General features: G+C 69.3%; 50 protein-coding genes and 1 pseudogene (2 of these 51 running past the window's edge). 24 read left to right on the forward strand and 27 right to left on the reverse strand.

Annotation, left to right across the window (positions count from 1 at the left end; all coding sequences use genetic code 11):
- Together AB8619_RS07550 and AB8619_RS07555 are read right to left on the reverse strand one after the other, a co-directional pair.
- Positions 1-1,150: the 5' portion of an ABC transporter permease gene (locus AB8619_RS07550; RefSeq protein ID WP_436795849.1), read on the reverse strand. It extends 815 nt beyond the left edge of the window; only the first 1,150 of its 1,965 coding nucleotides appear in the window; the start codon lies at positions 1,148-1,150; its stop codon lies beyond the left edge, outside the window.
- A 43-nt stretch (positions 1,151-1,193) separates the two neighbouring features.
- A complete protein-coding gene (locus AB8619_RS07555; protein ID WP_436795850.1) occupies positions 1,194-2,330 on the reverse strand; it encodes a hypothetical protein in 1,137 nt (378 codons plus the stop codon).
- Between the two features lie 56 nt (positions 2,331-2,386).
- Between AB8619_RS07555 and soxR the strand changes: the two genes are divergently transcribed.
- Positions 2,387-2,857 (forward strand): redox-sensitive transcriptional activator SoxR, encoded by a 471-nt coding sequence (gene soxR / locus AB8619_RS07560; RefSeq protein ID WP_436795851.1) that lies wholly within the window; start codon positions 2,387-2,389, stop codon positions 2,855-2,857.
- 77 nt (positions 2,858-2,934) lie between these two features.
- Entirely contained in the window at positions 2,935-3,717 is a 783-nt protein-coding gene (locus tag AB8619_RS07565; protein WP_436795852.1) for an SDR family NAD(P)-dependent oxidoreductase, read from the forward strand.
- Here the strand turns inward: AB8619_RS07565 and AB8619_RS07570 are convergent.
- Both AB8619_RS07570 and AB8619_RS07575 read right to left on the reverse strand, forming a co-directional pair.
- Entirely contained in the window at positions 3,695-4,105 is a 411-nt protein-coding gene (locus AB8619_RS07570) for a cobalamin B12-binding domain-containing protein (RefSeq protein WP_436795853.1), read from the reverse strand. The two genes, AB8619_RS07565 and AB8619_RS07570, sit on opposite strands and share 23 nt — an antisense overlap.
- Positions 4,105-5,742, reverse strand: coding sequence for an acyl-CoA mutase large subunit family protein (locus AB8619_RS07575; RefSeq protein WP_436795854.1), 1,638 nt, complete (start codon positions 5,740-5,742; stop codon positions 4,105-4,107). Before AB8619_RS07575 ends, AB8619_RS07570 begins: the two co-directional genes overlap by 1 nt.
- Before the next feature lie 57 nt (positions 5,743-5,799).
- Between AB8619_RS07575 and AB8619_RS07580 the strand changes: the two genes are divergently transcribed.
- The 4 genes from AB8619_RS07580 (at position 5,800) to AB8619_RS07595 (ending at position 9,091) form a co-directional block, all read left to right on the forward strand.
- A complete protein-coding gene (locus tag AB8619_RS07580) occupies positions 5,800-6,291 on the forward strand; it encodes a MarR family transcriptional regulator (RefSeq protein ID WP_436795855.1) in 492 nt (163 codons plus the stop codon).
- A 31-nt stretch (positions 6,292-6,322) separates the two neighbouring features.
- A complete protein-coding gene (locus AB8619_RS07585; RefSeq protein ID WP_436795856.1) occupies positions 6,323-7,081 on the forward strand; it encodes an SDR family oxidoreductase in 759 nt (252 codons plus the stop codon).
- Entirely contained in the window at positions 7,075-8,184 is a 1,110-nt protein-coding gene (locus AB8619_RS07590; protein ID WP_436795857.1) for a serine hydrolase domain-containing protein, read from the forward strand. The genes AB8619_RS07585 and AB8619_RS07590 overlap by 7 nt, the downstream gene beginning before the upstream one ends.
- Before the next feature lie 61 nt (positions 8,185-8,245).
- Complete coding sequence (locus tag AB8619_RS07595; RefSeq protein ID WP_436795858.1) at positions 8,246-9,091, forward strand: mechanosensitive ion channel family protein; 846 nt, start codon at positions 8,246-8,248, stop codon at positions 9,089-9,091.
- 6 nt (positions 9,092-9,097) lie between these two features.
- On the opposite strand, the gene AB8619_RS07600 is transcribed toward AB8619_RS07595, so the two are convergent.
- The gene (locus AB8619_RS07600) at positions 9,098-11,011 is read right to left on the reverse strand and encodes an alkyl/aryl-sulfatase (RefSeq protein WP_436795859.1); all 1,914 of its coding nucleotides are present in this window, start codon (positions 11,009-11,011) and stop codon (positions 9,098-9,100) included.
- A 53-nt stretch (positions 11,012-11,064) separates the two neighbouring features.
- Here AB8619_RS07600 and AB8619_RS07605 point away from each other — a divergent pair, with 53 nt between their 5' ends.
- Positions 11,065-12,828, forward strand: a complete 1,764-nt coding sequence (locus tag AB8619_RS07605) for an SLC13 family permease (protein WP_436795860.1) — start codon at positions 11,065-11,067, stop codon at positions 12,826-12,828.
- A gap of 44 nt (positions 12,829-12,872) precedes the next feature.
- Positions 12,873-14,003, forward strand: a complete 1,131-nt coding sequence (locus tag AB8619_RS07610; protein ID WP_436795861.1) for a nitronate monooxygenase — start codon at positions 12,873-12,875, stop codon at positions 14,001-14,003.
- 14 nt (positions 14,004-14,017) lie between these two features.
- Here the strand turns inward: AB8619_RS07610 and AB8619_RS07615 are convergent, their stop codons facing one another.
- Complete coding sequence (locus tag AB8619_RS07615; protein ID WP_436795862.1) at positions 14,018-14,494, reverse strand: hypothetical protein; 477 nt, start codon at positions 14,492-14,494, stop codon at positions 14,018-14,020.
- A gap of 109 nt (positions 14,495-14,603) precedes the next feature.
- On the opposite strand from AB8619_RS07615, the gene AB8619_RS07620 reads away from it, so the two are divergent.
- A complete protein-coding gene (locus tag AB8619_RS07620) occupies positions 14,604-15,389 on the forward strand; it encodes a transglycosylase family protein (protein ID WP_436795863.1) in 786 nt (261 codons plus the stop codon).
- A gap of 69 nt (positions 15,390-15,458) precedes the next feature.
- On the opposite strand, the gene AB8619_RS07625 is transcribed toward AB8619_RS07620, so the two are convergent.
- A complete protein-coding gene (locus AB8619_RS07625) occupies positions 15,459-15,845 on the reverse strand; it encodes a hypothetical protein (protein WP_436795864.1) in 387 nt (128 codons plus the stop codon).
- Positions 15,846-15,873: 28 nt separating this feature from the next.
- Between AB8619_RS07625 and AB8619_RS07630 the strand changes: the two genes are divergently transcribed.
- A complete protein-coding gene (locus AB8619_RS07630; protein ID WP_436795865.1) occupies positions 15,874-17,058 on the forward strand; it encodes a cytochrome P450 in 1,185 nt (394 codons plus the stop codon).
- A 215-nt stretch (positions 17,059-17,273) separates the two neighbouring features.
- Here AB8619_RS07630 and AB8619_RS07635 read toward each other — a convergent pair whose 3' ends face one another.
- Complete coding sequence (locus AB8619_RS07635; RefSeq protein WP_436795866.1) at positions 17,274-17,852, reverse strand: adenylate kinase; 579 nt, start codon at positions 17,850-17,852, stop codon at positions 17,274-17,276.
- 117 nt (positions 17,853-17,969) lie between these two features.
- Between AB8619_RS07635 and AB8619_RS07640 the strand changes: the two genes are divergently transcribed.
- Entirely contained in the window at positions 17,970-19,403 is a 1,434-nt protein-coding gene (locus AB8619_RS07640) for a PLP-dependent aminotransferase family protein (RefSeq protein ID WP_436795867.1), read from the forward strand.
- On the opposite strand, the gene AB8619_RS07645 is transcribed toward AB8619_RS07640, so the two are convergent.
- Entirely contained in the window at positions 19,392-20,564 is a 1,173-nt protein-coding gene (locus AB8619_RS07645; RefSeq protein ID WP_436795868.1) for a PLP-dependent aminotransferase family protein, read from the reverse strand. The two genes, AB8619_RS07640 and AB8619_RS07645, sit on opposite strands and share 12 nt — an antisense overlap.
- Before the next feature lie 42 nt (positions 20,565-20,606).
- The gene (locus AB8619_RS07650; protein WP_436795869.1) at positions 20,607-22,058 is read right to left on the reverse strand and encodes an AMP-binding protein; all 1,452 of its coding nucleotides are present in this window, start codon (positions 22,056-22,058) and stop codon (positions 20,607-20,609) included.
- Between the two features lie 41 nt (positions 22,059-22,099).
- Here AB8619_RS07650 and AB8619_RS07655 point away from each other — a divergent pair, with 41 nt between their 5' ends.
- A complete protein-coding gene (locus AB8619_RS07655) occupies positions 22,100-22,990 on the forward strand; it encodes a TIGR03620 family F420-dependent LLM class oxidoreductase (protein WP_436795870.1) in 891 nt (296 codons plus the stop codon).
- 107 nt (positions 22,991-23,097) lie between these two features.
- Here the strand turns inward: AB8619_RS07655 and AB8619_RS07660 are convergent, their stop codons facing one another.
- On the reverse strand, positions 23,098-24,027 hold the full coding sequence (locus AB8619_RS07660; RefSeq protein ID WP_436795871.1) for an LLM class flavin-dependent oxidoreductase: 930 nt from the start codon (positions 24,025-24,027) through the stop codon (positions 23,098-23,100).
- Between the two features lie 59 nt (positions 24,028-24,086).
- Between AB8619_RS07660 and AB8619_RS07665 the strand changes: the two genes are divergently transcribed.
- A complete protein-coding gene (locus AB8619_RS07665; protein WP_436795872.1) occupies positions 24,087-24,530 on the forward strand; it encodes a hypothetical protein in 444 nt (147 codons plus the stop codon).
- A gap of 191 nt (positions 24,531-24,721) precedes the next feature.
- On the opposite strand, the gene AB8619_RS07670 is transcribed toward AB8619_RS07665, so the two are convergent.
- Positions 24,722-26,056, reverse strand: coding sequence for an acyl-CoA dehydrogenase family protein (locus tag AB8619_RS07670; protein ID WP_436795873.1), 1,335 nt, complete (start codon positions 26,054-26,056; stop codon positions 24,722-24,724).
- Positions 26,057-26,187: 131 nt separating this feature from the next.
- On the opposite strand from AB8619_RS07670, the gene AB8619_RS07675 reads away from it, so the two are divergent.
- Entirely contained in the window at positions 26,188-26,934 is a 747-nt protein-coding gene (locus AB8619_RS07675; protein ID WP_436796360.1) for an endonuclease/exonuclease/phosphatase family protein, read from the forward strand.
- Here the strand turns inward: AB8619_RS07675 and AB8619_RS07680 are convergent.
- From AB8619_RS07680 to AB8619_RS07695, 4 genes are read right to left on the reverse strand one after another with little or no spacing between them, the layout of a single operon-like run.
- Positions 26,912-28,621 carry an N-acyl-D-amino-acid deacylase family protein gene (locus AB8619_RS07680; RefSeq protein WP_436795874.1) on the reverse strand — a complete coding sequence of 570 codons (1,710 nt, stop codon included), beginning with the start codon at positions 28,619-28,621 and terminating at the stop codon, positions 26,912-26,914. The two genes, AB8619_RS07675 and AB8619_RS07680, sit on opposite strands and share 23 nt — an antisense overlap.
- A gap of 48 nt (positions 28,622-28,669) precedes the next feature.
- Complete coding sequence (locus AB8619_RS07685; protein WP_436795875.1) at positions 28,670-29,581, reverse strand: 1,4-dihydroxy-2-naphthoyl-CoA synthase; 912 nt, start codon at positions 29,579-29,581, stop codon at positions 28,670-28,672.
- 25 nt (positions 29,582-29,606) lie between these two features.
- Positions 29,607-30,065 carry a flavodoxin family protein gene (locus AB8619_RS07690; RefSeq protein ID WP_436795876.1) on the reverse strand — a complete coding sequence of 153 codons (459 nt, stop codon included), beginning with the start codon at positions 30,063-30,065 and terminating at the stop codon, positions 29,607-29,609.
- A gap of 8 nt (positions 30,066-30,073) precedes the next feature.
- Positions 30,074-31,033, reverse strand: a complete 960-nt coding sequence (locus AB8619_RS07695) for an alpha/beta fold hydrolase (RefSeq protein WP_436795877.1) — start codon at positions 31,031-31,033, stop codon at positions 30,074-30,076.
- 58 nt (positions 31,034-31,091) lie between these two features.
- On the opposite strand from AB8619_RS07695, the gene AB8619_RS07700 reads away from it, so the two are divergent.
- Together AB8619_RS07700 and AB8619_RS07705 are read left to right on the forward strand one after the other, a co-directional pair.
- On the forward strand, positions 31,092-31,301 hold the full coding sequence (locus AB8619_RS07700; RefSeq protein ID WP_436795878.1) for a hypothetical protein: 210 nt from the start codon (positions 31,092-31,094) through the stop codon (positions 31,299-31,301).
- A gap of 6 nt (positions 31,302-31,307) precedes the next feature.
- Entirely contained in the window at positions 31,308-32,744 is a 1,437-nt protein-coding gene (locus AB8619_RS07705; protein WP_436795879.1) for an RNB domain-containing ribonuclease, read from the forward strand.
- 3 nt (positions 32,745-32,747) lie between these two features.
- Here the strand turns inward: AB8619_RS07705 and AB8619_RS07710 are convergent, their stop codons facing one another.
- Positions 32,748-33,887, reverse strand: a complete 1,140-nt coding sequence (locus AB8619_RS07710) for an LCP family protein (RefSeq protein ID WP_436795880.1) — start codon at positions 33,885-33,887, stop codon at positions 32,748-32,750.
- A gap of 285 nt (positions 33,888-34,172) precedes the next feature.
- On the opposite strand from AB8619_RS07710, the gene AB8619_RS07715 reads away from it, so the two are divergent.
- The gene (locus AB8619_RS07715) at positions 34,173-34,697 is read left to right on the forward strand and encodes a response regulator transcription factor (RefSeq protein ID WP_436795881.1); all 525 of its coding nucleotides are present in this window, start codon (positions 34,173-34,175) and stop codon (positions 34,695-34,697) included.
- Positions 34,698-34,761: 64 nt separating this feature from the next.
- The gene (locus AB8619_RS07720) at positions 34,762-35,043 is read left to right on the forward strand and encodes a hypothetical protein (RefSeq protein WP_436795882.1); all 282 of its coding nucleotides are present in this window, start codon (positions 34,762-34,764) and stop codon (positions 35,041-35,043) included.
- A 3-nt stretch (positions 35,044-35,046) separates the two neighbouring features.
- Here the strand turns inward: AB8619_RS07720 and AB8619_RS07725 are convergent, their stop codons facing one another.
- The 5 genes from AB8619_RS07725 to AB8619_RS07745 all read right to left on the reverse strand — a co-directional run bounded on the left by AB8619_RS07725 (position 35,047) and on the right by AB8619_RS07745 (position 41,688).
- Positions 35,047-37,104: an ATP-dependent helicase gene (locus AB8619_RS07725; protein ID WP_436795883.1), complete on the reverse strand. Its 2,058-nt coding sequence runs from the start codon at positions 37,102-37,104 to the stop codon at positions 35,047-35,049.
- Positions 37,105-37,137: 33 nt separating this feature from the next.
- Positions 37,138-37,578, reverse strand: a complete 441-nt coding sequence (msrB, locus tag AB8619_RS07730; RefSeq protein ID WP_436795884.1) for a peptide-methionine (R)-S-oxide reductase MsrB — start codon at positions 37,576-37,578, stop codon at positions 37,138-37,140.
- A 93-nt stretch (positions 37,579-37,671) separates the two neighbouring features.
- The gene (locus AB8619_RS07735; RefSeq protein ID WP_436795885.1) at positions 37,672-38,676 is read right to left on the reverse strand and encodes a TIGR03617 family F420-dependent LLM class oxidoreductase; all 1,005 of its coding nucleotides are present in this window, start codon (positions 38,674-38,676) and stop codon (positions 37,672-37,674) included.
- A 123-nt stretch (positions 38,677-38,799) separates the two neighbouring features.
- Positions 38,800-40,920, reverse strand: a complete 2,121-nt coding sequence (locus AB8619_RS07740) for a sodium-translocating pyrophosphatase (protein ID WP_436795886.1) — start codon at positions 40,918-40,920, stop codon at positions 38,800-38,802.
- A gap of 42 nt (positions 40,921-40,962) precedes the next feature.
- Complete coding sequence (locus tag AB8619_RS07745; protein WP_436795887.1) at positions 40,963-41,688, reverse strand: metal-dependent transcriptional regulator; 726 nt, start codon at positions 41,686-41,688, stop codon at positions 40,963-40,965.
- Positions 41,689-41,813: 125 nt separating this feature from the next.
- Here AB8619_RS07745 and trkA point away from each other — a divergent pair, with 125 nt between their 5' ends.
- Genes trkA through AB8619_RS07760 form a run of 3 tightly spaced genes read left to right on the forward strand, consistent with a single transcriptional unit; the run spans position 41,814 to position 46,329 of the window.
- Positions 41,814-43,157: a Trk system potassium transporter TrkA gene (gene trkA / locus AB8619_RS07750; RefSeq protein WP_436795888.1), complete on the forward strand. Its 1,344-nt coding sequence runs from the start codon at positions 41,814-41,816 to the stop codon at positions 43,155-43,157.
- 20 nt (positions 43,158-43,177) lie between these two features.
- Entirely contained in the window at positions 43,178-44,761 is a 1,584-nt protein-coding gene (locus AB8619_RS07755) for a TrkH family potassium uptake protein (RefSeq protein WP_436795889.1), read from the forward strand.
- Positions 44,758-46,329: a TrkH family potassium uptake protein gene (locus tag AB8619_RS07760; protein ID WP_436795890.1), complete on the forward strand. Its 1,572-nt coding sequence runs from the start codon at positions 44,758-44,760 to the stop codon at positions 46,327-46,329. Before AB8619_RS07755 ends, AB8619_RS07760 begins: the two co-directional genes overlap by 4 nt.
- Here the strand turns inward: AB8619_RS07760 and AB8619_RS07765 are convergent.
- Positions 46,265-46,906 carry a J domain-containing protein gene (locus AB8619_RS07765; RefSeq protein ID WP_436795891.1) on the reverse strand — a complete coding sequence of 214 codons (642 nt, stop codon included), beginning with the start codon at positions 46,904-46,906 and terminating at the stop codon, positions 46,265-46,267. The genes AB8619_RS07760 and AB8619_RS07765 overlap by 65 nt on opposite strands.
- 5 nt (positions 46,907-46,911) lie before the next feature.
- A pseudogene (locus AB8619_RS07770) lies at positions 46,912-48,197 on the reverse strand (M18 family aminopeptidase).
- A gap of 90 nt (positions 48,198-48,287) precedes the next feature.
- Between AB8619_RS07770 and AB8619_RS07775 the strand changes: the two are divergent.
- Entirely contained in the window at positions 48,288-49,241 is a 954-nt protein-coding gene (locus AB8619_RS07775) for a glycosyltransferase family 2 protein (protein ID WP_436795892.1), read from the forward strand.
- Here the strand turns inward: AB8619_RS07775 and AB8619_RS07780 are convergent.
- From AB8619_RS07780 to AB8619_RS07790, 3 genes are read right to left on the reverse strand one after another with little or no spacing between them, the layout of a single operon-like run.
- Positions 49,184-50,911, reverse strand: coding sequence for an ABC transporter substrate-binding protein (locus tag AB8619_RS07780; protein ID WP_436795893.1), 1,728 nt, complete (start codon positions 50,909-50,911; stop codon positions 49,184-49,186). The two genes, AB8619_RS07775 and AB8619_RS07780, sit on opposite strands and share 58 nt — an antisense overlap.
- Positions 50,912-50,971: 60 nt before the next feature.
- Positions 50,972-53,953: an MFS transporter gene (locus AB8619_RS07785; protein ID WP_436795894.1), complete on the reverse strand. Its 2,982-nt coding sequence runs from the start codon at positions 53,951-53,953 to the stop codon at positions 50,972-50,974.
- Entirely contained in the window at positions 53,950-56,115 is a 2,166-nt protein-coding gene (locus AB8619_RS07790; RefSeq protein WP_436795895.1) for an ABC transporter permease, read from the reverse strand. The genes AB8619_RS07785 and AB8619_RS07790 overlap by 4 nt, the downstream gene beginning before the upstream one ends.
- 174 nt (positions 56,116-56,289) lie before the next feature.
- Here AB8619_RS07790 and AB8619_RS07795 point away from each other — a divergent pair, with 174 nt between their 5' ends.
- Both AB8619_RS07795 and lon read left to right on the forward strand, forming a co-directional pair.
- Positions 56,290-57,069: an SDR family NAD(P)-dependent oxidoreductase gene (locus tag AB8619_RS07795; protein ID WP_436795896.1), complete on the forward strand. Its 780-nt coding sequence runs from the start codon at positions 56,290-56,292 to the stop codon at positions 57,067-57,069.
- Between the two features lie 100 nt (positions 57,070-57,169).
- On the forward strand, positions 57,170-57,671 hold the 5' end (the start) of the coding sequence (gene lon / locus AB8619_RS07800; protein WP_436795897.1) for an endopeptidase La. 1,868 nt of this gene lie beyond the right edge of the window; 502 of the gene's 2,370 nt are visible here — the first part of the coding sequence; the start codon lies at positions 57,170-57,172; its stop codon lies off the right edge, out of view.

Genomic DNA, 57,671 nt, shown 5'->3' on the forward strand with positions numbered 1-57,671 from the left:
CCATCACGAGTGCACCGATGCCCACGAAGGTGAACTGACAGAGCGCGATCTGTCCGCCGTAGCCCGACAGGAGCACGAGGCTCAGCATGACCATGCCGAACACGAGGCCGGTGGTGGCGTCGAAGAGCCGGACATCGTCGAGCAGGCCCGAGATGACGACGGCGACGGCGAGGAACGCGCCCGCTCGTCGGAGCGCGGTCGGTCCGTCCGGGACCCGCGGCGTCACCGCGCCGATGACCCGACCGACCCGGAGTCGTGTCTGGGGCAGGAACACCAGCACGACCAGGAGGAAGAGCACCGGGATCACCGGGTTGATCTCGAAGAAGATCGAGTTGCCGCCGAGGAGCCCGGCGCCGATGTCCACCCGGCTGCCGTACCCCACCACGTACGACTGGAGACAGCCGAGGATGAGCGCGCCGCTGAAGGTCAGCGGGAGGCTGCGGAGCTGGCCGAGGATCGCCGCGGCGTAGCCGTTGATCACCAGGAGGGTCAGCCCGGTGTGGCTGAGGGTCAGGTCTGGGGCGAGGAGGATTCCCGCGATGCCGGCGAGGACCGTCCCGATGATCCAGGCGAGCATCGAGACACGCTCGGGGATGATGCCGTTCTGTGCTGCGAGTCCCGGATCGTCGACCACGGCACGCATCGCGACCCCGACGCGCGTGCGGAAGAGCAGGAGGCGGAGTCCGATCGCGACGGCGGCAGCGACGACCAGGATCGTGAGCTCGTGGTAGCGGACGACGATGCCGAGGACTTCGAACGACGACCCCGGGAAGAAGTCCGGAAGCGCACGCGCCTCGTTGCCCGACCAGATGGTCTGGCCGATGCCGAGGAGCATCACGAGCAGACCGACGGTCACCACGAGTGAGACCCCGACGTTGGCGCCGGCGAGTCGTCGGAACAGGAGGCGCTCCATCGCGATGCCCATCAGCGGAGCGATGACCACGAGGCAGAGCAGGAGCGACAGCCAGACCGGCAGTCCGACGTCGACGCTGAGTTGCCAGTAGACGAAGGCGACGATCATGCCCACGGCACCGTGCGCGAAGTTGAACACGCCCGATGTCGTGTACGTCACGACGAGCCCACTGGCCGCGATCGCATAGACCGAGCCCGTGACCACGCCGACCAGCGTGAACCGAAGCAGTTCCCCCATCTCGGGACGATGCTACGACGTGCATCCGGACGGCGCTCGCCAATCAGTCGTCGTGGGCTCGCCACCAGTCGGCGAGGTGGACCGCGGCCGCCAGATGTTGTGACGACCCTGCGGGGTCGGCGCGTGCGGCGTCCATGCAGGAGACGAGGTACTTCGTGAGGTGCGCATCCTCGTGGACGGCGGCGAAGTCGATCGCGGCCTGCAGTGCCGTGGCGTCAGGACGTCGCACGCCAGGGACGAGCGCGTCGGCGCCGATCGGTCCCGCCGGACCCTCGATCTCGTCGAGAGGTCGCGAGGCGAGGGCGGCGCGGAAGCCGACGACGTGGGTCGCTGCGATGGCGAGGATCTCCGCTGGACGCGAGGTCGTCGGCAGCGTCGAGAGGACACCCTGCGGAATGGTGAGACAGTGCGACCAGCCGTAGGGGGCGTGGTCCGGGTCGTCGAGGAGCATCGACGCGGTCGCGGTTCGCAGGATCACCTGCATCGCGAGGTCCGGGTCGGTGTCGTCGTCGATCGCACCCCCGACGACCTCCTCTGCGAGTCCGGACTCCTCTGCCTGGACCATCAACGGGTGGATGGAGTTCGATCCGGGCGGTCCGAGCACGGGAGTCGAGCGGAGCGCACCAGCCAGGTCGCCTCCACCACGACAACCGCCCTCCTGCCAGCGCAGCGACCAGTCCGGGTGTCGGGCGACCTCTCTCGCCAGTGTCCCGAACATGGCCCCGGCGAGGGGCGAGCGGGGACTGGAGCGGGGGAGGTGATGGAGGAAGATCGGTCCGTGTGCTGCGGCCGCCAGGCTCGGTGCGAGGAGGTCGCCCACGGCCTGCGACAGGTGGTGCGCGTCGAGCGTGGCACCGAGGAAGCGGCCGGCTCGGGCCGCCGCGTCGAGATCTCCGTCTCGCGTCGCGGACACGAGGGCATCGAGCGCGCCGCCCGTATCCGAGAACGGCCGGTCGTCGATCTCGATGGCCGAGCCGGAGCCCTCGAATCGGTCGGCGATCGAGACGATCTGCGCCTGCGCTCGGGAACGGGAGTCCGGCGAGGTGTGGGGGAGCAGTGCGGCGCGAGCGAGCAACTCGAGCGGCGCATGGAGGACGAACGAGTCGGGCGGCTCGACCCGTGGCGCGGCGAGCACCGTGGCAGTGGCGTCGACGAGGGCTGCGTCCGAGAGCGGGGGCATGCGGGCACCCTAAGATCTCAAGTCCACTCGAGGTCAAGGACGCGAAAGGCGAGCGGATGTCCAAGATGGAGCTGTCCATCGGCGAGGTGGCGGAACGCTCTGGCCTCGCGGTGTCGGCCGTGCGCTACTACGAGTCCGAGGGACTCATCGATGCCGTCCGGACGTCGGGAAACCAGCGTCGGTTCCCGCGCGACACGCTTCGCAGGATCGGGTTCGTGCGAGCGGCCCAGCGCGTCGGCCTGACCCTGGACGAGGCCCGAGAGGCCCTCGAGCGACTGCCGACGGCTCGCACGCCGACACAGGGCGACTGGGCTCGCCTGGCGACTGCGTGGCGACCGCGCCTCGACGAGCAGATCGCCCGCCTCGAGAAGCTCCGCGACGACCTCGACTCGTGCATCGGATGCGGCTGCCTCTCGCTCGACACCTGCGCGCTCTACAACCCGGACGACGTGGCCTCGGCCCTCGGCGCCGGTGCTCGCTATCTGCAGGGCGACCGCCCGTCGGACGTCGGGGTCGATCCCGACTGACACGGGGCAGCGGCCAGAGCGGCATCCGGGTACGGTCCCGCGCTCGAACGGATGGACAGCGAGACGGGGAGACGACGATGGGGCGATTCGACGGACGGACGATGCTGGTCACCGGCGCGGCGTCGGGCATCGGTGAGGCGACCGTGGACCGGCTGTTGGACGACGGCGCTCACGTCGTCGGTGTCGACCTCGCCGTTCCGGACCGGGACCACGAACGCTTCACCGGAGTCGCTGCCGACGTGAGCGACGACGACGCCGTGCGAGGTGCGTTCGAAGCTGCTGCTGCGGTCACCGGGCGTGTCGACGGCGTGATGCATGCCGCCGGCGTCGGTGGCGGTGGGCCGGTCCACCTGCTCGAACCCGAGGAGTGGGACCGCATCATGCGGATCAACTCCACGGGGACGTTCCTCGTCGCCCGGCACGCCACGAGGCAGATGCTGCAGCAGGACCTCGTCGACGGGGAGCGGGGTTCGATCGTCAACGTCGCGAGCATCGAGGGGATCGAGGGAACCGCCGGCGGCAGCGCCTACAACGCGTCGAAGGGGGCCGTCGCCCTCCTCACCAAGAACATGGCCATCGACTACGGCCGCCAGGGCATCCGCGTCAATGCCCTGTGCCCCGGGTTCATCGACACACCGCTGTTCGAGGTCATCGCCGGGATGCCCGGGATGGAGCACTACAAGGCGGAGCTGGTGGAGGAACACGCCCTCCGGCGAAGCGGTCGCCCGTCGGAGATGGCGTCGGTGGCGGCATTCCTGTTGTCGAACGACGCCAGCTTCGTCACCGGCCACACCCTGATCGCCGACGGCGGCTACACCGCCGGCCGCGACCACGGCATCACCCAGCTGATGGGTCTCTGAGCACGACAGAACGGACCGACTCGGCCACCTCGGTGGCGGAGGCTCCGGGCCCGAGGATCGCGGCGATGCCGGCATCGAGCAGCGGCTGCACGTCGTCGTCGGGGATGATCCCGCCCACGATCACGGGGATGTCGAGCCCGGCGTCCCGGAGCGAGTCGACCATGCGAGGCGCGAGCGTGAGATGGCTGGCGTTGTGCAACGACAGGCCCACGGCATCGGCATCCTCCTGCATGGCTGCAGCCACGACCATCTCGGCGGTCTGGCGCAGTCCGAGGTAGATGACCTCGAAGCCGGCATCTCGCAACATGCGGGTGACGACCCGGAGACCGCGGTCGTGGCCGTCGAGACCGAGCTTGGCCAGCACGATCCGGATGTTCTGCTCTTCCATCAGATGACCGTCTTCTCCACGTAGGTGCCGAACACACTCTCGAGCGCCCGAACGACCTCGCCCTCGGTGGCGTAGGCCTTCGCGGCATCGATGAGCACGGGCATCATGTTGACCGTCGGGTCGGCGGCGTCGGCCTTCACTCGCTCGAGCACGGCGGCGACTGCGGCGTCGTCGCGGTCCTGCTTCACGCCGGCCAAACGCTTGTGTTGGAGTTCCTCGGTCGCCGGGTCGACCCGGAGCAGGTTCTGTTCGCCCTCGTCGTGGCCCTCGGTGAACGCGTTGACCCCGACGATGATGCGTTCGCCGGCGTTGACCTCGCGTTCGAACCGGTACGAGGCGTCGGCGATCTCGCCCACGAAGTAGCCGTTCTCGATGCCTTCGTACACGCCCTCGAGAATGGACCCGTTGCCCAACTCGTCGAGATGAGCGAACACCGCCTCGGCCTGCCGCTCCATCTCGTCGGTCATCCACTCGACGTACGGCGCGCCCCCGAGGGGATCGACCACATTGGCCACGCCGGTCTCGTGGGCGACGATCTGCTGGGTACGCAGCGCGATGCGTGCCGCCTCCTCGGTGGGGAGCGCGAGCGCCTCGTCGTAGGAGTCGGTGTGGAGTGACTGGGTGCCGCCGAGCGCGCCCGACAAGGCCTGGATGGCGACACGGGCGATGTTGTTCTTGGGCTGCTGCGCGGTGAGGGACACGCCGGCGGTCTGGGTGTGGAAGCGCAGCATCTGCGACTTCGGATCGGTGGCGCCGTAACGCTCCTTCATCCAGCGCGCCCAGATCCGGCGGGCGGCTCGGAACTTGCCGATCTCCTCGAAGAAGTCGGAGTGGGCATTGAAGAAGAAGCTCAGGCGCGGAGCGAACGTGTCGACGTCGAGCCCCGCTGCGATCGCGGCCTCGACGTACGCGAAGCCGTTGGCGACGGTGAACGCGAGCTCGTGTGCAGCGGTCGAGCCGGCCTCGCGGATGTGATAGCCGGAGATCGAGACGGGGTGCCATCGGGGCATCTCTGCGGCGGTGAAGGCCATCATGTCGGTGACCAGCCGGACCGATGGCCGCGGCGGGAAGATGTACTCCTTCTGCGCCTGGTACTCCTTGAAGATGTCGTTCTGGATCGTGCCCGAGAGCGCTCCGTGGTCGACGCCGGTCTTCTCGGCCAGCGCGATGTACATCGCCATGACGATGGCGGCCGGCCCGTTGATCGTCATCGACGTCGACACGCCCCCGAGGTCGATGTCGGCGAAGAGGTCCTCCATGTCGGCGAGGGTGTCGACGGCGACGCCGGCTCGACCGACCTCACCGACCGCCCATTCGCTGTCGGAGTCGTGTCCCATCAACGTCGGCATGTCGAACGCCGTCGACAAGCCGGTGCCACCGTTGCGGAGGATGTCCTTGAACCGGGCATTCGTGTCGGTCGCCGTGCCGAAGCCGGCGAACATGCGCATGGTCCACAGGCGCGAGCGGTAACCCGCTGCGTGGATGCCTCTGGTGTAGGGGTACTGGCCGGGGAAGGGCCCGTCGCCGTGGACGGCGTCCTGCTCCACGCCGGACCGGGTCGAGAAGAGCGTGTCCCGCTTCGCCGCCGCGTCGAACGCCGCTTCCCACTGGTTCCGGTCTGTCGTCGGTTCGGTCATGAGCCGCTCATCTCGAAATGGTTTGATGTCCAAGGAGTTTCCCGTACTGTACCCAGTGTGCCGCTCGACTTCGATCCCGTGGCCGAAGCCCGGCGGAACTGGGAGCACCACGGCTGGACGTCGGTGGAGGCGATGGCGGCTGCAACGTCGATCTCCCGTGCCAACCAGATCCTCGTCGGCCGCATCGACGCCACCTTGGCGCCGCTGGGACTCACGTTCTCCCGCTTCGAGGCGCTCGCCCTACTGCACTTCACTTCCGACGGGTGCCTGCCGATGGGCAAGGTCGGGGAGCGCCTCCAGGTCCACGCCGCGAGCGTGACCAACACCGTCGACCGGCTCGAGCGCGATGGGTACGTCGAGCGCCGTCGGCACCGCGACGACGGCCGGACGGTCCTCGCCTGCATCACCGCGAACGGCCGGAGCGTGGTGGAACGGGCTGCGGCCTCGCTGGGTGACGTGGACTTCGGCCTCGACGGACCGGACAGCGTCGACCACGACGCGGTCACCGCGGTCCTGACGCCGGTACGTCGCAACGCCGGGGATTTCTGACACCGCGTCAGATCCCTGCGAGACTGCCCGGATGCGCACCTACGTGGTCTCTGGGTCGGCATCGGGCATCGGTGCCGCCACTGTCGAGCGTCTCGAGGCTTCGGGCCATCGGGTGATCGGCGTCGATCTCACCGGAGCGACGGTCGAGGCCGACCTGTCGACGGATGCCGGTCGAGCGGCCATGGTCGAGGGCGTCCGTGCTGCCTCGTCCGGACAGGTCGACGCGATCGTCGCCTGCGCCGGGATCTCGGCCGAGTCGCCGCAGACGATCTCGGTCAACTACTTCGGCGCGGTGGCGACGCTGGAGGGACTCCGACCCTTCCTGGCCGGATCGGATGCCCCACGGGCGGTGGTGATCTCGTCGGTGGCATCGATCATGGGGGCCGACGAGGGCGTGGTCGATGCCTGCCTCGCGGACGACGAGGCGACCGCCAGGGAGCGGATGGCCGAGAACCCCTCGATGGCGTACCTGACGTCGAAGACGGCGATCGCTCGCTGGATCCGACGCAACGCGCCGACCGCCGCGTGGGCCGGCGCGGGGATCCCGCTCAACGCCATCGCCCCCGGCACCGTCCACACGCCGATGACCGCCGAGTTGCTCGCCGCCGACGGTGGGCTCGAGATGGTCGACAGCGCGGTGCCCATGCCGCTGAACGGGCACGCCGGGCCGGAGCAGATCGCACCGCTGCTCGAGTTCTTGGCCAGCGCGGACAACACGCACGTGACCGGCCAGGTGGTCTTCGTCGACGGCGGAGCGGATGCCGTGCTCCGGGGCGACGCCACATGGTGAGCTCCGACACGAGTGCGCTCGACGCCGAGGAGGTCGAGGGGCTCCGGAGCCGGATCGACCACGACGTGGAGAGGGGGCTCGTGCACGGTGCGCAGCTCGCCATCGCCGTCGACGGCGACGTCCGGCTCTTCGACCACATCGGAGCATCGAGCCCCGGCCAGGTCACCCCTCTCTATTCGGCATCGAAGGTGCTGCCCGTCCTCGCGACCTGGCGGCTGATCGGCGATGGAGAGCTGACGTACGACCGGAAGGTCGTCGACGTCCTTCCCTGGTTCACCGGCGGGGGCAAGGACGACGTCACGGTCGACCACCTCCTCCTCCACACCGCGGGGCTGCCTCGAGCACCGCTCGGTCCGGGTGACTGGGGGGATCCCGGTCGCCGACGGGAGAAGATGGCGAGTTGGTACGTCACGTCGGTACCGGGCGCCGAGTTCGCCTATCACGCGACCTCGGCCTCCTGGGTCCAGGCGGAGGTGCTCGCGGCCGTGTGTGGTACCGATCACGTGTCGGCGATCCACGCACTGGTCACCGACCCGCTCGGTCTCCCGTCGTTCTTCGGCATCGACGACACGGTGCACGATGTCGCCGACCTCGTGGTCGTCGCCGACGGCGACGTGACGGTCGATCTCGGCGAGGCCACGTTCGATGCGCTGCTCCGGTTCAACGACCACGAGGTCCGGCGGGTGGGCGTACCCGGTGCCGGTGCCTACGCGTCCGCCGCCGATGTCGCGATGCTCTACCAGGGCGTCCTGATCAATCCCGGCGGCCTCTGGGACGAGGGCGTCGTCGCCGACGGGACCGGCGCGGTCCGTGTGACCGCCGACGACCCGCTCCGGGCTGCGTCGGCCAACCGCACGCGCGGCTTCATGGTCGCCGGGACCGACGGGATGGCGCCTCGCCGTGGACTGCCGGTCGATGCCGGTCCGCGGACCTTCGGCCACGACGGGGCCGGCGGCCAGGTGGCATGGGCCGACCCCGACACGGGCATGTCCGTGGCGTTCCTCCCTGCCGGGATCGATCCGGACATCGTGCGCCTGACCCGGCGCAGCGTCTCGGTGTCGACCCGTGCAATGCGCTGCCTCGCACGGTCCTCCGACATCTGAGCGAGACCGGGGGAGTCTGAGGACGGCCGCACGGGGGTACGGGTCCCTCATGCTCGTGGGCGTGGACTTGGCCGAGAACGATCTGTTGCGCATCGGCGTGGGTCTGGGGGTCGTGATCGTCGCCTACATCGTCAGCCGCGTCACGCGGCGGGTCCTCGAGCCGAGACTGACGGCCCGCCAGACGCCGAGCTTCGGGCGTGTGGTCTCCCGTCTCGTCGGTTGGGGGATCGTGTCGGTCGCGGTCATCTTCGCCGTGACGCTGGCCTCGCCGAGCGTCAAACCGGTCGACTTCATCGCCGGCCTGGGTGTCTTCTCGATCGCTCTGGGCTTCGCGTTCCAGGACATCTTGTCGAACCTCCTCGCCGGCGTCCTCCTGATCATCCGGCAGCCGTTCCAGCAGGGCGATCAGATCGAGGTCAACGGGTTCACCGGCACGGTCGAGGGCATCACGATCCGCGAGACCACGTTGAAGACCTTCGACGGCCAGCGTGTGATCGTTCCCAACGCCGACGTCTACCAGAGCGCCATCCAGGTACTCACGGCCTTCGGCGAGCGACGTACCAGTCTCGAGATCGGCGTCGGGTACGACGACGACCTCGGAGTGGCCGAAGACGTGATCCTCGACGCCTGCCGCGGTGTCGAGGGCGTGCTGGCCGACCCCGAACCGCAGGCGTACCTGATCGGTCTCGGCGACAACGCGGTCGTGTTCGATCTTCGCTACTGGACCGACCCGCATCAGGCCGACGTGCGTCGTGTCGAGCACCTCGTGTTCCGTGCCGTGAAGGAACGCCTCGACGCGGAAGGACTCGACATGCCGTTCCCGGTCCGTACGATCGAGGCGGCACCGTCGTTGGTGGCGGCCCTCAGGCGAGAGCTCGACGACGTCTCGACCGATGAGGACGGATGATCGTCTTCACGGTGTGACGATCGGGAAGACCCTCGGCCAGCGGTCGAGGCCGGCGAACAATGCGGTGATGGCGTCGGCGTCGCCGGCAACCGTGGTGTCGGGGGCATCGTCGAGTGAGACGGTTCCGTCGATCAATCCGATCAACGACGGCACCGTCGTGGAGAGCGTGCAGACGGCATCGTCGTCGGACTGCGCCGGACGATGGAAGAGCGTCTGATTCGACAAGCCCACGACGTGGCGCTCGCTTCGGTCGGTCACCTCGACGTTGACGGACCACGAATCGAGTCCGAGCCGCTCGGGGACGAGACGGACGGCGAGCGCATCGAAGAGCATCTCGGTGGTCATCGCCGGTGCCAATCCACCGAGGTTCGACATGCCGAGGTCGAGCAAGCCGTCGGCCCGTAGCTCCTGCGCGCCGGTCAGGTAGAAGTTGCGCCAGGGGCCCGATTCGGCCTGATATCCCAGCTGCTCCAGCGTCTCGGCCAACAGGAGACGAGCCTCGCGGTGCGACGGGTCGGCGAAGACGACGTGGTCGAGGACCTGGGCAGCCCACCGGTACTCGCCGGCAGCGACGTCGGCCCGCGCTCGGTCGACCACGGCGTCGGCGCCGCCCATGTACTCGACGTACTTCGCGCCGGCGGCCTCGGGCGGGAGGGCGTGGAGGTGCGACGGGTTGCCGTCGAACCACCCGATGTATCGCTGGTACACCGCTTTCACGTTGTGGCTGACCGTGCCGTAGTAGCCCCGCGCGTGGAACTCGCTGCGGAGGCCCTCGGGCATGTCCAGCGTCTCGGCGATCTCGAGGGGCGTGAGTCCGTGGTTGGCGAGCCGCATCGTCTGGTCGTGGATCCAGCGATAGGCGTCGCGCTGCTGCTCGAGGAACTGGCGGGAGTCGTCGGAACCGAACCGGGGCCAGTGGTGGCTGGCGAAACAGATGTCGGTGTCGGCGGCGAAGAGGTCGATCGCCTCCCCGATGTACTTGCTCCACGCCAGTGCGTCGCGCACCTGCGCACCGCGCGGCGTGTAGAGGTTGTGGAGGTTGTGCGAGCAGTTCTCGGCCATGCACAGCAACCGCAGGTCGGGGAAGTGGAAGTTCATCTCCGCGGGCGCTTCGGTCCCCGGCGTGTACTGGAACACGACCCGGACGCCGTCGATCTCGAGCTCGGTGCCGGTGGCGCCGATCTCCTCGGTCGGCGGGATGAGACTCGTCGTTCCCAGCGGTGTCGCCTTGCCGAGACCGCAGTCGACCTGGCCGCGAGGTCCTTGGGGGAGCAGCGCTCCGTACATGTACATCGCACGGCGGAGCATGACCGGACCGGCGATGACGTTCTCGCTGACCGCTTCGGCGAGGAACCCCTCGGGAGCGATGATCCGGCAACGACCGGCATCGACGTCGGCCTGGGTGGTGACCCCGAGGACGCCGGCGAAGTGGTCGATGTGGCTGTGCGTGTAGATGACGGCGACGACGGGCCGCTCGCCGAGGTGCTCGTTGGCGAGATCGAGCGATGCGCGGGCGGTCTCGACCGAGGTGAGCGGGTCGATGACGATCCAGCCCGTGTCGCCGGCGATGAAGGTGATGTTCGAGAGGTCGTAGCCCCGTACCTGCCACACGCCGTGGGTCCCGGAGGTGTCGACCTCGAACAGCCCGTGGATGCAGTTGAGGCGGGCCTGGCGCCAGAGCGAGGGGTTCACGGTCTCGGGTGCGGTCTCGGCCTCGCGGACGAAGTCGTGACGATGGATGTCCCACACGACGTGCCCTTCGCCGATGGTCCCGGTGGCGTGCTGGGCGACGAGACCGCGGGAGGCTCGTTCGAAGTCCGCTTGATCGTCGATGGGCACCGACGCTGCGACGGCGAGGTTGTGCCGGCGGGTGTGGGTGGATGCCTCGGCCGGCGTCGTGGGGCTGATGCTGTCGTCCATCGTCGAAGCATGGCACTCTGTGGCCCCATGAGGGACCGGAAGTGGCGCTCCGGATGAGCGGTGACGAGTGGACGACGCTGATCGTCCTCGTGGCGATGCTCGGTGTGCTCGTGGTCGACCGGTTCCCGCCGGCCGGCGTGGTCTTCGGCGCGACGTTCACGCTGCTCATCACCGACGTGATCGAGGCCGACGTGGCGTTCTCGGGGTTCTCGAACTCGGCCCCGCTCACGGTCGCCGCTCTGTACGTGCTGGCCCGTGGTGCGCAGAAGACGGGAATGCTGACGTCGATGACGTCGCGACTGCTGGGTGACGGCACCGGCCGGCGAGCGATGACCCGATTCCTCGTCCCGACGGCCGGGGCGTCGGCCTTCTTCCCGAACACGCCGCTCGTCGCCATGCTCATCCCCGACGTGCTCGGCTGGTGTCGGCGCCACGGCGTGTCGCCGTCGAAGTACCTGATGCCGTTGTCGTTCGCCGCGCTGCTCGGCGGGGTCGTCACCGTCCTGGGCACGTCGACCAACCTCGTGATCTCCGGTCTGCTCGACGCCGAGCCCGACAGCGCGCCGCTGTCGGTGTTCGAGATGACGAAGGTCGGCCTCCCGGTGGCGGCGATCGGTCTCCTGCTCCTGCTCTTGGTCGGCGATCGACTGGTGCCGGCGCGGTTGACGCCGCCCGAATCGGCCGAGGCCAACTCGCGGGAGTTCTCGATGACGATGCAGGTGGTCGCCGGCGGACCGCTCGACGGTTCGACGGTCGCCGACGCCGGGCTCCGTGACCTGCAGGGCGTGTTCCTGGTCCAGATCGAGCGTGACAACTCCGTCGTCAGCCCCGTGGCGCCCGACCGGCGTATCGACGGTGGCGACGTGCTCACCTTCGTGGGCAACGTCGAGGAGATCCTCGATCTCCAGCGTCGCAAGGGGCTCCGCTCCACAGAGGAGGCACACGTCCTCGCTGTCGACTCGCCCGACACCCGCTTCTTCGAGGTGGTGATCGGCCGGTCGTCGCCCCTGGTCGGGTCGACGATCCGTGACTCGGGATTCCGGGGCACGTACCAGGCCGCCGTGGTGGCGCTCCACCGCTCGGGCCACCGCGTCGCCGGCAAGCTGGGCGGAATCCGGCTGCGCAACGGCGACACGCTCCTGCTCCTGGCCAAACCCGACTTCCGGCGGAACTGGCACGACAAGCGGGACTTCCTCGTCGTGGCGCCCGTCGGGGGCGAATCGCCGGCCGCGACATCTCGGGCGCCGATCGTGGCCGTCGTGACCGCCGCAGTGATCCTGCTCAGCGCGACCAACGTGTTGCCTCTGCTCGAGGGAGCGATCCTCGGCGCGGCGGCGTTGATCGTGAGCCGCACCCTCACCTTCGTCGAGGCCCGTGAGGCCATCGACATCGACGTGATCATCCTCATCGCGTCCGCATTCGGGCTCGGGGGAGCGATGGACTCGACCGGGCTCGCGCAGCGCATCGCCGACGGGCTGAGCGATGCATTCGGCGGCTTCGGCTCTGCCGGCGTGATCTTCGGCGTGGTCCTGGCGACGGCCGTCCTCACCGAACTGGTCACCAACAACGCGGCCGCCATCGTGATGTTCCCGATCGCGATCGCCTCGGCCGGCGTCGCCGAAGTCGACCCCCGTGCGATGGCGATCGCCGTGGCCGTCGCCGCATCGGCCAGCTTCCTCACGCCGATCGGCTATCAGACGAACACGATGGTCTACGGCCCTGGTGGCTATCGCTTCCTCGACTATGCGCGCGTCGGAGCGCCGCTCACGGCGACCGTGCTGGTCGGGACGACGGTCATGACCGCGATCACGGGTTGATGCAGAACTAGAACACGTTCCAGTTCTCTGGCAAGCTGATGTCCATGCAGACCCCCATCGCGCAGCGCCTCGACATCGAGTTCCCGATCTTCGCCTTCACCCACTGCCGTGACGTGGTGGCGGCCGTGTGCAACACCGGTGCCATGGGCGTGCTGGGGGCCGTCGGCTTCACGGTCGACCAGCTCAAGCAGGAGCTCGACTGGCTCGACGAGCACGTCGAGGGCACCTACGGCGTCGACATCGTCATCCCCGGCAAGTACGAGGGCATGGACGAGATGGATCCCGACGCTCTCGAGGACATGTTGAAGGGCATGATCCCTGACGAGGTGCGGGAGTTCGCCCGGGGGATCTTCGACGAGGCGGGCGTCCCCCGGCTGACCGAGGAGGAACAGCCACACGAACTGCTCGGGTTCGGGATGGCCACCGCGATGCCGTTGCTCGAGGAGGCGCTGTCACGCCCGAAGTGTTCGCTCATCGCCAACGCTCTGGGGACGCCACCCGAAGACGTGATCGCCCATGTGCAGGAGAGCGGTCGGCTCATCGGAGCCCTGTGCGGTTCGGTCAAGCACGCCAAGGCGCACGAAGCCGCCGGACTGGACTTCGTGGTGTGTCAGGGCGGCGAAGGCGGCGGCCACACCGGCGACGTCGGTTCGGTCGTGCTGTGGCCCGAGGTCATCGAGGCCGTCGACATCCCGGTCCTGGCCGCCGGGGGAGTGGGGTCGGGCAAGCAGATGGCGGCGGCCATGGTCATGGGCGCACAGGGCGTCTGGACGGGCTCGTTGTGGCTGACGGTCGAGGAAGCCGACATCCCGCCCGGCCAGATGGAGACGTACATGGCAGCCACGAGCCGCGACACGATCCGCTCGCGGTCGTGGACGGGCAAGCCGTGCCGGATGCTCAAGAACGACTGGACCGAGGCGTGGGAGCGCCCGGACACGCCGGATCCGCTCGGCATGCCGATGCAGTCGATGGTCTCGGTCGAGGCGATGGCGCGCGGCCACCGCTACCCCACGCAGGCCAAGGACGTGAACTTCATGCCGTGCGGCCAGATCATCGGTCGGCTCGACAAGGTGCGCCGATCGGCCGACGTGATCATGGAGATGGTCGAGGAGTTCGTCGAGTCGATGGAGCGGGGCGCTGCGCTGCTCCAGGTGGACGCCACGCCGCAGGCCTGAACCTCGAGCCGGAGTCAGCTGCTCGGGTTCACGATCGGGTCCAGCACGTTGACGTAGTCGGCGAGGCGTGAGGCGATCTCGAACGCCGCCTCGTCATCGTCGAGGTCGGGCTCGATCCAGGTCTCGCTGCAACGCCGCCAGTCGTCGGGGCGTCCGAGGAACGGGCCGGCCTCGGCCTCGTCACCCAACTCGTCGCGCCATCGCCGCTCGGCGGCGAGGAGTCGATCGAGCGCGGCGTCGTTGACGGACTGGTCGCGGTCCTCGGCGTGGAAGCCGATCTCGAGCGCAGCACCCGCCACCTCGTCGACGAATCGGCGGGGGATCACCTGTGCCTCGTAGTGGAGTCGCGGTGCCGTCGGGTCGACGCCGGGACGGGCGACGACCCAGGCCTTGACTCCTCGCCGGTGCGACCGGAAGTGCAGGGTGCCGACCTCGGCCGACACCAGGGTCCGGGCGAGCTCGCCGACCTGTTCGAACAACGGCAGTTCCACCTCGTCACCCTGCCATCCGCGGTCGTGTGACCGGTGTCTCGTGAACGTGTGCACGAGTTTGTGTCGATTTGGTGACGGGCTAGTGTTACGGACTCGTGACATCCAGAGCGTGCGCTCACTACGCACCGGTCACCTCGTCCCTGTTGCCGAACCGGAATCCGGAACCATCACTTCACACCTCGATCCCGACAACGCTCGCCTCGACCGGACATTCCGGCGTCGCCGCCTCGGCCTCCTGGCCGGGGTCGCGGTCGTGGTGGTCAGCATCGGCCTGGTGTTCCAGCCGAGCGGCGACACCGCGGTCGACGGCGAGTTGGCCGTGGCCGCAGGTGACGGCTCGGTCAGCGCGCAGTCGGTGACCGGACCGGTCACGCTCTCCGCCATCGTGGCCGAGACCACGTCGACGCTCCTCGAGGCCACCACCACGGTCCCGGAGACGACGACGACCACCACGCCGCCGACCACGGCAGAGCCGATCACCACCTCGACGGTGGCGCCGACGACGACAGCGGCGCCGGTCACCACGGCGGCACCGGCGACGACCGCTCCGACGCGGGCCGTGGCCCCGACGACGACGGCAGCGCCCACTCCGCCGCCGACGACCGCGGCGCCCACCACGACCTCCGACGGCGACTACGAGTACGGCGATCCCCGAGGCCTCCAGGTTTGGCTCGACCTGGCGCAGTGCGAATCGCATGGCAACTGGTCGATCAACACCGGCAACGGGTACTACGGCGGCCTGCAGTTCAGCCTCGGCGCCTGGGAGGGTGTCGGCGGTACCGGCTACCCCCACGAGCACTCCCGCGACACGCAGATCACCATGGGCCGGCGACTCCAGGCGCAGTACGGCTGGGGCGCATGGCCCCATTGCTCGAGCGAGCTCGGACTCCGCTGAGTTCGACGGAGAACCGGGGACCTGTCGCCTGGTTCGGTTGAAGCACAACTCGACGACGGGCGCCGCGTGTCAGCCGACAGGCAGCGCCTTTGCCGTGCGAGTCGTGGCGAACTGATAGCCGGCGAGGCCCATCAGGAGCACGCCGTTCGGGATGTGGATCGCCGCAGCATCGGCGGTGTCGCGTCCCACGTAGCCGAGTCCGATCTGGGTGAACGTCAGCAGGGCGATCATCCCGGCGACGGCGAGTTCGCCCCCATCGGCCTTGTCGGCCAGCGCCAGTCCGAGGTTCACGAGGGCCAGGATGAAGACGCCGTTGCCGATGTAGCCGTGGGTCTCGATGATCAGGTTGCCGAGGAAGAGGAACCGTCCGGCGAGGATCGCGAGCAGGAAGACGAGGGCGAGGGTGAGCCCGGCACAGATCTGGCGGGCGCGCTGGAGGGACGTCGTCGGTGACATCCCGACAGCATGTCGTACGGTGCCCGTCGTGCATGAGCCGAGCGATCTGGCCGCCCCGCTGGCCGACGGCGCGTTCTATGCGGGGGACCCGTACCGGACCTACGCGTCGTTGCGGCGTGAGGAGCCGGTGGCCTGGTGTGATCCCGGAGGATTCTGGGCGTTGTCGACCCATGCCGGGGTGCTCGCGGCGTCGACTGATCCCGACACCTTCTGTTCTCGCCGGGGCATCCTCGCCATGGAGATCGGGGTCGAGTACGCCACGCCACCGACGATGATGCACACCGATCCGCCGGAGCACACGGCCTATCGAAAGCTCGTCGCCCCGGGCTTCCGTCCGTCGGTGATCCGGCGCACGGCCGAGCGGGTCGCCGACCGGACCGAAGAGGTGCTCGACCGGCTTCCCGAGGGAGCGTTCGACGCCGTCGAGTCCCTGGCGGTCCCGTTGCCGCTGCTGTTGATCGCCGACGTGCTGGGCGTGCCCACCGACGACCTCGACCGCTTCTTCGCATGGTCCGAGGCCGCGATCCCCGGTGAATCAAACATGGATCCTGGTGAGCAGCAACGGTTGATCGGCGAGTGCTGGGCCTACCTCCTCGAGCGATGCAACGACCGTCGTGCCGACCCCGCGGACGATCTCGTGTCGGTCCTCGTCCACACCGAGCTCGACGGACGGCGACTGTCCGACGACGAGTTGGTGATGTTCCTCAACCAGCTCCTGATCGCCGGGAACGAGACGACGAGGAATGCGATCTCCGGCGGGCTGCACGCCTTCGCCGACCACCCGGACCAGTGGCAGCAGTTGGTCGACGATCCGACGCTCGTCGACTCCGCCGTCGAGGAGATCCTGCGCTGGACCACGCCGGTGATCTCGTTCCTGCGCACCACCACACGCGAGGTCGACCTCGAGGGACAGACGATCCCCGCCGGCGATCCCGTGCTCCTGCTGTACCAGTCGGCCAACCGCGACGAGAACGAGTTCGGGGCCACCGCCTCGACGTTCCTGGTCGACCGCCGTCCGAACCACCACCTGTCGTTCGGGTTCGGGGCGCACTTCTGCATCGGCGCGTCGCTCGCTCGGATGGAGATCGCGACGCTGCTCCGATCGTTGCTCCGCCGGGGTTGGACTCCTTCTGGTCGCGGCGAGGTCGTCCGGACGGCGTCGCCGGTCATCGCCGGCCTCCGTTCCCTCCCGTTGGCGTTCGACGGCCGCTGAGTCGTGTTGGGGAGGGCAACTCGTTCTTCGTCGCCTGAGTTGCATCAGCGCGACTCAGACGACGAGGAATCGTTCGGAGAGCTGTTCGTGGACGACGCGACGCAACCGGCAGTTGTGCCGTTCAGGAGTTGTCGTGCTTCTGCGGTTGTGGCGTCACGCCAGCCGTGAGGCCACAACCCCAGAACAGATGAGAATCCGCTCTCCTGCTGCCGAACTCAGTCGGCGATGAGGTCGGCAAGGCCCTTCTCGACCCGCTCGGTGACCTCGTCGACGGTGCCGAGACCATCGATGCGCAGGAGGATGCCGCGCTCTTCGTAGAAGTCGATGAGCGGAGCGGTGTTCTCCTCGTAGATGCGGAGACGGTTGCGGATGACGTCCTCGGTGTCGTCGCTCCGGCCCGAATCACGGCCACGTTCGACGAGACGTCGGACGAGTTCGTCCTCGGGGACGTCGAGCATGATCACTGCGTGGAAGGTCCGGTTCTTGTTCCGGCCCCACTCGTAGGCGCCCTCGGCCTGAGGCAGCGTGCGGGGAAATCCGTCGAGCAGGAAGTCCTCGCGGGGCTGGCGTCCGCCGAGTGCCTCGTTGACCATCGAGATCACCAGATCGTCGGGGACGAGGCCGCCGGCGTCCATGTGTTCCTTCGCCGCCTGACCGAGTTCGGTGTTGCGCGCGACGTGGTCTCGCAGGAGATCGCCGGTCGCCAGGTGCGGCACGCCGTGGCGCTCGGCCAGACGTTCGCCCTGCGTTCCCTTGCCCGCACCGGGTGGTGCGAGGAGCAGTGCTCGGAACAACGGTCCCCCTGTGTCTGCGTCGCCGGATGGAGTTGCCGACGGTAGCGCACCGGCCCCCGTGCGCCGGACTCCGGAATCGCCCACCTCGGCGGTCTGCCGACCCGCGAGACTGCCGGTGTGGGGAGCCCCGAGCGCGTCGACGCACGAGCACTGATCGGCGTGCTGGGCGACTGGTCGGCGGGCGCGGGACCGCTCTACCGGCAGTTGGCGTCAGCGCTCGTGTCCGCCGTCGAGCGTGGCGACCTCCCCCCGGGAATGAGGTTGCCGGCGGAGCGTTCGATCGCCGAGGCACTTCCTGTGGCGCGTAACACCGTCGTGGCGGCGTTCGGGTTGCTGGTCGAGTCCGGTCATGTGGTCCGCCGGCAGGGGAGCGGTTCCACGGTCGCCGGCGAGTCGCGGGGCGATCGCCCTGCGTTGGCAGCGGGGCTTCGGGCGCAGACCCTGACAGGACGAGCCCTGCATCACGGTGGGCAGGACGATCCCGTCGAACTCGGCCTCTCGGTGCTCGACGACCCGGAGTCACTTCCGGCGTGGGCCTTCGACGTCGACCCCGTCACGGTGGGCCGCGCCGGGCGTGGGCACGGCTACGCCCCGCTGGGGATCGACGCCCTGCGCGATCGCGTCGCCGAGCTGTTGACCGCTCGGGGACTCCCGTCGGCGTCGTCGGAGGTCGCGATCACGCTCGGTGCGCAACACGGCATCGCACTGGCCGCCGAGGTCCTGGGGGACCGGGGCACGGGTGTTGCGGTCGAGGACCCGACCTATCCGGGTGCGATCGACGTGTACTCCCGCGCCGGACTGCGCTTCGCCGCCGTCGACACGGACGCCGGCGGGACCGACCCGGCCTCGCTCCGGAGGGTTCTCGCCGGAGGTGGCGTCGGTCTGGTGCATCTCGCACCCCAGTGCGCGAGCCCGACCGGGGTGGTGACGGTCGACGCCCGACGCCCGGAGATCCTCGAATTCCTCCGAGCATCGGACGCCTGGCTGGTCGAGGACGCCGCCCTCGAGTTCCTCGCGCCGCCCGCCGAACACGGCTACCTGGCCGCATCGATGCCCGAACGGTCCGTCGTCGTCGGAACCACCAGCAAAGTGCTGTGGGGTGGACTCCGGGTGGGGTGGCTCCGGGCGCCGGCCTCGGTCGTCGAGCGGATCGGGCGCCTGCGCGCTGCGCACGACCTGGGCTCTCCCGTCGCGCCCCAGGTGACCGCGCTCCGCCTCCTCGATGACATCGATGACATCGCCGACCAGCGCCGTACACGGGCGGCCGGTCGGCGTCAGTACCTCCGTGAGCGGATCCTCGCAGCGGTTCCGGACGTGCGCATCGCCGTTCCCGATGGGGGGCTGAGCCTGTGGGTCGAGGTCGAGGACGCCGACCGGTTGGTGGCCGACGCCGCCACCGTCGGCCTCGACATGGTGTCGGGCCGGGTGTGCAGCGTGACCGGAGGTCAGACGGATCGCGTCCGCCTCAGCGTGTGGGCGCCGGAGGTCGTGCTCGACGAGGCCGCACGGCGATTCGGTGTCGCCTGGCGGCTGGGTCGATCAGACGACTGAGCCGAGGCGACGTGCCGCCTCGCGGAGTTCGGTCGGACCGAGCGTCGCGTAGGTGGCCCGGAACGTCGACGTGGGGTCATCGCCCGTTCGGAACGCCGAACCGGGGACGAAGGCGACGCCGGCATCGACGGCCCGAGGGAGCAGGGCCGTGGTGTCGACGCCGGGGATGTCGGCCCACAGGAACAGCCCGCCTCGGGGTTCGGCGATCGTCGCGCCAGGCAGCGCCTCGGCGAGTGCGGCGCGGAGTTCGCCGGCGCGCTCGCGGTAGAAGGCTCCGAGGACCTTCGACCGCTCGGTCATCCACCCGGGCACGGCCAGCAGATCGAGGACGAGTTGCTGGCTCAACGTCGACGTGTGGAGGTCGGTGGCCTGTTTGAGGCGAGCGAGCACGGTGATCAGGGGCGGGGGCGCGACCATCCATCCGACCCGCAGGCCCGGGGCGATCGTCTTGGAGGTCGTGCCCAGGCTGATGGCCCGATCGGTCCAGGTGGAGACGGGTGGATGCACGGGCTCGTCGAAGCGGATGCGCCCGTAGGGGTCGTCCTCGACGACGAGGAAGCCCCAGTGGTCGGCGAGCGCTGCGAGATGGCGGCGCCGCTCCGGATGGAGGACGGCCCCGGTGGGGTTCTGGAAGTCGGTGACCGTGTAGACGAGCTTCGGGCGGCCCCCTCGGGTCAATGCCGCCTCGAGGGCCTCGGTGTCGAGTCCGTCGTCATCGACGCGTATGGGAAGCCATCGCGGGTGCCGGGCCCCGAGCGCCTGGATCGCCCCGAGGTAGCCGGGATCGTCGATGGCGACCTCGTCCCCGGGGTCGAGGAACGCTCGGCCGACGAGGTCGAGGGCCTGCTGCGATCCGGTCGTGACGAGCACCTCATCAGGGGTGCACGCCCGAGATCGCCGGGACGCAGCGTCGTCGGCGATGACGGCTCGCAACGGCGTCATGCCCTCGGTCCGGCCGTACTGCAGCGGTTCGCCCGAGGGGCTGCGGATCGCGGCATCGGCGACCCGGGCCAGATCGTCGACGGGGAACGTCGCCGGGTCCGGCATGCCGCCGGCGAGGGACAACACGTCGTCGAGGTCGACCAGGGCGAGGATCTCGCGGATGACCGACGACCGTGCGGTCTTCGCGTCAGCGGTCAACAGGTCGTCGAGCGGCGTCATCGGAGCAGTGTCCGACGGCGGCCGCCCCACGACGAGAGCCAATCAGGGAGATTGGACCCGTTCTGCTGCCAGGAGCGAGCGGCGCACCTTGCCGGCGTCGTCTCGCACCGGTTCGTCGACGAACTCGAAGGTGCGCGGGATCTTGTAGCGCACGATCTCGTCCGCCAGGTGCGAACGGAGGTCGTCGGCGGTCAGCGGCGCCGTGGGGTACACGATGGCGTGGACCCGCTCACCGAGGTCGTCGTCGGGCAGGCCGATGACGGCGCAGGAGCCGACGTCGGGATGGCGGTCGATGGCCGCCTCGACCTCGGCCGGATAGATGTTGGCGCCGCCGGTGAGGATCATGTCCTTCTTGCGGTCGCCGAGATAGAGGAACCCGTCCTCGTCGACCCAGCCCATGTCGCCGAGGGTCTCCCACCCGTCGTCGGTCCGCGTCGCCTCGGCGCCGACGTAGCGATACGTCCGAGCGCCGTCGGGTGGGCGGAGGAACACCTCGCCGGGTTCACCGGGCGCGGCATCGGTCCCGTCGGCGCGGACGATCTTGATCTCGCCCGCGGACGGGCGGCCGACCGAACCGCGGTGGGTGAGCCAGTCGGCGCCGGTGATGATCGTCGCCGCCTGCGCCTCGGTGCCGGCGTAGAGCTCGTAGATCCGTTCCGGGCCCATCCATCGGATCCACTCCTCCTTGAGCCACGGTGGGCACGGCGCGGCGAGGTGCCAGATGCGCTGCAGTGACGAGAGGTCGTACCGATCACGGACCTCGGCGTCGAGCTTCCAGATGCGCTGCATCATCGTGGGTACGAGGTAGAGCGTCTCGGCCCCGTGGTCCTCGACGGCCTGGAGCGTCGCTGCGGCGTCGAAGCGGGGGAGCACCACGGCATGGCCGCCCGTACGCAGCTGTTCGACCGTCCAGACGAACGGGCCGTTGTGGTAGAGCGGGCCGGGCATCACGATCGTCCCACCGCGACGGCTGAACGCCGGTTTGGCATCGGGGTCGGTCGTCGACGGCGTGCCGGCGACGATGAGCTTGGGGCGGCCGGTCGACCCTCCGGACGTGGGCGCCTTCCAGGCAGGGGAGACGGCGTCTGGCAACGGGCTGGCGTCGATCGCTGCGTCGGGGACGAAGTCGGGTGGGAGCGACGCTCGACCCGCTGCTCGGTCGGCTTCGACCCCGGCCACGACACGGCTGTCGGCGAGGGCGACGATCTCCTCGAGCTCACGTCCGGGGAGCTTGGACGACACGGGTTGGGGGATCGCCCCGATCAGCCAGCACGCCACGGTCGTGACCACGAACGCCTCGGAGTTGGGGAACGCGATGGTCACCATGTCGCCGGTCTCGACGCCGAGATCGAGCAGATGGCGTGCGGTGCGCGTCGACTCGTCGAGGAGCCACCGCCACGACCGCGTGGGCCCGCCGACGATCGTCAGCGCCGGAGCATCGGGGCTCGTCTCGGCGTGGGAGGTGAACAGCGCGGCGTAGGAGATCTCGTCCATCGCCGGTCATCGTCGCGCGGAACGTCTGCCAGGATGCGTGAATGACAGCGATCGAGCAAAAGATCGGGAACCGCGGCATCTGGTGGTTCACCGAAGGCATGACGACCGACGAGGCGGCGGCGTTCGCACAACGCCTCGAGGCGATGGGCTACGGGGCGCTGTGGATCCCCGAGACACTGGGTCGTGACCCGTTCGCCCACGCCGCCATGTTGCTGGACCGGACCGAAGACCTCGTCGTCGCCACGGGCATCGCCAACATCTTCCACCGCCATCCCGGCGCCATGCTCCAGGCGCAGAACACGCTCGCTGAGCAGTCCGGGGGGCGCTTCCTGCTCGGACTCGGGGTGTCACATGCCCCGATCGTCGCCGGCGTGCGCAAGCTCGACTACTCGAAGCCGCTGACGCAGATGCGCGACTACCTCACCGGCATGAAAGAGTCGGCCTTCATGGCCGTCGGTCCCGCCGAGCCCCCGAAGACGGTGCTCGCTGCCCTCGGCCCCAAGATGCTCGAGCTGGCGGCGTCGGACGCGGACGGTGCCCATCCGTACTGGACGACTCCGGAACACACGGTGCTCGCCAAGGCGGCGCTCGGGCCCGACAAGATGCTCTGCGTCGAGCAGAAGGTCGTCCTGACCACCGATCCCACCGAGGCACGCGATGCGGCGAGGGCGGCCCTGGCGATGTACATCGGACTGCCGAACTACTACAAGAACTGGCTGCGGCTCGGCTACACCGAGGACGACTTGGCCGACGGCGGCAGCGACCGACTGGTCGACGGCCTCGTCGCATGGGGGACGGCGGCGCAGATCGAGCAGCGTCTCCAGGCGCACGTCGACGCCGGCGCCACCCACCTGGCGATCCAGGCACTGAACCCCGGTGGCGGCGGCACGACACCCGACTTCGCTGCGCTCGAGGCGCTCGCCCCCGCCTGACCCCCCGAAATCAGAGGAGCGGAAGACCCGACCCTCCGCTTCTGGGTGCGCGATCGGGACGTCTCACGTCCCGATCGCGCACCCAGAACGATCTGTTCAGAGGGCGGTCAGGGGCCTGCGAGTTGTGGGGCGACCTCGGTGCCGAAGCGGGCGACCTGGTCGGCGTACTCGGCGGCCGACCGTGCGGCGAAGCGCACCTGCAGTTGCGTGGCGCCGAGCTCCGCGAGACGTCCGAGACCGCGTGCGATGCGGTCGGGATCACCGGTGAAGGTGCCGGCGGGCGGTTCGAAGGTCGGCGTACCGACGTGGACGAACGACGTGATGATCCCGACGTCGATCGGGCGTCGCTCACCGTGGAGTCGCTCCTGGTGCTGGTGGATCGTCTCGATGGCTGCCGGCATCTCGGGATAGGGCGTGCCCTGCGGCAGCCAGCCGTCGCCGAACTCGCCGGCCCGACGCAATGCGGCCTTCGAGGATCCTCCGATCCAGATCGGTGGGCCGTCCGCCCGAGGCGAGCGGGGCGCGATGTTCCCGTCGCCCACCCGTCCGGTACGGAACGCCTCGCGGATGGTGGTGAGCGCCTCGTCGGTCAGACGACCTCGCTCGCCGTGGTCGACGCCGAGGAGCGCGAACTCGTCAGCGACGTGGCCGGCGCCCACGCCGAGGATCGCCCGTCCAGCCGACAGCGCGTCGAGTGTGGTCCACGCCTTCACCACGGCCGCCGGATGGCGGTAGGCGGGCACGTAGACGTGGCTCAGGAGATGCACGTTCTCGGTGTACCCGGCGATCCACGACAAGGTCGCCACGGTGTCGTACCAGGTCGTGCTCATGGCGTCGGCGAGCGCATCGGGGATGGCGATGTGGTCGCAGACGGCGACGTAGTCGAAGCCGCTCGTGTCGGCCGCACGCACGATCGCCTCGAGTTCGTCGGGGCAGGCGTCGGACTCCCACGACTGGGCGTAGTTCGTGCTCTGCGACTGGATCGGCAGCTGCATCCCGACCGCGAGACGACCGGGCGTGAGGAGTGATCGGGCCACGGCGATGCACCCTATGGGATCAGCGATCCGGGCCCTTCGGAGTGTCACACTCGTCGCCCATGGCTCCGCGACGTCGCACGAAGTCCACCTCCCCGTCTCGCGACGATGCGTCCGACGGTCAGCCGCTCCTGCTCGTCGACGCCGGCATGGCCGCCGGGTGGCGCAGGGCCGAGCCCGACCTCGACCAGCTCGACGAGGTGGTCGAGGCCGCACGCGCGGTCGTGCCCGACGTGGTCGTCCTCGGCGATGCCTCGCTGAAGTGGTCGCTGCCCGACTCGCAGCAGGAGAAGTTCGAGCAGTACCGCGCGACCGCCACGGTCCTGTGCGCCCCGGGTGGCACCACGGGCGGCCACCACGAGTTCCTCAAGACCGCGGCACGCGCCGCGGCCAGCCGCGGGCGCGACGTCTACATCCTGTCGGCGCTGGCCTTGGGCGATGGCCCGTGGCGGCTCGCGATGGTCCGACGGCCCGAAGGCCGCTGGACCATCGAACTCGCCGACTGATCGATCGCGCACCCAGAACGAGTTCGCGGAGCAACCTCAAGCTTCTGGGTGCGCGATCGGTATCTCTGGCGTCCCGATCGCGCACCCAGAACGAGAATGTTGGGTGTTGCGTGTTGGATGTCCCGATGGTGGATGTCGGCACCCTCGATCGGGGCGACTCCGGTCACCAGCGGCCCGTCAGGGCCGACGGACTACCCGTTCTTCGGGAGTTCCTTGAACGGTAGGACCTTGTCCTGGTTCGGCTCCTTGGGGAGGCCGAGGACGCGCTCACCGATGATGTTCTTCTGGATCTGGTCGGTGCCGCCGTAGATGGCCGGCCCCGGCGAGAACAGCGCCGATTCGGTGATCATCGACGTGAACGGGTTGCCCGTCGCGTCGGCGAGCTTCTTCTGCTCGTCGCTGTTGTAGGCGTGCAGCGTGCCCATCGGGCCGAGCAGCGAGAGACCGAGCTCACGGTTCATCCGCAGGATGTCGGACATCGACAGCTTGGCGATGTTGGGGAGACCCGGGATCTGCTTGCCCGCAGCACGAGCTGCCTTGGCGCGCAGGTTGTTCATGCGAGCGATCTCGTAGGCGGTGTGGAGCCGCATCAGGTCCTGGCGGACGCGCTTGTCGCCGACCTTGCCGGCGCCGGTTGCCAGGTCGATCATGCCCTTGGCGCCACCGCGGCCCGAGAGGGCGCCGCCGGAGCCGGACGAGCGGCCAGCGCCGCCACCGCGGACGAAGTCGCCGACGCGCTTGGGGAGGTCACCGGCGATGGTGCCGGGGGACGCCATCGAGCCTGCGGCAGAACCGCCACCGGCACCGAGGCCGGCCCGCTCGTGCATGAGGGTCGTGTTGGCGACGCGCCAGCCGTTGTTCAGGCCGCCGATGCACCACTTGTCGGGGACGCGGACGTCCGACATGAAGACCTCGTTGAACATGGCCCGGCCGGTCATCTCCTTGAGCGGCCGGACGTCCATGCCGTCCTGGTGCATGTCGATGCCGAAGTAGGTGATGCCCTGGTGCTTGGGGAGGTCGGCATCGGTGCGGGCGATCAGCATGCCCATGTCGGCGATCTGGCCGCCGGAGGTCCACACCTTCTGGCCGTTGACGATCCACTCGTCGCCGTCCTTGATGGCCTTGGCCTGGAGACCTGCGAGGTCGGAGCCGGCGCCAGGCTCGGAGAAGAGCTGGCACCAGGCCTTCTGGCCGGTGATGATGTCGCGGACGAGGGTGTCCTTCTGCTCGTCGTTGCCCATGTCGATGATCGTCGGGCCGGCGAGCAGCAGGCCGAGACCGCCGGGGGCCGAGAGGGCGCCGAACTCGGCGATGCGGTTCTGCACGGCGACGGCTTCGGAGCGCTGCAGGCCCTTGCCGAACCACTCTTCGGGCCACATCGGTGCGCCCCAACCGGACAGACCGAGGCGGTTCCACCACTCCTCGACGGTGATGTCGGGGTCCCAGTTCTCGTTGAGCCACTGGTCGAGCTCTTCGATGATCTCGCTCTCGCTGAGATCGGCTGTGCGTGGTGCGGTGTCCGTCATGTGTACCCCTCGAGTGTCCAGATTCGCGCCCATGATGGCAGGTCGGGCGACCATTGGAGCGTGCACTTGACCGGTGGGTCAAGTCGACGACGTGTGACGTACGGCTGATGCGGCACCATGGCGTGGTGACGATGCGCTTGGTGACGTGGAACCTCCAGGGAAGTGCACGGCCCGACCTGGCCGCGGTCGCCTCGACGATCGCCGCATCCGGGGCCTCGGTGGTCCTCGTACAGGAGATCCAACGACGCCAGGCGAAGCGGTTGGCCCGTCTGCTCGGGTGGTCGGTCACCTGGCGGTTCAAGCACTGGTCGATCGCCGTACCGCCCGAAGGCCTCGCCATCCTCAGCCCCGAACCGCAGAGGGACGTCCGGCGGGTCGTCTTGGCACTGCCGTGGTCGTTCTGGTCGTGGCGGCGGAGGATCGCCGTGTCGGCCACGATCCCGGGATCGCCGACGGTGCGGGTCGTGAACACGCATCTCGGTGCCGGGGTCGACGACGCCGAGCGGGCCCGACAGGCCGAGCTGACGATCGAGATGACCGGCGTCGCCACGGGAACCGACCCGGCGTCGGACGTCAGCGGCCCTGCGGTGGTGGCCGGCGACCTCAACACCAAGCCCGGCTCGGTCGTCCTGCGGGTCTACGAGGACGCGGGTCTCGTCGACGCCTGGATGGCCGCCCGCGGGGATGCGCCCGGCGCGACCAACTGGTCGCCCGGTCCGCGGGTGGAACCACCCACCAAGCGTCTGGACTACGTGTTCGCCACCCCGGACCTGTCGGTGCTCGACGCGACCGTGCCGTCGGCGGAGGATGCGGTCGAGCGGTTCGGCCCGATCTCTGACCACCTGCCGCTGACGGTCAGCTTCGACGTCCTCGGATGACCTTGCCCGGGCGAGCACCGGTCGGCTTGCCGTCGATGAAGGTGACCTCGCCCGACTGGATGGTCCGCCGGTAGCCGTCGACCGGCTGGATCAGGCGTCGTCCGCCGGCGGGGAGGTCGAAGATCATCTCCGGCACGTGGAGGTGCAGGGCCTCGAGGTCGATCACGTTGATGTCGGCTCGCTTGCCGACCTCGAGTGAGCCACGATCGCCGAGGCCGTAGACGTCGGCCGTGACCTTGGTCTGCTTGTTGATCACGTGTTCGAGCGGGAGTCGGTCGCCGCGTGAGCGGTCGCGGACCCAGTGGGTGAGCAGATAGGTGGGGAACGACGCATCGCAGATGAGGCCGCAGTGTGCGCCGCCGTCGGAGAGCCCGACCGCCGACGCCGGGTGCTCGAGCATGGTGCGGATGGCCTCGTGGTCGCCCTCCACGTACGAACCGAGCGGGCTGAAGAGCAACGACTTGCCGTCGTCCTCGAGCAACCATTCGAGGGCCACGTCCTGCGGGTCGCGCCCTTCTCGTGCTGCCGTGGCCTCGACCGAGGTCTCGGGAGCGGGTTCGTAGTCGCACTCCTGGCCGAGCCGGAACATGCCCTTCCAGTTCGTCGCCATGTGGAGCGCGCCCGGCGACTTGGTCCGGGGCTCCTCCGCCAGCAGCGTGGCGCGGAACTCGGGGTCGCGCAGCGTGGCGACGCGCTCCTCCAACGGCATCGCCCACAGCGGCCGGTAGCTCGGATGGGCCATGAAGGGATGGAACGAACTCTGGAGACCGAACAGCATCCCGGTGGGCCGGCTGGGCACCTGCGGGAAGACGTTGAGTCCCTCTTCTCGCATCTCCATGGCCTCGTCGAGGGCGCCGATGAAGGCTTCCGGAGCCCGGGGTGACTGGGCGAGCGAGTAGGTGACCGTCACGCCGGACATCTCGGCCAACTCACGAACCCAGCGCCGGTCTGCCGGATCGGACCCGAGACCGTCGGAGATGTACTGGAAGACCGACGGCCCGGCGTCCGACACGCCTCGGCCGATGGCGATCAACTCGTCCGGCATGGCATTCGTTCCGGGGATGAGTCCGTACTTGGAGGAGTGGAGGAGCGTCCGACTGGTCGAGAAGCCGATGGCGCCCTGGCGGATCGCCTCGGCGGTGATGTCGGCCATCTCCTGCATCTGGTCCGCGGTGACCTCGTCGACGTGGGCGTCCTTGCCGAGCACGTATGCCCGCAGCGCGGCGTGGGGCACCTGGGCCGCGACGTCGACCGTGCGGGGCATCTCCTCCAGAGCGTCGAGGTACTGACCGAAGGTCTCCCACCGCCAGTCGATGCCTTCGTGGAGCGCGGTGCCGGGGATGTCCTCGACGGCCTCCATCAACTCGACGAGGAAGTCCTCGCCGCCGGGACGCAGCGGGGCGAATCCGACCCCGCAGTTGCCCATGACCACGGTGGTGGCGCCGTGCCAGGACGACGGTGCCATCTCCGGATCCCAGGTGACCTGGCCGTCGTAGTGGGTGTGGATGTCCACCCAGCCCGGTGCGACGAGGTCGCCCGCGGCGTCGATCTCTTCGCGCCCGGTTCCTTCGACTTCGCCGACCGCGGAGATCAGTCCGTCATCGATGGCGATGTCGCCGTCGAACCGCTCCCGTCCCGTGCCGTCGACGATGACGCCGTTGCGGATGACGAGGTCGTGCTGAGCCATGGGGTCCCCCTGGAGTGTGACTTGACCGTGCGGTCAAGATAGCCGCACTCAGTAGTGGTAGGGGAATGACGACCAGTCGGCGTCGCGCTTCTCGAGGAAGGAGTCGCGACCCTCCTGCGCCTCGTCGGTGCCGTAGATCAAGCGGGTGGCCTCGCCTGCGAACACCTGCTGGCCGATGAGGCCGTCGTCCGCGAGGTTCATGCCGAACTTGAACATCCGCATCGCCGTCGGCGACTTGCCGCAGATCGTCCGGGCCCACTCCAGCGCAGTGGCTTCGAGGTCGGCGTGGTCGACGACACGGTTGACCATGCCCATGCGGTGGGCATCGTCGGCCGAGTACTCCTCGGCGAGGAAGAAGATCTCGCGGGCGAACTTCTGACCGACCTGCTTGGCGAGGTAGGCGGAGCCGAAACCGCCGTCGACCGATGCGACGTCGAGGTCGGTCTGCTTGAACCTCCCGTGCTCGCGACTGGCGATCGTCAGGTCCGACACGACGTGGAGCGAGTGACCGCCGCCGGCGGCCCACCCGGGCACGACGGCGATGACGACCTTGGGCATGAAGCGAATGAGTCGTTGGCACTCGAGGATGTGCAGGCGACCGGCGCTCGCCGGGTCGATCCCTGCCGCGGACTCGGTCTCGCTGTACTTGTAGCCGTCCTTGCCGCGGATGCGCTGGTCGCCGCCGGAGCAGAATGCCCAGCCTCCGTCGCGTGGCGACGGGCCGTTGCCCGTGAGGAGCACTGCGCCGACGTCGGGGGACTGCCGGGCGTGGTCGAGCGCCCGGTACAGCTCGTCGACGGTGTGGGGACGGAACGCGTTGCGGACCTCGGGACGATCGAACGCGATGCGCACGGCGCCCGTGTCGACCGCTCGGTGATAGGTGATGTCGGTGAAGTCGAAGCCGTCGACCTCACGCCATGCCTCCGGGTCGAAGATGTCAGAGACCGAGTTCTCGCTCATCTCGTGAGTCTGCCCGCTGAACCGGTCAGAAGATGCCCAGCGACAGACCCGCGGCGAGGGTGCCGCCGAGTTCGGTCGCCGCTGCGAGGTGGTCGTCGTCCGGGTCGCCGATGACGACCAGCGGTGGCGCGATCTGCTTCCATGCCAGTCCCGTGCAGATCGACTCGATGCCGCGGACCGTGCCGGTCCCGTCGTGGCGGCCCTTCACGATCAGGGCATAGGGGAGCCCCCGGGTCTCGTCGATGACCTCGTAGTAGATCCGCTCGAAGCAGTCCTTGACGAGGCCCGCCATCGCACCGAAGTGCTCGGGCGTGGCGACGAGGATGCCGTCGCAGGCCCGGACGGCGTCGGCGTCGATGTCCGTCGGTGGCCGGACGTCGACCTCGACCCCCTCGATGGCGTCGTCGCTCGCTCCGGCCAGTGCTGCCTGCGCCAGTCGTTCGGTCCCGCCGCTCCGGGAGTGGACCATGACGAGCAGGCGCATGGCGGGGGTCAGGCGGGCTTCGCCGACTGCACGATGAGGTCGGTCACCTGGTCGGGGGCCTCCCACGGCAGCATGTGTCCGTAGCCGTGGAGGACCTCGATCTCGGCGCCGAGGATCATCTCGGCGATCTCCTCGTTGCCGGGCAGGTAGGTGAGCTGGTCGTGCGTTCCGGCGATGACCCGCGTCGGGAGGTCGATGTTGGCCAGTTCCGGACGCAGGTCGAAGTCCTGCATCATCGCGGCGGCTTCACGACGGGTCTCGGCGTCGGTCTGGAGGAAGCCGTCTCGAGCGGCCTCCATCTGGGCCCGTGCCGGGCGGGTCCCGAACACGCTGAGCAGGCCCAGGAGTCCGTAGTCCTTCGAGCGCATGGCCTTGTCCGCCAGCGGGAGGAACTTGGAGATGTCGACGTCCATGTCGGGGAGTCGGGGGTCCTTCGGCGGCGCCGCGAGCGTTGCGACCAGGACGAGGCCGTTGACCCTGTCAGCGGCGAACTCGGCGTTCTGGCATGCGAACGCGATGGCAGCGAGGCCACCCATCGAGTGGCCGGCGAGCACCAGGTCACGCAGGTCGAGCGCCTCGATGATCGTTCGCACGTCGCCGCCGAGTGTCTCGGGGCGATACGGGGCGTCGCCGCGATCGGAGTCGCCGTGACCGCGCTGGTGGACGGCGACCACCCGGAAGCCGGCGTCGACGAGGCGACGAGCGACCGGGCCCCAGAAGCCGATGGTGCCGGTCCAGCAGTGGACCAGCATCACGGTCGGGCCGCTGCCGCAGTCGAGGCCGCGCAGCACCGCGCCATCGGCGGCGGTGATCTCGATCGGCGTGCCGTCGGGCATGCCCAGCGGATCGCCGTCGGTCGAGTCCGGGTTGGTGGACCACGTGGCGATCCGGTTGTCGAGGGCTCGCTTGCCGACGGCGACACCGCCGGCGGCGGCTGCGGCGAGGAACAGGACCCGTGAGCGGCGCATGCCGACAGTGTCGCGGATTGCACCGCTTCGCCGAGCACTCGTGGCTATGGTCGCCGGCGTGGGAGTCCTCGATGACATCGACGTGATGATCGACGTCGACTGTCCGCGCTGCGAGCGTGCGGTCCAACAGCAGTTCTACGGCCCGTGCGAGCGCTGCCTGGCCGAGTTGCGTATGGCGTACCAGGCCGAGTCGAGTGCGGCCGAGGTCGTCGAGTACGAGCCGAAGATGAACGTGACCCCCAACGCGGTGGCACTCAAGGACGACTGACGTCGCGTGCCGATCCCGAGACGTCGTGCACCCCTGACCGACCCCGAGGTCTCCGCGGGCCTCGACACGATCTTCCTCGAACAGGACATCGAGGCGTCGTTCTCCGACGAGGTCACGACCGCAGCGGAGTCGCAGGTCGCCGCCGACGCCGGCACGAAGAGCCGACGGACCGACCGTCGCGACCTCCCGTTCGTGACCGTCGACCCCGTGGGGTCGACGGACCTCGACCAGGCGTTGGCCATCGAGGCCACGCCGGGCGGCGGTCACATCGTCTGGTACGCGATCGCCGACGTGATGGCGTTCGTTCCGCCGGGTGGCCCGGTCGACGCCGAGTCGCACCGGCGGGGTGTCACGCTCTACGCCCCCGGTCGGCGGGTGCCGCTCCATCCACCGTCCATCTCCGAGGGAGCGGCGTCGCTCCTCGCCGGCCAGGACCGACCCGCGGTGTTGTGGCGTCTCCAACTCGATGCCGACGGGTCGCTGGTCGACACCACGGTCGGGCGAGCAGTCGTTCGCTCCCGCGAACAACTCGACTATGCGACCGCGCAGCGACGCATCGACGAGGGCGACGAGGTGTTGGCGCCTCTGGCCGTCGTCGGCCGCCGCCGTGAGGTGATCGAGACCGACCGCGGAGGGCTGAACCTGCCGGTGCCCGAGCAGGAGGTGGAGCACGGTGCCGACGGCTATCGCCTGGTGTACCGCGCCCAGCTACCGGTCGAGGGGTGGAACGCCCAACTGTCCCTGCTCTGCGGGATGGCCGCCGCCCAGTTGATGCTCGAGGGCGGCTGGGGGCTCCTGCGGACGTTGCCGCCGGCCGACGGGCCGGCGCTCGCCCTGCTGCGTCGCCATGCGAAGGCACTCGGCGTGGTGTGGACGACCGAGCAGGGCTACGCCGACGTGGTGCGCGGTCTCGATGCCGGCGACCCGGGCGACGCAGCCTTCGCCGTCCAGGCGACTCGACTGTTCCGCGGCGCCGACTACCTCCCGTTGCGTCCCGGTGTCGACGTGTCCGACGAGGTCATGATCCACGCCGCGATCGCCGCGCCCTACGCCCATGTCACGGCGCCGCTGCGCCGACTGGGCGACCGCTTCGCGACCGAGTGCGTCCTGGCAACCGTGGCCGGTGAGACTCCGCCCGAAGGGGTGCGTGCGGTCCTCGACGACCTCCCCGCCGAACTGCGGTCCGGAGCGAGCCGCGCTGGAACGCTCGATCGAGCAGTCGTCGACCTCTTCGAGTCGTTGGTGTTGTCGACGGTGTCCCGCGACGAGACCTTCGACGGCGTGGTCGTCGACCATCGGTCGTCCGGGTCGGTCGTGCAGTTGCACGATCCCGCCGTGGTGGCGACCGTCGACGTCGAACTCCCGTTGGGGGAGCAGGTGTCGGTTCGGGTCGACGACGCCGATCCCGTCGCTCGACGAGTCGCCCTGTCGGTCGTGGACTGACCGCTACTCGATCCTGGACCCCGACGAACCGAACTGGGCGAGGATCTCGTCGGCACCCGGTTGCACGAGGCGGAGCACGGCAGCGCCGGCACTCGTCGTGAAGTTCGACGTGGGCATCGAGTTCGGCGCCGGATCGAGCCCCCGCATCCGGCGCAGGAGGTTGACGGCCTCGAGGAACCCGAGGTCGGAGTCGATGCGCATGCCCGCGGCGAGTTCGTCGGCGATGCGCGCCAGCGCGATCGGGTTCCGCTCCTCGCCGATGGCGGCCATCACGGCCGAGAGGAACTGCTGTTGGCGCACGACACGACCGATGTCGCCGGTGCCCTCGGGGACGTTCCGGCCGTCGACGACCTCGGTGTAGAAGCGTGAGCGGACGTAGGCGAGTGCCTGGCTGCCGTCGAGCGTCTGGGGTCCAGCGTCGGGGACGTTGAGTCCGGAGTGGGTGTCGAACGCCGGGTTGGGGAAGTCGATCGTGATGCCGCCGAGCGCGTCGACCATCCCGCTGAAGCTGACGAAGTCGACCTCGAGGTAGTGGTGGATCGGAAGGTCGAGTTGGTCGCGGAGCGTGGCGATCAGTCGACTCGGCCCACCGTTGAAGGCGCTGTTGATGCGCGACCGCTCGCCGGTCTCGCTGATGGTGAGGTAGAGGTCACGCGGAACCGAGAGCATCCGCGCGCCTTCACCGTCGATGCGCAGGATCAGCACCGTGTCGGACCGCTCCGGCCCGCCGATGGTGTCGTCGCCGATGATGGCTCCGGCGTTGGGGTCGTCGGGGTCGATGCCCTCGCGGGTGTCGGACCCGACGATCAGGTAGTTGGTCCCGTTGTCGCTGGCGAGGACCGCCGACAGGTCGACGGTCTCGATGCTCTTGAACTTCGAGTAGCCCCAGAGACCGGTGCCGACGACGAGGAGCGCCAGGACGACGAGGGTGCCGACGACGACTCGTCGTGACGGGACGAACCGACGCCAACCGGCCGGGTCGGCTTCGGCCTGCGGTGCCGACGGAGGTGGACGACGGCCAGGTGGAGCCGACGCTGCGGGTCGCGGGGGAGTGGAAGTCGCTTGGGGCGCCGGGACGACGACGCGCTGGGGTGTTGCGGCCGGTGCCCGTGGCGGGGCCGGCTCGGGTCTCGGACGTGCCACCGGTGAAGCCTGGGTCGGGGCGTCGACGCTCGTTGCGTTCGCAGCCGGCGGGGCCGGGGCGGGGTCCGACGTCGGCAGGACGACCTGAGGGCGTCGCCGGGGCGGTGGGATCGCCGGAGCTCCCGACTCGGGAGCCGAGATGGTGATGTTGCGTGGGTCCCGCACGGCCAAGAGTCTGCCAGCGCAGATGCCGCGCTCCGCGGTGCCTCGAGGTGTGACGTCTTGTACCGTTCGAGCCGCCGACCGGACCGGCACAGCCGAGGACGTGGGAGCGGAGGGGTTGCGATGAGCGATTGGGACATCACCGACGAGCAGTGGCCGGCGCCGACGTCGCCCGACCCCTCGGACCGGAGCATTCTGATCGTCGACGACGACCCCAGCATCCGGTCGATGTTGGGGTTCCTCTTCGACGACGAGGGGTTCGTCGTGCGGGAGGCGGCGGACGGGCAGGACGCGCTCGACGCGATCGCCGCCGATCCACCCGACGCCATGGTCCTCGACTTGATGATGCCTCGCGTCGACGGGTACGGCGTGCTGCGCGAGCGCCGAGAGCGGCAACTCGCTCGCGACACCCGCATCGTGGTCCTGACCGCCAAGTCGGACCCGGCCGATGCGGTCTGGTGCTGGGAATTGGGCGCCGACGAGTTCGTCAACAAGCCCGTCGATCCGGAGAAGCTGTTGCGCGAGGTCCAGATGCTCCTCAAGCGCACGCCAGGGGAGGTCCGTGCCCGGCGCCGTGAGGGCCTGGCGGAGGCCAAGCGCCTCGACGCGATGGAAGCGGCATTCGAAGGACGTCGCCGTCATCGCTGAGGCACCTTCCGGTTTCGTCCGATTGGTGCTGTCCGTAGACGTTGATCCCGGGGTACCCTGGACGGTGACCCCGCTCACGTCCGAGGAGGCGCCTGCGATGGCATTCGGTCGCCGTGAAACTCGCAACGACGGACCCGCCCGCTCTGCCGGGTTCGACGCCGCGGTCGGGCTCGTCACCGGATCCCGGCGTGCGCGCCATCTCGACGGTCGTGAGTGCAGCCACTGCGGCGCCGAGGCCCGTATCGACATGGTCGACATGCCCCGGACTCGTGCGTACCTCACCTGCCCCGACTGCGGACACACCTGGGACACCGACCGGATGCGGGTCACGCCGAGAGCGAGCTGACGTTCAGCCGAGCAGTGCCGCCAGGTCTGCATCGGCGTCGGCCACGACATCACCGAGCGTCGCGAGTGAGCCCGCACCGTCGCCGCGCGTCTGCTCGACGACGGTGATCGCATCCATGGCCCCCACGACATCGGGTGTCAGGAACCGACTCCGCTGCCCGAGCGTGTGGGCGTCGTCGTGTCGACTGCGGTGGTGGTGGAACCGGAGGGGCACGTGGATGTGGAGCTCGTCTCGGGCCCGGGTGCTCGCCACGTAGAGGAGCCGGCGCTCCTCCTCGATCTGCTCGGGATCGCCGGTCGCGAGGTCGGAGGGGATGTTGCCGTCGGCTGCGTGCAGGAGGTGGACGATGTCCCACTCGCCGCCCTTGGCCGAGTGGATCGTCGACAGCGTGAGCCAGTCGTCGTCGAGGTGGGGCGGTCCGGCCAGGTCGCTGGTCGATGCCGGGGGATCGAGGGTCAACTCGGTCAGGAACTGGTCGAGCCGTTCGTAGGTGGCGGCCACGTCGGTGAGGCGCGCGAGATCGGCCCGGCGGGCATCGCCGTCGCCGAACCGGTCGAGCGTGGGGTCGAGCCATTCACACAGCGCATCGATCCGCGTCGCCGAAGCCTCGTCGGGGTCTGATCCGCCGGCCGCGGTGCTCACGGCCTCGGCGAGTGCGCGCACGGCCTCGACGTGCGCCGGAGGCACGACGCCGGCGTCGACCACTGTTCCGAGGCTGCCGTCGGCCGGGTCGAGGGCGCCGACGATGCGGCGGGAGATCCCCGGTCCGATGCCGTCGATGCGTTGAAGGATGCGGAACCAGGCCAGATCGTCCCGCGGGTTGACGGCGACTCGACACAACGCCAGGAGGTCCTTGACGTGGGCCGACTCGAGGAACGCCAGACCACCGAACTTGATGTAGGGGATCTTGCGCATCGTGAGCTCGACCTCGAGGAGGTCGCTGTGGTGCGCCGTCCGGAAGAGCACGGCCTGCTGCATGAGGGTGACTCCACGGTCCATGGCGTCGAGCAGGCGCTCGACCACGGCCGTCGCCTCGCCGTGTTCGTCGTGCGAGGTGACGAGTTCCGGCCGCGGCCCGGACGTCCGGACCGCCACGAGGTCCTTCTCGTGTCGTTCGGTTGCCGCTGCCCAGATGCGGTTCGCCACCTCGACGACCTCGGGCGTCGAGCGGTGGTTCCGGGTGAGCGACACGACCGTGGCGCCGAGCCGCTCGGGGAAGTCGAGGATGTTGCGGACCGTCCCGCCCCGGAATCCGTAGATCGCCTGCGCGTCGTCGCCCACGGCGGTGATCGTCGCCCCACCGTCGGCGAAGGCCTCGAGGATGTCGGCCTGCACCGAGTTGGTGTCCTGGTACTCGTCGACGAGGACGTGATCGAAGCGTGCGGCGACGAGCGGGCCGGCCTCGGCGTGCAGCAGCAGCGCTCGCCACAGGACCAGGAGGTCGTCGTAGTCGACGAGGTGGCGTGCCCGCTTCCGGGCGATGTAGTCACCGAAGATGCCGCGCATCTCGTCGGTCTGGTCGGCCACCCACGGGTAGTGGGTCCGAACGACCGTGTCGAGCGGGACGCGAGTGTTCACCACGCGGCTCAGGATCGAGACGAGCAGTTCCTTCCGGGCCTTCCGGCGCGGTGCGGGTCGGTCGGGCGACGCGGCGGCGGCTCGCTCGTCACGCACGAGGGACAGCAACTCGGCGGCGTCGGCGGGATCGAGCAGCGTGATGTCGGCGTCGATGCCCACCGATCGTCCGTAGCGTCGCAGCAGACGGTTGGCGACCGAGTGGAACGTCCCGCCCCACACACCCCGGAGTCGGTCGTGGCCGACCCACTGGTCGGCACGAGACAGGAGTTCGGTCGCGGCGCGACGGCTGAACGTCAGCAGCATCACACGCTCGGGATCGACGCCGCTCGAGACCAGATGGGCCAGGCGGGCGGCGAGGGTCGTGGTCTTGCCGGTGCCCGCACCGGCCACGATCAGGAGGTGCCCACCAGCGTGATCGACGGCGCGTCGTTGCTCGTCGGTCAGGTCGGGGAGGGCGTCATCGGTCGCACGGGTGTCGAACATCCGTTCACACGGTATCGAACATCCGTTCGCAGGTCACGAACCTTCGGTGTCGGCTCCGTCGTCGTCGGCGGCAGCCAGGTCGAGTGATGCGGAGTTCATGCAGAACCGCTCGCCGGTCGGCGCCGGCCCGTCGGGGAAGACGTGGCCGAGGTGGGCGCCGCAACGAGCGCAGTTGGCCTCGGTGCGGACCATGCCCATCGACCGGTCCGTCTTGGTGGTCACTCGGTCGTCGGCGATCGGGCGGTAGAACGACGGCCAGCCGGAGCCGCTGTCGTACTTGGTGTCGGACTCGAAGAGATCGAGGTTGCAGACCACGCAGCGATACGTGCCGGGGGTCTTGGTGTCCCAGTACGTGCCGGTGAAGGGGCGCTCGGTGCCGGCGTTCTGGGTGACCTCGAACTGCTCGTCGCTGAGGCGCGCCTTGAGCTCCTCCTCGGTCGGCATCTCGAACGTGGTCTCGTCGGTGTCAGCCATGGCACAAGTCTGCCGTCGCTCGGCCGTGGCTGCACCATGCCTCGGAGTCGTTCACCGAAACGCAAGCCGCCGGGCCGCGTTGCGCGGTTCTCGTCAGTCGGCGTGGAGGGCGTCGGTGACCGACCCGATGGCTTCGATCGGCAGTTCCTGGACGAAGGTGAGCGACAGTCGGTCGACGAGCCCGCGATAGCGCTCGACCAGCGTGTCGGCCACCTGCTCGCGTGTTCCGCAGACCGTGAGGTGATCGACGAGGTCGTCGTCGACCAGATCGGTCAGCCGGTGCCATTCACCGTCGCGCGTCATCTTCTGCAGGCGCGGTTGGAGATCGCCCATGCCCAGGTCGTCGAGCACCGGCCGGTACGCCGGGGTCGATCCGTAGAAGGCGACCATCGAGCGGAGTCCGTTGCGCACGGCGTCCGCGTCGTCGTCGGTGTGGATCCCGACGAGGGCGCCACCGACGATCTCGAAGTCGTCCCGACGACGGCCGGCGTCGGCCAGACCGGCAGCGATGCGACCGTCGACCATGGTCCGCAGGAAGCCTGCGGAGGTCATGGGGTGCAACACGATGCCGTCGGCGACCGCCGTCGTCATCTCGACCATGCGAGGTCCGAGTGCTCCGACCAGGATCGGCGGAGGGCCGCAGGGGAGGGGCGGAGGCGCCAGCATCGGCGGCATCATCGTGTGGCTCGTGAACTCACCCTCGAAGTCGAGACGGGTGCCGTCCTGCCAGCGGTCGAACACCGCACGGATCGCCTGGACCCACTCGGCCATCCGCTCGACCGGGTGCTCGAAGTCGGCGCCGTAGCGCCGTTCGACATGTGCCCGTACCTGTGTCCCGAGGCCCAGGCGGAACCGGCCACCGGAGAGCGACTGGAGGTCCCAGGCGGTGTGGGCCAGGTGCACGGGGGAGCGCGGGAAGGCGATCGCCACGTAGCTCGCGATGTCGAGTCCGCCGACTGCCGCCGCCTGGACGAGGGGGATGAAGACGTCGTGGGGCCCCTCGACCGTGCCGACGCCGTCGACACCGGCCTCGTGGAGTTCGGTCACGAGTGCCCGCACGTCTGGCGGGCCGAAGGTCAAGACGACGTCGATGTCCACGCCGGCGGACCGTAACCCACCGACCCGCCCCCAAAAATGGTTCTGGGTGCACTTTCGGGACGCATAGCGACCGAAAGTGCACCCAGAACGAGATGTCGTGACGTTCAGGTCACGAGGGGGTGATCACACGAAGGCGGAGGCGAACACCAGGCTCACGATGGTCATGACCTTGAGCAGGATGTTCATGGCCGGACCGGAGGTGTCCTTGAACGGGTCGCCGACGGTGTCGCCGACGACGGCAGCCTTGTGGGCATCGCTGCCCTTGCCGCCGTGGGCGCCGGCCTCGATGTACTTCTTGGCGTTGTCCCAGGCGCCGCCCGAGTTGGCCATGAAGATGGCCAGGCAGAAGCCGGTGACCAGGGCGCCGGCGAGGAAGCCGCCGAGGGTGTCGACGTCGATGAAGCCGATGACCAGCGGCACGACGACTGCGAGGCCGCCGGGGATGATCATCTCCTTGAGCGAGGCCTTCGTCGAGATGGCGACGCACGTGGCGGAGTCGGGCTTGACGCCCTCCTTGCCCTCACGCAGGCCCGGGATCTCGCGGAACTGACGACGGACCTCTTCGATCATCTCGTTGGCGGCACGGCCGACAGCGTCGATCGTGAGCGCCGCGAAGACGAACGGCAACATGGCGCCGAGGAACAGGCCGATGAACACGTCGACCGAGCCGACGTTGAGGTTCAGGCCCTCGAAGTCGGCGCCACCGGCCTGGACCAGGGCGACCTCGAAGGTCTTGAACAGCGCGAGCGCCGTGAGTGCGGCCGAGCCGACGGCGAAGCCCTTGGCGATGGCGGCGGTGGTGTTGCCGAGGCTGTCGAGTGCGTCGGTGACCTCACGGACCTCCGGGGGGAGCCCGGCCATCTCGGCGATACCGCCGGCGTTGTCGGCGATCGGGCCGTAGGCGTCGACGGAGACGACGACGCCGGTGGTGGCCAGCATGCCGATGGCGGCCACGGCGATGCCGTAGATGCCGCCGAAGTCGGTGGCGTCACCGAGGGTCTGGATGCCGCCCCAGTAGGCGACGAGGACGCCGACGGCGATGAGGACGACGGAGGCGCCGACCGAGATCATGCCGGCGGAGATGCCGCTGAGGATGGTGGTGGCCGGACCGGTCTCGGTCGAGTCGGCGATCTTCTTGACCGGACCGAACTGGTCGGAGGTCCAGATCTCGGCGACCTTGCCGATGGCGAAGCCGACGAGGAGACCACCGACGACGGAGACCGGGAGGCCCCATGCAGCGTCGAAGTCGTCGCCGCCGAACATGCCGAAGCCGAGGGCGATGACCCCGACGATCGTGATGCCCATGGCCACGTTGGTGCCCATGTGGAGGGCCTTGGAGAGGGCGTGGATGTCGGTCGAGTCGCCGGCCTTCACGAAGAAGGAACCGATGATCGAGGCGACCATGCCGATGAGGGCGACCGCGAACGGGAAGAGCAGCAGCTTGAGGACGCTGTCCTGCGCGAGCAGAGCAGCGGTGTCCTCGGTGCCGGTGGCCGCGAACGCGGTGAACGCGACGAGGGCGATCGGAGCGACGATCGAGCCGCCGTACGACTCGAACAGGTCGGCGCCCATGCCGGCGACGTCGCCGACGTTGTCGCCGACGTTGTCGGCGATGGTGGCCGGGTTGCGGGGGTCGTCCTCGGGGATGCCTGCCTCGACCTTGCCGACGAGGTCGGCACCGACGTCGGCAGCCTTGGTGTAGATGCCGCCGCCGACACGGGAGAACAGCGCGATCGAGCTCGCACCGAGCCCGAAGGCGGTCAGGATCTCGAAGCCTTCGTCGACCTCACCGATCTGGATGAAGAGGATGTAGACGATGGCGAGGCCGGCCAGCGCGAGGCCGGCGACCGAGAAGCCCATCACGGCGCCGCCGCGGAACGCGAGCGGCAGGGCCTTGGCCGGTCCGCCGGACTGCGCTGCGGCGGTCGTGCGGGCGTTGGCCATGGTGGCGACGGTCATGCCCACGTAGCCGGCGAGGGCCGAGAGGCCCGCACCGAAGATGTAGGTGACGGCGCCGAGCGGCGTGACCAGCACGGCGACGAGCACGGCCATGACGGCGACGAACGCCGCGACATAGGTGTACTCCTGCTTGATGAAGGCACGAGCGCCGGTGGCGATCTCCTCCATCAGCTCGACCATGCGGGGCGTGCCCGGATCTTCTTTCTTGACCGCGCCGAAGTAGAACGCGGCAAGGCCGAGACCGGCCAGTGCGCTCACCAAGGCGAGGTAGGGGATGGCTTCCACGGTGGAATCTCCTGTTCGTGGCTGATTAGGGGTTGAGAGTGGTCATGGGCGGAGTGCAGCTTCGCGCTGCACGAACACCTGGTTGGCGACCGTCGCGCCGAGCGTGCGGACGGTGTCCCCGTCGGGACCGTCGACGTTGAGCACCAGGGGTCCGTCGAAGGGGTGCTTCTCGCGGACCTCGACCCGGCCGCCGGGCCGGAGGCCGAGCTGGTCCAGGAACGCGATCACGGCGGGATCGGTCGATCCGGGGACCGCCACCACGGCGACGTCTCCCGGCTCGAGCGAGTAGAGCGGCGGGAGCGAGGGGATCTCGCCCACCTCGGGCTCCGGGATCGGGAAGCCGTGCGGGCACGTCGACGGGCGGTCGAGCGCCACGAAGAGCCGGTCCTCGACCTCCTGGGGGAGTTCGTGCTCGAAGCTCGCCGCCAGTCGGTCGGCTTCGTTCCACGCGTAGCCCAACATGTCGGCGAGGAAGCGTTCGACGATGCGGTGCCGACGGATCGTGGCCACGGCGATGCGGCTGCCGTTCTCGGTGAGCTCCACGCCCTTGTAGGGCTTGTGGTCGACCAGGTCACGGTCCGCGAGCCGCTTGATCGCCGTGGTGACGGTCGAGGGCGAGAGTCCGAGGCGCTCGGCGATGTCGCCGGTGTGGGCCTCGGGTGTCACGGTCGCGGTCGACCCCGACGGCGAGTTCGCGCCCTGCGAGAGGCGGTAGATCGCCTTGAGGAGCTCGCGCTCCGACTTGGAGATGGGAGGAGTCGGTTCCATGGCAGAAGGCGCCCGTTTGCGAGCGGCGGGAAGGTAGGTTTCGTCCCACCGAAAAGTCAATTTCCGCGGCATGAGTGCCTCGGGGTGCGGGCGATGAGGCAGGATGACCGGGTGCAGGTGACCGGGTGTACGTGATCGTGGTCGGAGCGGGGGAGGTCGGCACCTACGTCGCCGACCGTCTGAGCCGTGAGGGCCACGACGTGGCCGTGATCGAGCGCGACCGCGCTCGCCTCCGAGCCGTCTCCGAGCGGCTCGACGTCCTGACCCTGCTCGGCTCGGGGACCAACCCGGAGATCCTCCGCGAGGCGGGGATCGATCGAGCCGAGATGATCGTCGCCGTGACCAGCCAGGACGAGGTCAACCTCGTCTGCTGCCTGGTGGGCAAGCAGGCCGGGATCGGTCGGACCGTCTGTCGCCTCGAGGACGCCGACCTCCGTTCGCGCAAGTCGTCCGCGCTGCACGAAGCCATGGGCGTCGACCTGATCATCGACCCTGACCACGAGACGGCCCAGGAGATCCTCGAACTGCTCGAGTATCCCGGCGCCTCCGAGGTGGCCGAGATGGCTGGCGGCGAGGTCGTGGTCATCGGCGCTCGTCTCACAGCCGACGCCCCGATCGTCGGGCGGTCGCTCAAGGAGATCGCCGCAGAGTACGAACCCGAGTGGGACTTCCTCTTCGGTGTGATCACCCGTGGCGAGGAGACGATCATCCCGCGTGGTGATGTCCGGCTCGAGGCCGACGACCTCGTGCGGGTGCTGTGCAAGCGTCGCGCTCGTCGCGAGCTGATGCGCATCATCGGTCTCGCCCGGAAAGCACCTCGCCGGATCATGCTGTTGGGTGGCGGGCGGACCGCAGAGATCGTGGCCACGACGCTGGACCAGCGGGGGAGTGACGTGGTCATCGTCGAGCGGGACCGCGACCGGGCCGACGAGCTGGCTGGACGCCTGGCCGGCACGCTCGTGCTGCAGGGCGAGATCACCGACGCCGACCTGCTCGAGGAGAACGACGTCGGGGCGTTCGACGCTGTACTCGCACTGACCGGCGAGGACGACGCGAACATCCTCGCCTGCCTCTACGCGAAGCTCGAGGGCGCGAAGGAGACCATCGCCGTCGTGCACCGGCTCTCGTTGTTGCCGCTCCTCGCTGAGGCGGGCATCGACGTCGCCCTCTCGCCGAGGACCGCCAGCGCCAACGGCGTGCTCCGCTTCGTGCGGGGTGACGTCTCTGCCGTCGCCACCTTCCTCCAGGGCGAGGTCGAGGTGCTCGAACTCGAGGTGAAGGAGGGCAGCCCGGCCGACGGTGGCATCGTCGCCGAGCTCCGGCTTCCCAAGGACGTGCTCGTCGGAGCGTTCGTCCGCGACGGGAAGTCGCAGATCGCCCGCGGCCGGTCCGAGCTCCGCGAGCGAGACCACGTGGTGCTCTTCGCCATGCCCGGCTCGGTCGACGACGTTCGTCGCGTCTTCGGCTGACGGCGCGGGTCGGCGGTCACATGGACCGATCTCGCATCGGACCCATCTCGGAGCCGCTGGTCGCGCGCCCGTCGTCGTTCGTGGCGCGCATCGTCCGCGCCGGTCGCTGGGAGGCGCCGGTCGGCTTCGTCGTCGGCGTCGCCGTGCTCATGTGCGCGCTCCTGGCCGTCGCCGCCGCGGTCATCGGCCTGGCCACCGACGGCCGAGACGTCGGCACCCTGGCGTTGGTGGCGATCCTCTGGTCGCTCGTCGGCGGCGCCCTCACCCACCAGTGCCGGGTCCCGCTCCGGATGCGGTCGACCACCGCCTTCGTCGGTGCGTTCGTGATGTGGACCGTGGTCATCGCGGTCTCGACCGCGACCTACGAGATCCTGGGCACGTTCGCCCACTGGGACGACTCCATCTTCGAGTCGGTCGCCGGTTTCACGACGACGGCGGCGACGGTCGTCGAGAACCCCGAGACGTTGTCCCGGGCCACCCTCTTCTGGCGGGCCGGGACCCAGTGGATCGGCGGTCTGGGTGCGCTGCTGTTCGTCGTCGCCGTGCTGCCGTCGATCGGGGTCGGTGGTCTCGACGTGACCGATGCCGGGCAACGCCACTCCGGCACGTCGCTCCGCAGTCGACGGACGATCCTCCTCCTGCGCCGCCTCACCGGGCTCTACGCCGCGCTCACGGTGACGGGCGTCGTCCTGTACCTCATCGGGGGAATGGGCCCCTTCGACGCGATCACCTACGCGGCGACGACCATCTCCACCGGCGGGTTCGCCAACCACGCAGGGTCGTTCGGTCACTTCCGTTCGGCGACGGTCGAGTGGGCCGGCTTCGGCGGCATGATCCTCGGTGGCGCCAACCTCGCCCTGCTCTTCCGAGCGGTCCGGCCCGGGACGCGCAAGACGATCTGGCGATCGTCCGAGCTCCGCGCCTATCTGGCCGTGATCTTCGGGGGCGGTGCCGTCGTGGCGCTCCTCACCGAGTCCGCCGACGGCTTGACGCACGAGGCGATCCGCCGTTCGTTGTTCCATGTGGCGTCGGCGGCCTCGACGACCGGGCACTTCGTCGGCGGTTGGAGTGACTGGGAGATCGGTGGCCAGGTCTTCCTGCTGGCGATCATCGGTGTCGGTGCGATGTCCGGTTCGGCCGGCGGTGGCTTCCGACTCGTCCGAGCCCTCACGCTCGTCGGCTACCTGCGACGAGAGTTGGTCCTGCAGATCCACCCACGCGCCGTCACCCCGGTGCGGGTCGGTCGCAAGATCGTCAGCGATGCCCTCGTCTCCCGGATGATCGGCTACCAGGCGCAGTATCTCATCGTCGCCGCGTCCGGTGCCGTCGTCGTCGCCGCCCTCGGTGGCGAGCTGGTGACGGCGATGAGCGGCGCGATCTCGGCCGTGGCCAACATGGGTCCTGCCCTCGGTGACCTCGTCCCCGGCAACGGTGGGGTGTTGGGCCTTCCGCGTCCCGCACGGGCAGCGCTCATGCCGCTGATGCTGCTCGGTCGGCTCGAGATCGCTCCCGTCCTCGTCGGTGCCGCGTTGGCGGCCTCGGCCGTGGCACGCCGCGTCACGAATCTCCGCCGTCGCGTCGACGACGCTCGGTCGGTCGAGTGAGTCCCGATCGCTCGGACAGCGCGACGCCGTTCGCGATCGAGCGCCGCATCCTCTCTGCTTCGCTGCACGTCGCCGGTCTGTCGATCCTCGCCATCGCGGGCGCCGCCGGTTCGGGTCTCGTCGTCGAGCTGCTCTATCGCGACGATCAGTGGCCGGCGCTCGCGATCTCGACGCTCGGCCTCGGCGCCCTCGGAGCGGCTCTCTGGCGCGGGACCTCGCTGCCGGCCAACGCGGGTGGGACCGGGGGAGCGATCCGTGCCGTCGGTGTGGCGTGGCTGACGATCTCGGTCGCAGCAGCCGTCCCGTTCGTGCTCGCCGGCGTGCTGCGGTGGGATCTCGCGCTCTTCGAGTCGGTGTCCGGCCTGACCGGCACGGGCTCGACCGTCCTGTCGCCGATCGAGGGCAACACCCACGGCATCCTCTTCTACCGACAGATGACCCAGTGGGTCGGCGGCATGGGAGTGGTCGTCCTCGCCGTCGCGATCCTCCCGTTCCTCGGGATCGGTGGTCTCGAGCTGTTCCGCGCCGAGTCGCCCGGACCGACCGCCGACCAGTTGGTTCCACGCGTCTCCGACACGGCTCGCCGCCTGTGGAGCATCTACTGCTCGCTCACGGCCATCAGCATCGTGGTGCTGCTCGCCACCGGGATGGGGCTCTACGACGCGGTGTCGCACGCCGCCACCGGCGTCGGCACCGGAGGGTTCTCGCCCTACAACGACTCGATCTCACACTTCGACTCGGCCACGGTCGAGGCCGGGATCATCCTGTCGATGTTCCTCGGCGCGGTGAAGTTCCCGCTGTTCTACGCCGCGCTCCGCCGACGCGACCTCCGGGTGTTCTGGCGCTCCAGCGAGTTCCGCTTCATGGTCTGGATCATCCTGTCGGCGACGGCGTTCATCACGCTCCTCAACTGGCGTGACGGCATGCCCGTGACGGCAGCGCTGCGCGACTCCGCCTTCAACGTGGTGTCGCTGATGTCGAGCTGTGGCTTCGGCACCGCGGACTTCACGCAATGGGTCCCGGCGACGCAGATCGTGCTGTTGTTCCTCATGGTGACCGGATCGATGGCCGGCTCGACCTCCGGGGCGATCAAGTTGTTCCGGGTCCAGGTCGTCGCGAAGCACGCATGGCGGGAGGTCCGACGCGTCCGCCGCCCGCGCGGTGTGTTCCCGATCCGCCTCGGGCGAGAGCCGATCCCCGAGGACATCGTGCGATCCGTGCTCGGCTACGTGATGTTCTACTTCGTCCTCGCGGTCGTCGGCATCGTCGTCCTCTCGGGCTTCGGAGCCGACCTCGCGACCTCTGCCGGTTCGGTGGTGACCGCCATGGGCGGGGTCGGCCCGGGGCTGGGCGAGACGGGTCCGGCCGCCAACTTCTTGGTCTTCGACAGTGCACAGCGTGCGGTGATGATCCTCCTGATGCTCCTCGGTCGTCTCGAGATCTTCCCGCTGCTGTTGTTCCTGCTCCCGGTCGGGACGCGCATCCGTCGTGGACGCGGGCGCTTCAACCCGGCGCGGACCCACGATCGGGTGGAATCATCGGGAGCAACTGTTCGAGTACGCCGCTGACGTCGAGGTGCTCGGCGCGGTCGAGGGCCTCGAGGGTGCAGAACGCCTCGCACGTGGCGTCGTGGGCTCGCCACTGCAGCGACACCACCAGCGAGGCGTGGTGTCCGTCGGCGAGGGCGAGCACGGCCTCGAAGATGGCCGAGCCGCGGTCGATGTAGGAGATCTCGCCGAGCGTGTGCACGCCTTCGACCAGGCGGCGAAAGGTCTCCTCCGGCGGACTCGACAGGACGATCGTGTCGGTGCCGAGAAGGCGGACATCGTCGGCGATGTGGTCGCCGACGGGAACCGTCGTCGGTGGTCGACCCGGCACGACATCGACCTTCTGGCCGGCAGGTCGCGCCCGCGGACCCGTTCCCGGGGTCGATGACCGGGATCCGGTGGTGTGCAGGCGGCCCTCTCGTCGAGCGACCGCCAGCATGCGGTAGGCGGCATTGACCTCGACGGTGCGGGCGACTCCGCTGTCGCCGACCAGGTCGGGGTGCGACCGTCGGACCAGCACGCGGTACGCGTCCCGGACGGTCGTCCAGTCGTCGGAGGCCGAGACGCCGAGGACCGACCGTGCGGCGTCGAGGTCCACGTCGCTCAGGCGCTGAGGAAGGAGCGCATCGACGCTCGGTACCAACTGGGGTCGTCGGCGCCGCAGAGTTCGCGTGCCGAGTGCATCGCGAGCTGGGCGATGCCGACGTCGACCGTGCTGATCCCCAGGCGGGCCGCAGTGGTGGGACCGATCGTCGAACCGCACGGGATGTCGGTGCGCGCGACGAAGTGCTGCGTCGGGACCCCGGCGTCGGCACACGCCTGGAGATACACCGCCACCGACTCGGCATCGGAGGCATAGCGCTGATTGGCGTTGACCTTGATCACCGGTCCCTCGTTGAGGGCGATGTGGTGGTCGGGTTCGTGTCGGTCCGCGTAGTTGGGGTGGGTGGCATGTGCCATGTCGGCCGAGAGGCACACCGAACCGGCGAGGGCGCGGAGCAGGTCGTCCCGCGCGCCCCGGCCGCCGACACGATGCGCTCGAGCACGCCGCCGAGCAGCAGCGAGTCCGCACCGGTCCGGGAGGTCGACCCGACCTCCTCGTGGTCGTAGAGACACACCACCGGCACGGTGCCGGTGTCGTCGTCGGGTGTCGACAGGATCGCCTGCACCGCCATGAACGACGAGCAGAGGTTGTCGAGCCGTGGGGCGCTCACGAACACACCGCCGCGTCCGGTACGCCGCGACGGCGTGAGATCGTGGACCATCGCCTCCCACGCCAGGATCTCGTCGGGACCCGAGAGGCCGGCGGCGCTGGCGACGGTCTCGAGGAAGGTCGTCTCGGTGCCCCGCTCGGTGTCCAGGTCCCAGATCGGTGAGAGGTGTGTCTGGTGGTTGAGTTGCAGGCCCTTGTCGTTGATCTCGCGATCGAGATGGATGGCGAGCTGCGGCACCCGGAGCAGGGGCTCGTCGATGCGGAAGAGCCGCGCGATCGGCCCGTCGTCACCGCGGACCATGACCCGGCCGGACAGACCGAGATCCCGGTCCAGCCAGGAGTTGACCAGGGCACCGCCGTAGACCTCGACTCCGAGCTGACGGAAGTGGGCAGAGGTGTGGTCGGCGTGGGGTTTGATCCGCAGCGTCGGGCTGTCGGTGTGGGCACCGATCACGCGGAACGCCTTCGGCGTGCGGGAGGGCTGCCGCCAGGCGATCAGCGACCCGGCGCGGGCGACCATGCGGAGGCCCGGACCGCCGAAGGCTTCGCGGAGGTCCTCGGCCTCGAACCCGCCTGCGGACAACAGTCGGACGGCGGTGTCGACGGCATGGAACGGCGAGGGCGACTGGTCGATGAGCTCACAGAGTTCGTCGGCCACCGTACGGTCGGGGTGCATCCCGCCGATTGAACCACGTCGCTGGTCCGGGGTCGCTGGTTGGGGCCGCTGGTTTGGGACGGCGGCGCACCGCTCCAACAGGATGGGGAGGTGTCGGCTCCCGCATCCGGCGATCGTCCGGTGTCGATCGTCGTCATCCACCGCAACCGCCCCGAGCGGCTGCGGTCCACGATCCAGGCGTTGGCCGACCAGACCGTCGCGGTCCGCATCATCCTCGTGGACTCCGGGTCGACGCCGGAGAACCACGCGCTCGCCGTCGCCATGCTCCCCGCCGACGCCGAGGTCGTGCAGATGGGTGGGAACGGCGGCTTCGGCCCCTCGGCCAACGCCGGATGGCGGACGTTCCTGGCCGGTCATCCGGGGGAGTGGGTGGGTCTGTGCCCGCACGACGCGCTGCCCGCCGCCGATGCCGTCGAGCGGATCCTCGACGCCGTGGCCGACCGTCCTCGAGCTGGTCTGGCGTGCGGCGACTTCGGCGACGGCACGACGCCGGTGGTCGACCCGTACTTCGGAGGGATCCAGGTGCCGGCCACGGTGACCGAGGGCTGGGACCCGGCCGGGTACCCGCACGGCACCCTGCTCTTCGCTCGACGCGGATTCCTCGAGGACGTCGGACTGTTCGACGAGGACTACTTCGCCTACTGCGAGGAGGCCGACCTCGGTCTCCGTGCGCATGCCGCCGGTTGGGAGGTCGGTCTGGTGCGTGGGGCTCGGGTGTACAACCCCGACATGAGCAACACCATGCCGGTGGTCGACTATCTCATGGTCCGGAACACGTTGATCCTCGTGCGCCGTTGGTCGGGTCGCTACAAGGTCTTCATCCGGTTCGTGATGGCCCTGTACCAGGTGGTCACCGAGCGGGAGTCGAACCCGTACCACGACACCCGGGCGCGCCTGCTGGCGCTGCGTGACTTCGTGCTCGGCCGCGTCGGGCCGCCGCCGGACGCACTCACGCGAGTGCGTCCGGCACCTCAGGAGACGCCGTCTCAGCCCGCGGGGCTGGGGTACGACGGTGCCTGCTCCGACTCCGGCGGGGAGTCGTAGATCAGGATCGATCCCTCCTCGTCGAAGAGCTTCACCTCGTCGGTCCATGCACCGGGCAGGTAGCGCTTGCCGCCGTCCACGAAGCGGACCATGCCGGTGCCGTCGCGCTGGATCTCGTCCGGCCCGACGGCTTCGGCGTCCCACCACCACTCGGTCATGTCGTCGACGCCGCTCCAGTCGTTCGGGAGGTCGAGTTCGTCCCAGAGGCCGTGCTCGCCCCACGACAGCGACGACGCGGTGATGGCGCCCGGTGTGGGCTCACCCGAGAAGAGGCCGTCACGGAAGGTCTCCGGCGTGAGGTTCGGGCCTGCGGACTGCAGGATCGAGAACAGCAACGACGGGTTCGGATAGAGCACCGGTGCCGTCTCCGCCGCCGGGGGCTCCTCGCCCGTGTACCACTCGTACAGCCCGAATCCGGGGTCGAGTTCGGGAGAGGTCGCAGCGGCGAGCGTGGTCGGCCCGAAGGCGTGCGCCCACTGTTCCTGGTCGTAGACCCGGCCGAAGACCGTGGTGTCCGACAGGGTTCCGCCCGAGACGATCCACTCCGGGAAGTACTCCTGCGCGGTGGCCTCCTGGGTGAAGTTGGCCGGGGCGACGGGGTCGGACTGGAGGATCACCGACGTGACGCCGGCCTCCTTGAGCTTGGCGATGATGCTGGTCGCCTGTTCGGGGAGACGACCGGGATCGAGCTCGTAGCCGAGGCGTTCCGCCAGTTCGACACCGCGGTCGGCGAGCAGGTCCCGGTAGTTCTCGGCGTTGCGCTCCGACTCCTCCGACGACGTGAGGTACACGTGGCCGAACACCCGCTCGGCGCCCTGGAACGCCTCGTCGCCGGCGAACTCGGCCGGGTTCCCGGCGAGCTTCTTGGAGATGTACTCGGCGCCGTGCAGGTTCGACTGCACGCCGGCCATGCCCACGCTGATCAGATAGGGCTTGCGGTCGTCACGGAACTCCTCCGAGCCGGTCGAGCCGCACCCGACGCACACCACGCCGGCGGCTGCCATCTCGTCGGCCCATGCGCTCGTGAGCGCGGGCCCGCCGAAGGCGGCGAAGGGCTTGTGCTCCTCGATCGCCCGCTGTGCATCGGCTCGAGCGGCGACCTCGTCGGTCGACGAGCCGGTCGCCTGCACGATCTTGAGGTCAACGGTCCGTCCGTAGGTCTGGTAGTAGTCGCCGAAGAGGTCGACGAAACCCTGCACGGTCTCCTCGATCTGGCCGCGCGTGTCGTCGTTCTTGATCGGACCGGTGATGAAGTCGAGCACCGGATCATCCTCGGGCGCCGAGTAGTAGACGACGGTGATCGAGTCGCCGGTCACGCCCGTGTGGGTCGCGCCGCCGTTGTCGTCGACGTTGGCGTAGCACTCCGGGGCGTAGAAGAACGGGATCGCGACGGTGCCGCGCTCCTGGTCGCAGGTGTCGGGCCACTCGAGATCGAGACCCTCCTCCTCGGCCTGCGTCCACGAGATCGCCCCGTCCGGACGTTGTGCGACTCCGCCGTCGTCGGGGTCGCCGGCGGTGAGTTGCTTCGTGTCGCCGTCGTCGTCGCCACCGGCGAACACGACGGCCGCGATCACGGCGATCACGGCCACGATCCCGACGATCGGGCCGTAGCGGCGGAGCGCGCTGCCCCCACCGCCAGAGTCATTCGGTTGGTCGCTGCTGGGTTGCATGCACGGCTCCTTGGTCGCAGGGCTGACGGTGGAATTTCAGATTCGGTCGATGGCGACGGGCTACTGGAGGGCGGGGGAGGATCGGTTGACGGCGGTCTCGTCGGGTCCGAGGTAGGACTCGACGACGAGCGGATCGGACAGCACGGCATCGGGCGTGCCGGTGCAGATGACGGCGCCCTGGTCCATGGCCACGAGGCGGTCCGACACGCCCCGAAGCAGCGGCATGTCGTGCTCGATGACCACGAGGCTCGCACCGGTGTCGGTACGGATGCGCTCGAGCAGTGGGGCCAGCGCCTCGACCTCTCGCTGGGCGATCCCGCTCGACGGTTCGTCGAGGAGGATCACCGAGGGGCGGTGGGCGAGCAGGCCGGCGAGGTCGACGATCCGTCTCGTGCCGGTCGACAGTTCGGAGACGAACTTGGAACGGTAGGCGCCGAGGCCGAGCAGTTCGATCAACTCGTCGACCCGCTTCCGGACCGCCATCTCGCTGTCGTAGACGTTGGGCAGGTGGAGCGCTGCAGCGACGGCGCCACGTGACTTGACCCACCGTTCCATCGACACGGCGAGCGCCTCGTCGACGGTCAGGGACGGGAACAGGCGCGCATCCTGGAACGACCGCCCGAGCCCACGGCGGGCCCGACCGGCGGCGTCGAGTCCGGTGACGTCGTGGCCGGCGAGCGTGATGGTCCCGTCATCGGGTCGGACGAACCCGCTGAGGAGGTCGAACAGCGTCGTCTTCCCCGCGCCGTTCGGGCCGATGATCCCCAGGATCTCGTTGGGACCGACGTGCAGCGTCGCCCGGTCGACGGCGCTGATGCCGCCGAACGCCCGCGACACCCCGATCGCCTGCATGGCGGCGTCGGGTCCGCCAGCGTCCTCACGCACGGTCTCCCCACGGGTTCTCGCGGCCGGTGCCGGCGTGGCCATTGTCTTGCCGTTCCCGTGGTGTCCGGTCGTGCCGTGTGCGTGGGCGTCGTGCGCGGTCTCGGCGAGGAACACGGAGCGGAGCACGTCGGGTCGTTCGAGCAACTCGGCCGTGGGACCAGAGAACCGGACCTCGCCCTTCTCGAGGAAGAACGCGGTCTCGGCCACGTCGAGGGCGACGTTGACCGACTGTTCGACGAGGATCACCGTCGTGCCGGCCGCACGGAACTCCTCGATGACGGGGAGCAACTGGGCCACGATGATCGGCGCCAGGCCGAGGCTGAGTTCGTCGATCATCAGGAGGCGGGGCTTCGACAGGAAGGCCATCGCGAGTGCGAGCATCTGCTGCTGGCCACCGCTGAGGTCGCCCGCCGGTGCGTCACCGCGCTCGACGAGGATCGGGAACAGCTCACGGACCTTGGCGAGACCTTCTTCCGCTGCTCCGTCGCGGTGGTGGAGCCAGGTGCCGAGTTCGAGGTTCTCGTCGACGGTCAGTGACGGGAAGACGCCCTTGCCCCCGGGGACCTGGGCGATGCCCATCGCGGCGATCTCGTTGGGTGGCGCGTGGGTGATGTCGCGACCGTCGAAGATCACCGCGCCACGGTCGGCCTCGGTCACCCCGGAGATGGCGTTCAGCAGGGTCGACTTGCCGGCTCCGTTGGTTCCCAACAGGGCGACCACGTCGCCTTCGGCCACCTCGAAGTCGACACCGAACAGGACCTGGACATTGCCGTAGGAGACCTCGACGTCGCGGATGAGGAGCAGCTTGGAGCGGCCCTCGCGGCGCTCGAGGAGTGCCTCGGAGCGAGCGGCGCTGGCCTTCCAGACCTGGGTGATGTCGTCGCTGATCGAGCGCTTGGTCGTCGCAATCATCAGACCGCCGACGAAGAACAGCGGGACCATGACGAGCATGCCCTGGCGGATGCCGTAGCGGTCACCGATGCCGCCGATGATCGGAAGGATGATCAGGCCGGGGATGATCCACAACGACGCGACCGAGAAGCCGATCGACCGGGCTCGTGGCGGGATCGCCAGCGACAGGCAGGCCAGGATCCCGGGACCGATGATCGCCAGCGTGCCGGTGATGACCATGTTGGCGGCGATGGCGACCCAGATGTTGGGGGCGAGGGCGAACACCACGAGACAGGCCGACACGACGAAGGCCGACTTCGACAGGAAACCGAGGACGTGGTCGGGTCCCTTGGCGAGCAACTTGGTCGCGACCCGTGCGCCGATCACCAGCCCGACCAACTGGATCGGCTCGGTCGAGGCGGCCACGAAGCCACGGGCGCGCTCGTCGAGGCCGAACACCTCGTCGTAGAGGAGCGAGGCCAGCGACACGAAGCCGATGAGCGACGCGGCGAGGAAGGGGAGCGAGTACCAGATGCGGCGGAGCGTCTCGATCTTCCACACGAGGCGCCATCCCTCGGCGAACGACGGTGACTCCTCCTCGGTCGCGATCGCCTCCTCGGACGCACCCATCGCTCGGCGTTCCTGTCCGCCTCGCACCGGCGGTTGCAGACGCCACGCGAGGACGACGAACACCAGCGTCGGCACCACGAAGACGAAGAACGGCGCTCGCCAGCCGTAGGCGGCGGCGAGGAGTCCCGCGGTCAACGGCCCGACGAATGCCCCGACCGCGTTGGCCGCACGATGCGCCGAGAACACGCCCGGCCGGACGGCGGGTTCGTAGTAGTCGGAGATCAGCGAGTTGTGGGTGGGGTCGACGACGGCCTTGCCGACGCCTGAGCCGGCGCGCATGATCGCCAGGAAGATGACACCGGTTGCCAGGCCCGTCCCGAGACTGAACATGGCCCAGGCCGCCGCACCGATCCAGGCGATCCGAACACGGTTGTAGCGATCGGCCAGCATCGCGATCGGCACCTGCAACGCCAGCGCGCAGAGCGAAACGAAGGCGATGAGGGTGAGCATCCCCTGGAGGTCGAGGCCGAAGTCCTCGCGGATCTCGGGGACGAGGATGCCGAACGCCGTGCGGTCGAGTTCGTCGACGGCATTGAGCCCGAACAGCACGATGAGCGGGTACGTGGGTGCTCCGCCGGTGACCGTCTTGAGCCACGTGCCGGGGTGGCGGGCGTGTCCGAGGAACGAGCGGATCATGAGTGGCTCCCGGTCGAGATCGTCTCCGGCTCGTCGACCGGTGGCGGTGGAGCGGCGCCGGGCTGTCCGGGTAGCGGACCGGAGTGTGTGGGTCCGTCGTCCCGGCGATCGGCCACGAGACTCGGCACGACGATCGAGCGGCGGTTCGCGATCCAACGGAGGCCCTGGTTCCGGATCGAGAACAGCAGGCCACCCAACCCGGTGGGCAGGATCATGAGCACGATCAGGATCCCGAGCCCCGAGGCGAGGAACTGCCACTGCAGCGGGAGGAACCACTGGGTGCCCAGCACGTAGAGGGCACCGAGGAGCGCGCCGGGCAGGCTCGAGATGCCGCCCACCACCGCCATGGCGAACACCGAGAGGTTCTGCGCGGGGGCGTAGGGCGACGACCCGAACGCCTGCTGGTGGTGGACGAAGAGACCGCCGGCCACCGATGCGGTGAAGCCCGACACCGCGAACGCGGTCAGTTTCGCCCGCACCACGTCGACGCCGTAGGCCTGCACGGCCGCTTCGTTGTCGCGGAGGGCGACGAGCACACGGCCGGTCCGGCTGTGCCGCACCCCTCGCAAGCCGATCAGCACGAGGACGAGGGCCGCCAGCATCACGTAGTAGATCCGGGTGGGGGAGTCGATGTCGATGCGACCGAAGAGCGGGAGTCGGGCGATGCGTCGGTTGGGGATCCAGTCGAAGTACGCGCGGTTCAGGAAGTAGGCCGTCGTCGCCAGGGCGAAGGCGAACGTCGTCACGGCGAGATAGAAGCCACCGAATCGCAGCGCCGGGAGCCCGACGGCAACGGCGACGACCGCCCCCACGAGGCCCGCGATCAGGACCGCGAGGACGAGGTCGACCGACCACGTGTCGGTGAGCTTTCCGGCGACCGCGGCGCCGATGGCGAAGAACGCCACCTGGCCGAGCGACACCTGACCTGCCCAGCCGGTGAGGACCACGAGCGACATCGTCAGGATCGCGTAGATGAGCAGTGCCGATGCCTTGAGTGACGCATCGACGGCGAGGACGTGGGGGAGCGCCAGCGCGATCGCTGCGATGGCGACGGCCATGCCGATCCGGCCCCAGCGCACCTCGGGGAGTCGGGCCAGCTCGGCGGGAACGGGGCGGACCTCGTCGGTCGACTGCCAGCTCGACTGGTCGTCGAGGTCGGTGCGGCTCGCGCTGCGGCGCCGGAGGAGCAGGGCCACGAGGATCACGAGGGCGAGCACGGCATCGAGCGGCGGGAACTCGAAGTCGACGAACGGGAGCGTCTCGCCCTGGTGCCAGTCGATCCCCAGTTCGAGGACGCCCAGTGCGATGGCGGACGAGCCGATGACCGTCAGACGGGTCATACCGCCGAGCAGGAGCGCAGTCAGCGATCGCAGGAGGATGCCGAGGCTGAGCACCGACCCGACGGGAAGACCGAGGATCCCGGCGCGGAGGAAGGTCGCCGTGAACGCGAGGAGGGCGGCGATCGCCCAGACCAGCGTCTGGAGACGCTTGACGGGGACACCGAGGAGCGCAGCGCGGTCGGCTCGATCGGCGGATGCGCGGATCGCGACGCCGAGCCGGGTCCAGCGGAGGAACCACACGAGGCCCACGATGGCGATCGGCGTGATGATGAATGCGAGCACGCTGTTGCCACGGAAGATCGTGCCGCCGATCTCGATGCGGACGTCGAAGGGGTCGTCGATGCGTGGCGCGAGGAACGACCCGTCGACGCCGAACCATCGGGGGAGGAAGATCGCGAGGCCGGTCAGCAGTTGGGCGAGGCCGATCGTCGCCACCGTCAGCACGAGACGCGGCGCGGCGAAGAACCGGCGGATCACCGCGAGCTCGACCAATCCGCCGAGCGCGAAGGCCGACAGGGCGCCGGCGGCCACCGCCACGGGATAGGGCCAACCCCACTCGGTGAGAAGCAGGAAGACGAGCACTGCCGGAGCGGCCCCGAGGTCGCCCTGCGCGAAGTTGACGATCCGGTTGGAGCGGTAGATCAACGCCATGCCGAGCGCGATCAGGGACGTGACGGCGCCGACGAGGACACCGCGGGTGAGCACACCCAGTGGCAGTGGATACACGATCTGCTGGAACAGGATGATCGCGATCGGTGGAGCGAACGGGGTGAGCCGTGCGCCGAGGTGCGACCGGCCACCGGCCGAGAACCGAATTGGCATGCTTCGAAGATCCCCCGTTGATCGACCTGTCGACCCCCATGGTCAGACGCGACCGCCAACATGTTGACCCACGGGTCAAGACCGTGCAGGGCAAAGTCTGAAATCGGGTGTTCGTCCCACTACGGGCGATGAGGTCGGGCAGCCTCCGGTGGCGCCGCCGGTAGCGTCCGGACCATGACCAGGTTGACGACCGGAGATCGATCGGTGCGGGACCGGGTGGCTGTCGTCACCGGGGCTGCGAGCGGGATGGGGCGAGCCACTGCGCACCTCTTCGCTGATGAAGGGGCCATCGTGGCGGTCCTGGATCGGACCGCCGACGGCGTGGACGCCGTCGTCGCGGAGATCGCCGCGTCAGGAGGTCGCGCGTCCGGATGGGCCGTCGACGTCACGGACGGCGATGCCGTCCGCTCGGCGATCGACGAGGTGGCCGCCACGCTCGGGCCGCCGGACATCCTCGTGAACAACGCCGGGGTGTCGATCCCTGCCCCCATCGACGGCGAGGACTTCGACGAGCAGTGGGCCGCGACGATCGCCGTCAACCTCACGGCGCACACGACGCTCATCCGCGCCTGCCTCCCGCATCTGAAGCGCAACGGTGACGGTCGAATCGTGAACATCGCGTCGACCGAGGGCGTCGGCGGGTCCGCCTACATCAGCCCGTACACGGCATCGAAGCACGGGGTCATCGGTCTGTCCCGCTCGCTCGCCGTCGAGTTGGGACCGACCGGGGTCACGGTCAACGTCGTGTGCCCCGGGCCGATCCACACCGGCATGACGGCGTCGATCCCCGACGAGGCGAAGGACAAGTTCGCTCGCCGCAACGTGCCGATGCGTCGCTACGGCACCCCGGAGGAGGTCGCGCACGCCACGTTGTCGCTGGCGCTCCCGGCGATGTCCTACTGCACGGGTGCGGTGGTGGTCGTCGACGGCGGGTTCACGACCAAGAACAACTGACGGGAATGCCCCCGAGGACCAGCGGTTGGGAACGAGTGGGAATGCCAGGAGCTCTGTAGCGTTGTAAGCGTGTAATCAACGCTCGACCCCAGGAGCCCTCGTGCACGACGCAACACTCGACCCGACCGATCCCGACACCGGTGTCCGCACCGTTCCCGTCCTCCCGCTGACCACCGGCGTGGTCCTTCCACAGATGGTCGTCACCGTCGCGCTCGAGACCGACGACGCCCGTGCCGCGGTCGATGCGTTGGGCTCGACCCTCGAGGACGACGACGCCCGTGCCGAACTCCTGCTGGTCCCGAGGATCGGTGACCGGTACAGCCGTGTCGGCGTCCTGGCCACCGTCGACTCCGCAGGCGAGTTGCCCGGCGGGACACGCGCCATCATCGTCAAGGCGCACGGTCGCGCCCGTGTCGGTGCCGGTGTCGTCGGCACCGGCCGGGCACTGCTGGTCGAGGCCGAGCTCATCGCCGAGCCCACGCCCACCCCGCGGGCCGAACGCCTCGGCGAGGAGTTGCGCACCGCGACGACGGCGCTCTTCGAACAGATCGGTGGTCGTCGTCTCTCCGAGGTGCTCAACGGCGTCGAGGGCCCGTCGGCTC

Origin of the sequence: Actinospongiicola halichondriae, assembly GCF_049103745.1 — a bacterium.
Lineage (GTDB): Bacteria > Actinomycetota > Acidimicrobiia > Acidimicrobiales > Salinilacustritrichaceae > Salinilacustrithrix > Salinilacustrithrix halichondriae.

Bases quoted from the DNA above. Each gene is read 5' to 3' on its own strand.
- AB8619_RS07555 (WP_436795850.1), bottom strand. From the start codon at position 2,330: ATGCCCCCGCTCTCGGACGCAGCCCTCGTCGACGCCACTGCCACGGTG.
- soxR (WP_436795851.1), top strand. From the start codon at position 2,387: ATGTCCAAGATGGAGCTGTCCATCGGCGAGGTGGCGGAACGCTCTGGC.
- AB8619_RS07565 (WP_436795852.1), top strand. From the start codon at position 2,935: ATGGGGCGATTCGACGGACGGACGATGCTGGTCACCGGCGCGGCGTCG.
- AB8619_RS07570 (WP_436795853.1), bottom strand. From the start codon at position 4,105: ATGGAAGAGCAGAACATCCGGATCGTGCTGGCCAAGCTCGGTCTCGAC.
- AB8619_RS07575 (WP_436795854.1), bottom strand. From the start codon at position 5,742: ATGACCGAACCGACGACAGACCGGAACCAGTGGGAAGCGGCGTTCGAC.
- AB8619_RS07585 (WP_436795856.1), top strand. From the start codon at position 6,323: ATGCGCACCTACGTGGTCTCTGGGTCGGCATCGGGCATCGGTGCCGCC.
- AB8619_RS07590 (WP_436795857.1), top strand. From the start codon at position 7,075: ATGGTGAGCTCCGACACGAGTGCGCTCGACGCCGAGGAGGTCGAGGGG.
- AB8619_RS07600 (WP_436795859.1), bottom strand. From the start codon at position 11,011: ATGGACGACAGCATCAGCCCCACGACGCCGGCCGAGGCATCCACCCAC.
- AB8619_RS07605 (WP_436795860.1), top strand. From the start codon at position 11,065: ATGAGCGGTGACGAGTGGACGACGCTGATCGTCCTCGTGGCGATGCTC.
- AB8619_RS07610 (WP_436795861.1), top strand. From the start codon at position 12,873: ATGCAGACCCCCATCGCGCAGCGCCTCGACATCGAGTTCCCGATCTTC.
- AB8619_RS07625 (WP_436795864.1), bottom strand. From the start codon at position 15,845: ATGTCACCGACGACGTCCCTCCAGCGCGCCCGCCAGATCTGTGCCGGG.
- AB8619_RS07645 (WP_436795868.1), bottom strand. From the start codon at position 20,564: ATGACGCCGCTCGACGACCTGTTGACCGCTGACGCGAAGACCGCACGG.
- AB8619_RS07650 (WP_436795869.1), bottom strand. From the start codon at position 22,058: ATGGACGAGATCTCCTACGCCGCGCTGTTCACCTCCCACGCCGAGACG.
- AB8619_RS07655 (WP_436795870.1), top strand. From the start codon at position 22,100: ATGACAGCGATCGAGCAAAAGATCGGGAACCGCGGCATCTGGTGGTTC.
- AB8619_RS07665 (WP_436795872.1), top strand. From the start codon at position 24,087: ATGGCTCCGCGACGTCGCACGAAGTCCACCTCCCCGTCTCGCGACGAT.
- AB8619_RS07670 (WP_436795873.1), bottom strand. From the start codon at position 26,056: ATGACGGACACCGCACCACGCACAGCCGATCTCAGCGAGAGCGAGATC.
- AB8619_RS07675 (WP_436796360.1), top strand. From the start codon at position 26,188: ATGCGCTTGGTGACGTGGAACCTCCAGGGAAGTGCACGGCCCGACCTG.
- AB8619_RS07680 (WP_436795874.1), bottom strand. From the start codon at position 28,621: ATGGCTCAGCACGACCTCGTCATCCGCAACGGCGTCATCGTCGACGGC.
- AB8619_RS07685 (WP_436795875.1), bottom strand. From the start codon at position 29,581: ATGAGCGAGAACTCGGTCTCTGACATCTTCGACCCGGAGGCATGGCGT.
- AB8619_RS07690 (WP_436795876.1), bottom strand. From the start codon at position 30,065: ATGCGCCTGCTCGTCATGGTCCACTCCCGGAGCGGCGGGACCGAACGA.
- AB8619_RS07695 (WP_436795877.1), bottom strand. From the start codon at position 31,033: ATGCGCCGCTCACGGGTCCTGTTCCTCGCCGCAGCCGCCGCCGGCGGT.
- AB8619_RS07715 (WP_436795881.1), top strand. From the start codon at position 34,173: ATGAGCGATTGGGACATCACCGACGAGCAGTGGCCGGCGCCGACGTCG.
- AB8619_RS07725 (WP_436795883.1), bottom strand. From the start codon at position 37,104: ATGTTCGACACCCGTGCGACCGATGACGCCCTCCCCGACCTGACCGAC.
- msrB (WP_436795884.1), bottom strand. From the start codon at position 37,578: ATGGCTGACACCGACGAGACCACGTTCGAGATGCCGACCGAGGAGGAG.
- AB8619_RS07745 (WP_436795887.1), bottom strand. From the start codon at position 41,688: ATGGAACCGACTCCTCCCATCTCCAAGTCGGAGCGCGAGCTCCTCAAG.
- AB8619_RS07755 (WP_436795889.1), top strand. From the start codon at position 43,178: ATGGACCGATCTCGCATCGGACCCATCTCGGAGCCGCTGGTCGCGCGC.
- AB8619_RS07780 (WP_436795893.1), bottom strand. From the start codon at position 50,911: ATGCAACCCAGCAGCGACCAACCGAATGACTCTGGCGGTGGGGGCAGC.
- AB8619_RS07785 (WP_436795894.1), bottom strand. From the start codon at position 53,953: ATGATCCGCTCGTTCCTCGGACACGCCCGCCACCCCGGCACGTGGCTC.
- AB8619_RS07790 (WP_436795895.1), bottom strand. From the start codon at position 56,115: ATGCCAATTCGGTTCTCGGCCGGTGGCCGGTCGCACCTCGGCGCACGG.
- AB8619_RS07795 (WP_436795896.1), top strand. From the start codon at position 56,290: ATGACCAGGTTGACGACCGGAGATCGATCGGTGCGGGACCGGGTGGCT.